Origin of the sequence: Spirosoma arboris (assembly GCF_009754945.1) — a bacterium.
GTDB classification, from domain to species: domain Bacteria; phylum Bacteroidota; class Bacteroidia; order Cytophagales; family Spirosomataceae; genus Spirosoma; species Spirosoma arboris.
The window spans coordinates 634,384-692,054 of the sequence record NZ_WPIN01000005.1 but is presented as its reverse complement, the minus strand read 5'-3'; the positions used below and the strand labels follow the sequence as shown (position 1 = coordinate 692,054).

The window sequence follows — 57,671 nt, the reverse complement described above, 5'->3', positions numbered from 1 at the left end:
AAACGTGGTTATCAAAGGAACTGCACGAGGAACAACGACGGACGCAGCCGGTGGATTTCGACTAACGCTTCCTGCTGGAAATGCCGTACTGACCGTTTCATCGGTGGGGTTTGTAGCGAAAGATGTAGCGGTATCGTCAGGGCAGTCTCAGCTTACCATTTCGCTGGTTGCTGACGACCGCCTTTTGGGCGAAGTAGTGGTAACGGCACTGGGTATCAAACGCGAAGCTAAGGCGCTGAGCTATGCCACCCAGGCTATTAAGCCTGCCCAGATTAATGAGGTTCGGGATGGTAACGTACTGAACACGTTACAGGGGAAAATTGCGGGTGCGTATATCACTCAGGGTTCAGGTGGACCCGGTACTGGCTCACGGATTGTATTGCGCGGTAACCGCTCTATTCAGGGGACAAACAATGCGCTGATGGTTGTGGATGGTGTCCCCATTAACAACAGCACCTTCGGACAGGCAACCAGCGACTTTGGTAGCGTTGCCAATTCGGATGGTGCGTCGAACATCAACCCCGACGATATTGAGAACGTAACGGTACTACGAGGTGCGTCGGCTGCTGCGTTATATGGTAGCCAGGCGGCTAACGGCGTTATTCTGATCACGACGAAACGGGGCAAATCGGGTCGTGTTTCGGTCGATGTAAACTCGGGCGTTTCGATCGATAAGCCATTTGCCTTGCCAGTGGTGCAAAATCAGTACGGACAGGGAGTTGGCGGAAAGCTGGACCCAGCAGTTGGTGCTAGCTGGGGTGCGGCTATGACGGGTCAATCGTACACAAATTACCTGGGCAACGCTGATACCTACTCAGCTCAGCCGAACAACATTCGTGATTTCTTCCGCACGGCTGTCAGCTTCAACAATTCGATTGGTATTACGGGCGGTTCAGATAAGTCGCAGACTTACTTATCGTATACCAACAACGCATTGCAGGGAACAGTCCCGGGCAATGATCTGACCCGTCACACGATTAACCTGCGCCTGTCGAATCAGATCAGCTCGAAGCTATCGACTGATGCCAAGGTGACCTACATTAACCAGTCGGTCATTAACAAACCACGGACAGGTGAGGAAAACGCACCAGTCATTGACGTCTATCAGATTCCGCGAAACGTTAGCCTGGCTACTGCTCAGAACTATGCTGTGCCCAATGCGTTCGGTCAGCCAACGCCAACAGCCTGGCCATCAACGCTGTCGTCTATCTACCAGAACCCTTATTGGATGACCAATCAGACGGCCATTAACCAATACCGGGATCGGATCATCGGGTTCGTTCTGGCGAAGTATCAGTTAACCGATTTCCTGAGCATTCAGGGCCGCGCTAACCTCGATAAATACTTCGATAAAAACGAAGAAAGCTACGCACAGGGAACCATCCTGTGGGCCAATCAGGCGGGTGGTAAATTCTCCCGGAACAACATTGTTAATACCCAAAGCTGGTATGACCTGTTGATCGAAGGCAAGAATAAACTTAGCCAGGACCTCTCACTCGATTACCAGGCTGGTGCAATTATTCAGGATACCCGCTATCAATCGACCAATGCTACTGCCGATGGGTTGAATGTACCAAACCGCTACAACCTGAATTTTGGTACCAACCAGTCGCTCGCCGATGATTTCACGCGTGTTCAGACGCAATCGCTATTCGGGCAGGCCTCGCTGGCCTGGCGGGACGCTATTTTCGTGAACGCCAGCTTGCGCAATGACTGGTCATCGACCTTACCCAAGCCCTATTCGTTCCAGTATCCATCGGTAGGTGCGTCGGTTGTTGTGTCTGATTTATTGAAATTCACAGGTCCTCTTTCGTTCCTGAAAATCAATGGATCGTATGCGCAGGTGGGTAACGGAGCTTCTCCGTATCTGTTACAGACCAACTATTCGTACAGCCAGGGTGCGGGATCTGGGTTTATTAGCCGCGATGGTACACAGGCTATTGGTAACCTGAAACCAGAAATCACGAAAAGCCTGGAATTTGGTATTGATGCCCGATTCTTTAGCAACCGGCTGGGCGCAACAGTTACGGCCTATAAAACGAACTCGATCAACCAGTTGCTGAAATTAGGACTGGCACCAGCGTCTGGCTTCAGCAACCAGTACATCAACGCGGGGGATATCCGTAACATGGGTCTTGAAGTGGTGATCAATGGAACGGCTATCAAAACAGATCGTTTCTCGTGGGATCTGACGCTGAACATGGGCATGAACCGCAATAAAATTGTCAGCCTGTCGCCCGATATTAAAACGGCGTTCCTGTCTGATGGCTATGGTCGTTCGGCCTCTCCGGTTGTAACAGAAGGTGGTTCGTATGGCGATATTGTATCGTACCGTTGGGCGAAAGATCCTGCTACTGGTCAATACCTGGTGGGTTCACAATCAACGAGTTCGACTGTTTCCGAAGCATCGGTTTTGTCTACAGGACTACCTGTTGCTACGAAAGATCAACAGCTAATCGGCAATTTCAACCCAAAAATGCTGCTGGGCTTTACGAACACTTTCACGTTTAAGGGCTTCTCGCTTCGCGTGCTGGTCGATGGCCGGTTTGGTGGCATAGCTGTATCAGGTACCGAAATGAACCTGGCATTCAGTGGCATTCCAGAAGTAACCGCACAGAATCGGGCTGGTGGCTGGGTGTTGCCCGGCGTTACGGCGGGTGTTGCTGGTGCCGACGGTGTCACGATGGTTGGAGCAGGAAAAGCCAATACCACGGCGATTACAGCCGAGCAATTCTGGCAAACTGTATCGGGTAAGCGGTACGGCTGGGGCGAATTCTTTGCCTATGATGCAACCAATGTTCGCCTTCGCGAACTGTCGCTTGGCTACGGCATTCCAGTGCCCTCGAATTTCTTCATCAAATCGGCACGTCTGTCGTTTGTAGCCCGCAACTTATTCTGGTTTTATCGGGGTAGTTCCATTCTGGACATTCCCGGTATTGGCAAACGCAAAATGTGGTTCGATCCAGACATGAACCTCACCAACGGTAACTTCCAGGGTGTTGAATATGGTACCCTGCCCTCTAACCGGAGCATTGGTCTGAACCTGAAACTTTCTTTTTAACTCGAAACGATCGTCAATATGACTTCTTATAAAACACGCTTACGGAAAACCCTCCTGGCGGCCTGCGTATCGGCTCCTCTGTTCTGGGCGGTTGGCTGTACTGATAATTTTGATGACATCAATACCAACAAAACCAAAATAACGGTCATCGGTGCGGGCGAAATTCCCTATCTGTTTTCGAAAGCACAGTCGGCAGGTATCCTGAGTCAGTATACCTATCAGGTTGGCGAAAACCTCTTCTCCGATCAATACGCGCAGTATTTTGCCTGCGTTGCCACCTACTTTCCCTCCGACCGGTTTGTGATTCGGATGGACTGGCTGCAAGGTCCCTGGAGTCAGATGTACACCGAGGTTGTGCCTCAGTTGAAAACGATTATGGCGAGCGCGGATGCCAATTCGGCGGAGTACGCGCTGGCTAGCATCTGGTGGGTGTATACCTTCCATCGCTGGACGGATTACGTTGGTCCTATTCCGTATTTCAAAGCTGGTGAGCCAGCTACATCGGTAGCTTATGATGCACAGGACAAAATCTATGACGATTTCTTCAAGCGTCTGGCGGCTGCTACGACGGTGTTGAAAGGTAAAACCAGTGAGAAACCGTTTGGTGCTTTCGATCTGATGTACGGTGGCGATGCCAACAAATGGATCAAGTTTGCCAATACGCTTCGTCTTCGGTTAGCGCTTCGTATCTCGAAGGTTGATCCAGCTCGGGCAAAAACAGAAGCGGAAGCAGCTGTGGCGGGTGGTGTACTTACAACCAGCCCCGACGACGACGCTCTGGTACAACGGAGCACAAAAGGCAACGACGGAAATGGTCTGTCAATCATGTCAGACTGGAACGAGTTTCGGATGAGTGCCGCTATGGAATCGGTGCTGAAAGGCTACAACGATCCACGCATGCCGACGTACTTCCTGCCTGCGGTGAAAACCAATACGTATGAAGGTTTACGGAACGGTCTGGCGACAACGCAATTGACCGAAACCGTTAACACGGCCGATTATAATTCACACGTAGGACAGCGCTGGACATCGACTGGTTTGGCCACTCCTCAGAACGTGATGGCCACTGCTGAGTCGTATTTCCTCCGTGCCGAAGGGGCACTGAATGGATGGAGCATGGGCGGTACAGCTAAGGATTTCTACAATAAAGGAATCGCGATGTCGATGGCGCAGTGGGGTATAACAGATGCTGCAGCCATTGCTGCGTATCAGGCTAGTGCACAAACGCCAATTGCACCAAACGATTACCTGAAGTCGGCACCGCTGAGCAATATTCCTGTAGCCTGGGGAAGTACAGAAGCTATTCAGCGTGAGCAAATTGGTACGCAGAAATGGCTGGCTCTGTTCCCGGATGGCTTTGAAGGCTGGGCTGAGTACCGCCGGACACGCTTTCCAAAACTGTATCCAGTTGTGAATTCTGATAACCCAGATATTCCAGCGGGAGGTGTGCTGCGTCGTATTCCAATTCTGCTGGTTGAGCAGCAAACGAATGCCGTTGAAGCCCAAAAAGCAGTATCGCTCTTAGGCGGTGCCGATAAGGTGACAACGCCATTATGGTGGGATAAAAATTAATCTAATCTTAAACACGGAGAAACGGAGAACGACACGGAGAGCACGGAGAAAAAATCTCTGTTATCTCCGTGTTGTTCTCCGTTTCTCCGTGTTTAACTTTCATGCCATGAAGCTACTTACGCTCTGTTTACTTGTAATACTTTTCACATCCTGTGACAGTACCGATACACTATTTGAAAAACTACCTTCCTCGCAGACCAAGGTCACATTTAAAAACATGCTGGAAGAATCGCCCGAATTCAACGTGCTGAAGTACGGGTATTTCTACAATGGCGGGGGCGTAGCAGCGGGCGATTTCAACAACGATGGCCTGACAGATTTATACTTCACCGGCAATCTGAACGCCAACAAACTCTACCTGAATAAAACAGAACCCAGTTCAGGAAAACTAACATTCGAAGACATTACCGACAAAGCCGGAGTGAGCGCAGCCGATGGCTGGAACACTGGCGTCTCGGTAGTCGATATTAATGCCGATGGCTGGCTCGATTTATACGTTTGTCGTTCGGCGGCAACAGATTCGCGGCTCCGTCGGAACCTACTGTTCATCAACAACAAGAATTTGACCTTTTCAGAAAAAGCTGCTGAGTATGGTCTCGATGATCCCGCGTATTCAACCCAGGCCGCTTTCTTCGACTATGACCGCGATGGCGACCTGGACTGCTTTCTGCTCAACCACTCGGTGCAGGAGTTTGCTGGATTTAGCCGTATGATCAGCGATTTTAAGCAGCAAACGAATCCTAATTACTCCAGCAAACTGTATCGTAACGACCGAAATGTAGGCGGTAAATTCGTTGATGTATCAAACTCGTCGGGCATGGTATCCAATGTGTTGAGCTTCGGCTTGGGTGTTGCCGTGAGTGATTTTAACAACGACGGCTGGCTCGACTTCTACGTGTCGAACGACTACAACGAAAACGATTACCTATACATAAATCAGCACGATGGTAAATTTAAAGAGGTCGTGCGGGAAGCAATGGGCCATACGTCACTCTACTCGATGGGCTCCGATGCTGCCGATGTGAATAACGATGGTCGCATCGACCTACTAACCCTCGACATGCTCCCCGAAGGAAATGAGCGTATCAAATTGACCTCTGGGGACGATAATTACGATAAATACAAACAGTTGTTACGATCCGGTTTTCATCACCAAACCATGCGTAACATGCTACAATTGAATGTGGGGGAAATAGCGGGGAGCATGGAGCGCGGGGCAGAGAATAGCAATAACCCTGCCCCGCGCTCCATGCTCTCTTCCCCTATCTTTAGCGAAATTGGTCAGTTGGCAGGTGTTTCTAATACCGACTGGAGTTGGGCTGGCCTGTTCGCTGATTTCGATAATGATGGTTGGAAAGACCTATTTGTGAGCAATGGCTATGCCCGTGATTACACGAATATGGAATTCCTGAAGTTTACGATGGACGAGCAGTTGAAGGCACGTCAAACGGGAGCGCAAACGAATCCGATGGATGTCATTGCCAAAATGCCAAGCATTGATGCCCCCGACTATATTTACCGGAATCGGTCTGGCGATCCAGATAGACGGTTAACGTTTACGAACGAAACAAAAGCCTGGGGATTTAATGAGCCCTCGCAATCGAATGGGGCAATTTATGCTGATTTAGACAACGATGGTGATTTAGATCTGGTAGTCAATAATGTAAATGCCGAAGCCAGTATCTACGAAAATCATGCTGAGGAACAAGGCTCAAATAACCATCTTACACTCCAACTAAAAAGCCCAAGTCCTGCTCAGTTGATGGGCGCGCGCGCAACTGTCTGGGCCGGTGGTCAGATGCAGGTACAGGAATTCATGCCGGTACGGGGTTTTCAGTCGTCCATGTATGTACCCTTACTGTTTGGATTGGGAAAAACAACGACGGTGGATTCAGTCCGAGTTCGTTGGGCAGATGGCAAAACGCAGCTTGTACGCCCAACCCAGATTACTGAACCACTTACAATTACCTATGCCCCAACGGGCGAAATGACACCGCCTGCTGCGCTAAAACCATACTGGCAAGCGGACAATGAACTGGCCGTAACGCACCAGCAGGAAGCCATTAATGATTTTAAAATTCAACCCTTATTGCCCTACATGCTTTCGCCAACCGGGCCGGATTTTGCGGTCGGTGATGCCAATGGTGATGGCCGCTCGGATGTTTTTGTCGGTGGTGGGCGTGGACAGGGCGGCCAGGTTCTCATAGCTGGAGCCAGTGGTTTTTCGCCCATGCCTCAACCGGCGCTACTTGCTGACCGGACTTATGCAGATGCCGGTGCCGAGTGGTTTGATGTCGATGGCGACCACGATCTGGATTTGGTGGTGAGTAGCGCGGGTTATGAGTTATCCGTTGATGATGTCCGCTTACAAGTGCGTTTGTATCTGAACGATGGCCAGGGGCATTTGACAAAAGCCAGTGCGTTTCCTGATGTTCGGGTAAGTGCGTCCTGCGTTCGTTCGGCGGATATCGATGGTGATGGCGACCGGGATTTATTTATCGGAGCGCGGGTCGTGCCGGGTCGTTATCCCGAAACGCCTGTTAGCCATTTGCTAGTGAATGATGGAAAAGGCCATTTTTCAGAACAATCGAGTTCGCAGCCAATCCTGTCTCAACTAGGTATGGTAACCGATGCCGCTTTTGCAGATCTTAATCGCGACAAACGGCCCGAATTACTCGTAGCTATCGATTTTGGACCTATTCAGGCGTTCACCTTCCAACAGGGAAAGCTTCAGCCGCTTGTTGATTGGCTACCTACTACAACTGGTTGCTGGAATCGTCTGCTGGTTCAGGATATTGATAACGATGGTAATCCAGACATCATTGCCGCAAACGCTGGACTAAACAGCCAGCTTCTGGCCACACCCAACCGTCCCTTAACACTATATGGCATTAAGAACGTAGCGGGATCACTGCTACCAGTTTTAGCTGGCTATGATCGAACGGGTCGTGCCAACGGAGAACCGCATCCGTTCAATGCTCGCGACGAAATGCTTGATCAGGTCGTGACGTTGCGGAAGAAATTCACAAACTATACGAGCTATTCTAAAGCAACGATAACCGATTTGTTTGATCCTGAGGAGTTAAAACGGTCCCAGAAGCTCGACGCCACGACGCTGCAAACCGTGTTGTTTCGCAACGGTGGAGGAGCAACTCCGAAATTTACGATGCAGCCATTACCCATTGAAGCGCAGATGGCTCCGGCTTATGCTTTAGCGACCGTCGATGTCAATCACGATGGCTTGCCTGATTTGATCATTGGCGGGAATCGCGAATACAACCGCGTTCGACTGGGTAAGGAAGACGCCAATCGGGGACAGTTATTTTTGAATAAAGGCAAAGGTCTGTTTGCCTACGTACCGATGGCGCAATCAGGTTTACTGTGGGACGGCGACGTTCGAGATCTGGCGACAGTACAAGTTGCTGGACATACGGAATTGTTGGTTGGCGCGACGGGGAAAGCTGTGCGCACGTTTATACTGAGCAAGTGATAATATTTCTGATCATGATAGTACGAACGAAGACGTTCGCACTATCATGGTTATCAGGATAACGAAGCATTAAGACACAAATAATAAATTTGGGGTATCTTTGACTAGTAAAAATTGAGCGGGAAATGATAGCAACCAAATCTGGAGTGCAAGGGAGAAAGCCCAAGACGAAAGTGCCGGAACACCTGATTTACGAAATCATGGATGGTAAGCCTATTTATTATAAGGGCTATCAGGAGGTATTGGCTGGCACAAAAATGTTTTCAGAAATTATGGGTTCAAGTGCATTACAATCATTTATTGTAGCCTATGTTCAACGATTGCTTTTTAAGGAGTTAAGTGAAGATGATTTCATAATTCTTTCCAGCGAGTCGGGCCTTCATCTCGACAAGCGCAATAACTTAGCTGGCGATATTCTCATTTTCGATACAATCACGCTACCTATCGAAGCTATTGATGAATTTTACGTTCATGTACCTCCTAAGGTCGTGATTGAAGTGGATATTACTGCCGATCCCACCGATGTTACCAGTGATAGCTATATCTTCCAGAAAATAGAGAAACTCCTGAAATTCGGCGTAGAGAAAGTAATCTGGATTACAACCCAAGCCAAAAAGGTTACAGTCGCTACACCTAATGATGACTGGCAGGTAAAAGATTGGCACAAAGACGTTGAGATACTTAACGGTATCTCGTTTAACATTGGCCGGTATTTAACCCAGAAAGGTTCGCCTTTTGCGTAGTGGCTGTGTTTCTGGCCGTGAAGGCAACTCAACGATTACTGCTTTTTATACACGGTGAAAAAGCTGGTCGTTGATGATGAAGTCGTAGTAGGATCGCGGGTCAGACGTAGCTCGGTTGCATTGATACTTACAACGTAGAAAGTGACTATCCCACTGGCACTTGGCCCTCCACTGACGATGGTGACACCATCTAACTTAAGTTCATATCGATTCAGGGCACTTTTGCCTAAATCAACGATAGACCAGGCACCAGAACCACTGTCGCCCTGGTCGTCGGTGCTGGTGTATGTTTTGGTACTCGTTAACGTAAACGCGTTACCGAATTTTCCTGAACTGGTGGTGGGCGATTTCTCTACGCCATTGACCTGAACCGTTACGGTTTGCGTGGTTGGCGTTTGCTGTAGCAAGGTCAATACCTGATCGCTACCCACCTTACGAACTTCTAATGCTTCTGAGCGGTCGAATACCCAGGTGCCTGCAAACAAACTGGTGATCGATGGCACCAAATACGTAAAGGACAGTTTGGTTGGCGTACTGCCTGTACTTTTGGTTAATGTGAGGTCTGAATTACCCGGAAGATCGTAGATGGCGATCTCCACCGTGTATGTTTTTGTCGTACCATCTTCAGCCGTAACGACATACTTGATGGGGTTTAACAAATCCACCTGAACGCCGGATGCGGGCGAACAAGTGGCCTTATCAGACAGCGTGATCGTTGGCTTAAAATACAGATTCTGAATATCGATATCACCAGAGACCACATAAACGGCAGAGATGGTCTGTTTGCTTTCGTCAATCACAAAATCGACGCCATCCGCCGTAAATTTTACAATAGCTTTCGAACTACTTTTGGTCGTAGCCTGCGGAGTGGGGTCATCACTCTTGTTAGGGCAGCCCATCGTCGATAAAACGACCACAAGTAATATAGAGAATCGGGCTAGTGTTTTCATCGTTTTTAGAAATCCTGATTACATTCTCTGTAGTCTAACGAGCTATTCGGTACGTACAATTGGTCTATCAATTGGGGGATTCTGACTCCTAAGTAAGTAAAACTTATCGTTCTGAAAATAAAATAGTTAGCAAACGGAAGTGTTAACTAACATAGATGATGAAGCGGGGCTTTAGCTTGCATTAGGTGCTAATGTCTTCGGTATAATTCTGGTACGCGTCCGCTTATCACATAAGCGCTCCATGCAATTGGCAAAGCGCCTTACTTTGAGCTTTCTACACTAGCACTAAACCTTCATGGGCAAGAAAATCCTGGTTTCGTTTGCGACGGCTTTACAAAATATCCGCACTCGCTTTTTCCATACTATTCTGTCGATACTGGGTATTGTTATTGGCGTAGCTGCCCTGGTCGCTATGCTGTCGTTGATTGATGGTATGGAGCAGTATGCTCAGGAGCAAATCACAAAGACTACCTCATTGAAGGCCATTCTGATACAGCCCAATCTTTACAAATCGGTGAATGAGGTAGGGGTGAAGAAGCAGAACTATGAGTATTTAAATTACGATTCCTTTACAAAGCTGCGGTCATCTCTGACAAAACCGGCAGCGGGGTACCTCTATAGTCGACAAAGTGATGAAATTACCACAAAGACAGATAATCGCCCTATCGGCACCATTGTCACGGGTATGAGCCTGCCACTTCACCCAGATATTGAGTTGCTTTATGGCACGGCTTTTAGCGAAACCGATCTGAAAAATAAGCGCCCTGTTGCCGTTATCAATCAGCGATTGGCAAAACAGCTAACCGGAAAGAAGCCTGAGAAAACGGCAATCAACCAGCAGATTGTATATAAAGGTACTCTGCTGACCGTTGTCGGAATTTCGGCGGATAAGGATGCTAAAGTTGGTCAGTTGATGATGCTCGTTACGCTATTTCCAGATAGTGTTCTGAAAGCTACTCCGCCCATGGGCATCATTGAGGCTAAGAACGTAGAAGAAGTGCCTGAGCTAAAAAAGCAGATTGAGAACTGGCTGACTGCTAATATGAAAACCAAACTGGCCGATTTCTCAATTATTACTAATGAACAACGTGTCGGTCAGGTTGCCAAAGGGTTCCTGTTATTTCGCCTGATTATGGGAATGATTGTGGGTATTTCGGTACTGGTTGGCGGGATTGGCGTTATGAACGTACTGCTTATTTCCGTAACAGAACGTACTGTTGAAATTGGTGTTCGCAAAGCGCTCGGCGCAAAACGGCAGGATATTTTATGGCAGTTTCTGTCTGAGTCCATAACGATTTCGACCTTTGGCAGTTTACTTGGACTAGCATTGGGCTTATTAAGTACGCTGGCTTTCGTACCAATTGTAAAAGCCCTGATAGATGTCCCTTTTCAGATGGCGTATACCTGGAATACGTTTATCATCATCATGGTCATTGCGATGCTAATTGGCGTCATCTTTGGAACATATCCAGCCATGCGAGCCGCCCGACTGGACCCCGTCGAAGCCATTCGGCGCGAGTAGAAATTGGCATATTACCCTTACTACTCAGGAAAAACAGTCCGTGAATTTTCCGGATATTGAGTATACCCATCCATATCGATGCGATCTTAATCCCCACTGGCGCGAATCACAAGTTCGCGCCAGTGGAAAATGATTATACGCTTAACTTTCCCTCAATTGAGTCATCCAGGGTTTTCCCCAGTATAGCCCCGGCGATCGTTTTGACAAACGCTACTGCATTCCCATGCTTATTGTCCCAATAGTAACCTTCCTGCGTGTCTATTTTTATCGCCGTAATACGTGGATCATCGACGCCTTCGGTAAACCACGTTTTTAAAACAGGCTCCCAAAGCTCCTGAATGAGTTGCTTGTCTTTAGATAGCGTAGCTACCCCATAAACACTCAAAAAATCAGAATAGTCTGAACCCTGGAACAGGAGTTGAACCTGACTATCGATCAGAATTTCCGCATTTTTGTGGCTGTCGGCGGCACTTAAAAACCAGAAATTACCGTCGTCATCTACCTTTTGCACCGACATTGGCCTTGTTCGCAGCGGCTCTCCCGTCGTGATCTTCGTGCAGAAAAAACAAGTATTGGCTTTCCCAACCAGTTCTTTTATTTTTTTTCCGGCTTCGGCGCCTGCTAAATCTTCGTGATTCTTTTCGGGCTGTTGTTGATTGATACTGTCCATAACGCTTGAGTTAATTGATACATCCTTGTTCGGCTCCTAACCGTTTGTTAGCCTAACCCTCTTTTGATAAATCATAAAGACCATATTTCCTTATTGTATGGTCTCGGGTGTGTATGTCTTTCTAGGAAAATACCTGTAATTGCAGCCCGTTAGCATCCATCCTTATACATAGTTACAGCATGGCCTACATTATGGTTGACATTGAGAGTGACGGCCCTATTCCGGGCGACTTTTCAATGATTTCCTTTGGTGCTGTTTTAGTTGATGAACAACTTGACAAAACGTTTTACGGAACCTTAAAACCGATTTCTGATAAATTTATCCCCGAAGCTTTAGCGGTTTCAGAATTCTCAAGAGAGGAGGTGCTGGTGTTTGACGACCCAAAACAGGTGATGATAAATTTTAAGGCGTGGATAGAAGAAACCTGCCAAAGCCGCCCTATTTTTATTAGCGATAATAATGGCTTCGACTGGATGTTTATCTGCTGGTATTTTCACCATTTTCTTGGCGAAAACCCATTTGGTCATAGCTCGTATAATTTAGGGAGCTTATACAAAGGCCTTGTGAAAGATACCTTCAAGACATTTAAGCATTTACGCAAAACAACCCATACGCACAATCCCGTTGATGATGCCCAAGGAAATGCCGAAGCCTTGTTAATCCTGAAAAGTGACTATGGATTGAAAATCAGATTTTGACGAATAGAGTCAACAATTGATTACGAACCTCTTCATTTACGTTCAATGTTGGCTGTTTTTTTAGACTGCAACTCTACTTTTCCTGAATCTTGTCAATACAGCTACGCCTATCCAGTATAGTACTAAAAAAGGGATTCCCGGAATAAAGAATAGCATTAGAAATTCAAACCCCTTTGGAAAGTTAAATTCAGTAATATAGACTACGGTTGCTGTGATAATACCTAGTAAACTTAAAAATACGGATAGGATTGGGCTCCAGATGTTGATTTGCCGCAACCTGTATAAATATACTGAAAGCCAGATTATGGCTATGAATTGACAAAATCGTCCAATCACTCCAATAGTTATGATAGTCGAATTGTCATAACTTTTAACAAATGCTTCAGCGTTTTTACCCTGGCTTATCCATTCCTTTAATGCTTCCGGGTATGAATAATGGTGATTGAATTCCCAAATAAATTCTGCGAAGGCGTAGGTAAAAATCGCGATCATTATCCATCTGGTTGATTTTTTTATTGTCAATGAACTACTTCTAAATAGAAACAGGATAAATACCCCAAAAAGCAGTGCTGCTATAAAGAGAAAAGTATACCTTAAATGTTCTCGTTCGGGATGTTCAAGCATTTTAAGACTGAGGTCAGGCGCTTTAACTAAACCAATTATTCCTAAAATTGGACATATCAATAAAAAAAGTAGTATCCCAATCCGTTCAAATGATTGAGGATAATATTTTAAAAGTAATAATGCAATCGAAGTAAGAGCAATTGAAATAATAGCCCAGATTAGTACATAAACCTGAAAACTATTCGCTTCTACATAAGGTGAATAGTTGCCTATCGAATTTCCTATCAAAAATGGAAGTATAATTAAAACTAAGGCTGCCAGAGTTAGTACTATTTTCTTTTTCATTTGGCTTAGTTGATTAGCAGGTTCAGCATCAAACATAGGCCGACGCGCAAGGCATCGCAAAGACTATTGAGGGAGGGACGCGGATTTTGAGTGAATAACCCGAATGGTGAGCTAACAAGGAAACGGTATGCATTCAAGTTCCCTCAAAAAAAAGGTCGCTTACAAAAGAAAAGTGAGCGTTGGCTAACTTGAACTAGCAAGTATGATCTGAAAATCAGTAGCTTGCTTTATAGAAATCTCACCATCTACGTATGAAATACTGGCTGTTGCTTTTACTGGGATGGCCGCTGCTGGTAGAAGCACAACACGTTGCGCCAGTCCAGTTGAACGGTACACCCAACTGGACGAAGCCGCTGGATATTGCCAGCCATACCTTGTTTTACGATGATCTATCGGGTTTACCGCAACCGTTCCCCGTCATTCGTCGGAAGGAATTCCTTCCCTTTGCCCAAAAGCAGCAGACATACCGAAAACCGCCACAATCAACGGTATCGACTATTGTTACCTGGCTGGTCGTGCGGGTTCAGAATACCAGTTCAGTCCAAACAGCCGAAACCCTGCTGGATGTAGGCGGGCACGGTCAGATTGATTTATATACGGAGCAGGGCATACATGTGCAGCAAACGGGTATCTATTTTTTGCCCTATAATATCGAACAATGGAGGCCTGTTCGCTTACGGGTTGGCCCATTGCAGACCACTACGTTTTTTGTGAAGATCACGGATTTTGTGCGTGTTGTAGCACCCATCGTGCCCATGCTGCATACACCCTTAAGCCTGAAATTGATGATTGCCGACCGTTCGCACCTGATGAGATGGTTGTTTTTGGCCATGGCGATGATAGCGGCTGGTCTGTTTATTATGAGCCTGTTTGCGGCCACGCAGTATTATTTCAATCGGGATCTGGTCTTTCTATACTATACCATCTTTTGTTTTGCCGCTTCCTTCTCCGTTGTGTGGAATATGAATTTTGCGTTAGGGTTAGGCTTGCCGCTACAGATGCATTCAACAAACCAGCCGTTTTCCTTTATCATCTCGTTCTTTTACATCCTGTTTGTTGCCCGCTTTATTGATTTACCGATCCATTCTCCTAAAACCTGGACGTTGCTACGGGCTTTGCTGATTGTATTTGCCATTCAGGAAGCCCTGGCTCTCTACGAATATGCCAACGGGTTGATGTTTAGGGTAAATTGGGTTTATCAGGGACAGGAGTTGCCATTTCTGGTGGCTGGTATAGTGGTCTTTATTGCTTTATTACGTAGTAAGAGCCCGTTTCGAGGCTATCTGCTCGTTGGCATTATCTGTCTATGGCTGATCTCTTATTTCGTTTTATTCCTGGATGTTCGAATTATGACGGGCAACTCATCCATTCTGGTGTTTGCCCGGTTCCTGCCATTTTTCTTCAGCCTGGGCATGTTGTTTGAGAGCTTCTTCTTTTTGCTGGCTCTGGCCTATCGAAATCGGCTAGTTGAAATTGAGAAAAATCAGATGCAGGGGCGGTACACCCAGCAACTTGAAGAGCAACTCACCATACGAACGCAGGAAATTGAGGCCAAGAATCAACTGCTGGAAGATCGACGCATTCAGCAACTTCAAACCGAATTTGAGCATAAACTGGCCGACACCGAAATGACGGCCCTGCGTGCCCAAATGAATCCTCATTTTATTTTCAATTGTCTCAATTCCATTAAGTTATATACACTTCAAAATGATACCGATAAAGCCTCCGATTACCTGACCAAGTTTTCCCGGCTTATCCGGCTCGTCCTCGAAAACTCCCGCGCCGACCGTATTTCGCTCCAAAATGAACTGGAAGCCCTCCAGCTCTATAGCGATTTGGAAGCCATGCGCTTTAAACAGAAAGTGCGGGTAAGTATTCGGGTTGACCCCAACATTGACCAGCAGGAGGCTACCATTCCGCCCTTGTTGCTCCAACCCTACGTCGAAAACGCCATCTGGCATGGGCTGATGCATAAGATGGAGGGCGGAACTGTAACGGTTGAGGTAACCCAACCTACCGATACCTATTTGCACGTTGAGGTCACGGATGATGGCGTCGGCCGGGCGCGGGCCTCAGAACTCAAAAGCAAGTCGGCAGGTAACCAGAAGTCATTTGGGATGCAGGTAACAGCCGACCGGATACGGATGATTAATGAACTTTACAACACCCAAACGCAGGCCCAAATCTTCGATTTAATCGCCCCCGATGGCGAACCCCTCGGCACGAAAGTCGTGCTGGAGATACCTGTTTAACCAGTGAAGAATGAAAAGTGAAGAGTGAAAAATAGGCTAACGCGAATTATTCTTCATTTTTCACTCTTCATTTTTCATTAAAATTATGAAAGCTCTCATCATTGACGACGAACCCGATAATGTAGAGTTGCTGGCGCTTCAACTGGCCCGGCACTGCCCGCAGGTAGAAATTATTGGGCAGTTTACCGATAGTCCGTCGGCTTTGCTAGCCTTGCGAACGTCGCGTCCTTCGCTGGTTTTTCTGGATATTGAGATGCCCATGTTGAATGGATTTCAATTGCTCGAACAACTGGGTGAGGTGCCGTTTCAGATTGTTTTCGTGACTGCCTACAATCAGTATGCAGTACGCGCATTTCGGTTTTCAGCTCTCGATTATTTGCTTAAGCCTGTCGATACGGTTGATCTCGTGAATACCGTTCGGCGGGCTGAACAGGCTAGCCTCACGGCTTCGGGTGTGTTGGGTGCGGCTCAGCTAGACTTATTGCGGGCGTGGTATCCAACAACTCAATCGGGGAGCACATCATCGGCAACGCTGCCCACAAAAATAGCATTGCCCTATGCCAACGGGTTGACGTTTGTTGAAACAAGCCAGATTCTCTACGCCGAATCCGACAGTAACTACACCAATTTCGTGCTGGAATCGGGCGAAAAATACCTTATCTCCAAAACCCTCGGCGACGTTCAGGAGATGCTGGAAACCCGGAATTTCCTGCGTGTTCATCGGCAGTACGTCGTGAATCTGAATCACATCAAACGACTGATCAAAGGCGAAGGTACGTACCTGATTCTGACCACAGGGGCCAACATTCCTGTATCCCGGCAACACAAGGATCGGTTATTGGTGCGGTTTGGTTGGGTGTAAATTGGGCGCTGTTTTCTATAGATCTAACTAGTTTCTACGAATAGCCTAACTCTAGGGCAATAGGTCGCCAATCTTTCTGTGGCGAAGCATTCTTGAGCCTACTTATTTTTTCTTGCTGGGCTTCGGAAACACTTGGTGCGAGTTAGCCCATTGGTGCCACTGATTTTCTAACTGGCGAACTTTGTCAGGGTATTGAGCGGCTACGTCCTGCGTCTCGGATTTGTCAGTGGCCAGATTGAACAGATGCCAGGTGCTGTCTAGACTTGATGAAACTAGTTTCCAGTTACCTGATCGGGCGTATCGAGCGCCAAAATGCTCGTTAAACAACGATTCGTGACTCAGTGTGGCTTTCCCTTGAAAAGAGGGCGCGAGACTGATTCCGCTTGTTGGTGTAATTGCGTGACCTTTAAATTCCTTTGGATAAGTAGCGCCTGCCAGTTCGACAAACGTGCTCATGAAATCCATGACATGGCCTACCTGAGCGCTGTAACTCCCTTTTTTGGCTGTAATCCCTTTTGGCCAGAAAGCCACCAGCGGGGTGTGAACGCCCCCTTCATAAGATTCAGCTTTCCAGAACTGATAGGGCGTGTTGGCTACATTTGCCCAGCGCTGGCCGATAGAGGCATAGGATGTTTGTGCACCGGGCATAATCTGTTTCTTCAGGTCATATACAATTGGGCGACCATCCCGAGTTTCGTTAGGACGGTCGAAGCCTGGTCCGTAAGCGGCACAGTTTTCTGGGCTCGCTCCGTTGTCTGACAAAAACAAAATCAGCGTATTGTCGAGTTGTCCAGTTTCGCGCAACGCCTTGATCATACGCCCAATACCCTGATCCATTCGATCGATCATAGCGGCATGAACGGCCATCGCGCGAGCATCCCATTCTTTGTCCGGGTTGTCTTCCCAGCTTAGATTAGCCTCCCAGCGTTCAGAGAGTTTGGTATTTGTGGGATCAATCAGGCCAATCTTACTCATTTTCTGATACCGGGCTTTCCGTATGGCTTCCCAACCCGACTTGTACGTATCCTTGTATTTGGCAATGTCTTCGGGCAGTGCCATCAGGGGCCAGTGTGGAGCTGTTTCGGCCACATAAATAAAGAACGGCGACGACCCCTTGGCGAAGGACTTGATATACGCTACGGTCGTATCGCTGATGGCGTCTGTATGGTAATAATTCTTCGGCACATTCTTAACGGGTTTGATACCGCTTACAAGGCTAAACGGGTCGAAGAAATCGACTACTCCCCAGATATTACCAAAGTACTTATCAAAACCACGATTGGTTGGGTACTGATCGAGGGGAGCGAAATCGCCATATTCTTTCTTATGATTCAGCCAGTCCAGTTGGTCCTGTGGGTTTTTCTGAACATTAGTATTCGATACGTGCCACTTGCCCGTCATGGCCGTCTGATAGCCTGATGATTTCAGTACTTCTGCTAGCGTAACTGTGTTTTCGGTCAAGTGCCCTCGGTAGCCGGGTTCGTCTTCGGCATCAGTCATTTTGCCAATACCTGCCTGCTGATTATATAGACCGGTTAGCAAAGCCGCGCGGGTGGGGCAGCAGCGCGAGGTATTGTAAAACTGCGTATAGCGAATGCCGTTATTGGCTAGAAAATCAATATTGGGTGTGTGAATTTCGCCCCCATAGCAGCCCAGATCTGAGAAGCCCATATCATCAGCCATAATCACTATAATGTTAGGCTTACGAGTTGCATTAGGCGATAGTGAGTCGGCCTGTTTCTTCTCAAATCCGCTCAATAACAGAATGGCTGCTATGGCTATTACCGAAAATGACACAATGAATGACCCCTTCTTCATCTTACTTTTTGCCCGTTAGTGCTTTTATCTCCCTAACCTCATCTTTGCTAAAGGGCGTCCCGTCTTGCCGGAAGATGTCGTGAAACCATAATTCGGGCTCTTTTCCGTCGGGCATGGGTGATCCCCACGCATAAATGGTATTGGTTTTGCCGGAGACAAATCCCCAGTTGATAGCCCCAATGTTTTCCCGTTTCAGCATGGGCATAATGGTTTGAAACAGGCTGCCGTTTTTACGAGCCATATACTCTGTGCAGATCAGCGGTCGATTGTACTTCCGCAGCTCATTGATCCGCATTTGGTGATTATCGATGTATGCGTAGTTGTGATAGGTAATCACGTCCGAGTTTTCTTCCTGAAACGTATTTAGCTCGGTAAACTCTTTGTCCCAATTCCATACGCCAGCGCTGATCGGTTGAGAGGCATTAACGGTACGAGCCCAGCCAAATACTGATTTTAGCAGCGGTAAACTTTTGCTGAGGTAGCCACTGTTACCCGGTTCGTTGTAGAGATCCCAGAGCAATATTCGATCGTCGTTTTTAAAGGTTGTCATCACATCCTTCACGTAACTTTCCAGCACCTTCAGGCTATCGGGATGATTCAGGATCATGGTGCCGGGATCGCGCACCCAGCCACTGTTATGAATGCCGATTTTTGGGGCAGGCTGCTTGCCGGGATGGTATTCGTCGTTCCAGCAATCATCAAAAAACACGAGTATCGTTTTAATACCATGCTTATTCGCAATCTGGAGATATTGCCCAAGCCGATTTTTGAACCCAGCCTTATCGGTCGTCCAGGCCATATGATGGAGATAAACCCGCATTGCATTCAAGCCTAATCCTTCGGCCCAGCCTAACTCCTTGTCAATAGTTTGCGGATCGAATGTTGCGGCCTGGAACATTTCGAGCTGATTGATGGCCGTACTTGGCTGAAAATTAGAACCACGCACCCAACCTTGCTTCTTATACCAGTCGTTCGCTTTTTCTGTCGTCCATTTCGTTTGTGCTTGTAACCCTGATACAGAAAGTAAGAGGCATACGAATACGGTCAATACTTGTTTCATGAACATTAATTCGGGGTTTAGGAAAGGGTTAATACGGTGCAAGGTAAGTTTTTTGCCCTTCTGATACATTCTGATTATTGGCAACAAAAATGCCCTACTTTCTAAATCTGTACAGATACGGTGCTTTGTTAGCTGCTCCCGTATATTTCTTCTCAAGACGCTCCAGCACATTCAAATCCAGTATTTTCTTCTGAAAATTGGTGATGACGAACGGCCTATTATAAACGGCTTCGTATAGCTCCTGAACTTCCCGCATTGTGAACGTTTCGGGCAGAAGATTGAAACCAATTAGTTTTTGGTCAAGATTTTGGCGAAGGGCTTCGAGAGCAAACGTTAAAATCTCGCTATGATCATGAATCATTTCGGGAATGTCTTTGATACTTCGCCATTCGAGATACTCATCAAACTCGCCTGCTTGTGGATTAACTTTATTGATATCAACCAGGGCATAGTATCCAATACAAACAAACCGACTTGTCATCCAGTCGGTTACTTCAGGAGTAAATCGATGCTCATCAAATTTATTTAACTCCGACTTCACAACTTCCTTGTATCGACTGGTAGCGATTCGATTCTCGTCGCCAAATACGCGGAATTGCTCCAGATAGATACTTTCTAAGCCCGTTCTTTCCTTTAATATTCTGCTGGCAGCTTTATCAATCCCCTCCGTTTTTAGGATATACCCACCCGGTAAAGACCAACTGCCTTTCCCAAATTTGAATTTAGAAATCAGCACTTTCAATTCTTTATCCTGATAGCCAAAGATCACACAGTCAATCGAAAGGTGTGATATATAATCGTCATCGCCTAATTTCTTCATCTTTCTTGTACTTACGAGTCTAACCGCGCAGACACGGTCGGGGTGTTTTACGCGGTTCGATTGCTAGGAGCATGATCTTTGCCAATCACCCTGCAAAAGTAGGGTATATTGTCCTCATTAGTCTTCCTGGGAAATATTACTATTTTTACATGAAATGGTAAAAATGAAATCTATTTTATTTTTTTTATAATATAATAATAATCTGATTACTTTTGCTCTTGTCAATTTTTTATCCCCTTACCAAAACCATATTTTATGAAAAAATCGCTTCAATCCCAGGCGTCAATGCCTGGTTTCAGATGGCTTGCCATAACCGCCTTTTGTATCCTCTACTCGTTGTGTTCAGTGGCACAAAGCAAAAAAGATACAACAAGCTATATCCATACGCTTGATATCAGAACTGGAAAGATAGATACCGTTCTTGCTATCAAGGCCCATTTTGAAGCCCCGAACTGGCACCCCGACAATTACCTGGTTCTCAACAGTAAGGGTAAAATTTATACCCTGAATCTGGCGTCTAAAAAAGTAGCCGAACTTAATACGGGTTCTGTCACACAATGCAATAATGACCACGGGATTTCGCCCGACAAAAAATGGTTGGTCGTCAGCCACAATGACCGAAACGACCCGTCGACAAAACCATATAAATCGGCGCTTTATATACTTCCAATTGGGGGTGGAGAGCCTAAACGAATCACCCCTGAAGTGCCTTCGTTCTGGCATGGCTGGACCCCGGATAGTAAGACAGTAGCTTATTGTGCGGAACGCAATGGTAATTTTGATATTTATACCATTGGAGTCGATGGGGGCACAGAAAAACGGTTGACCAGCACCGAGGGATTGGACGATGGCCCCGATTATTCACCCGACGGGAAATACATTTATTTTAACTCATACCGCACCGGGCATATGCAAATCTGGCGGATGCTGGCCGATGGGTCAAAGCCTGAACAATTAACTTTTGATGAAAATTCGAACTGGTTTGCTCACCCTTCGCCCGATAATAACTGGATTGTTTATATTGCCTATACATCCGACGAAAAGCAGGCCCACCTGTTTGGCAAAAACGTCAAATTGCGCTTGATGAACACTAAAACGAAAGCTGTCAAAGACATTACCCCTGTCTTTTATGGCGGTCAAGGCACGATCAATGTACCTTCCTGGAGTCCCAACAGCCAAAAAATCGCCTTTGTCAGCTACTTAGTTAAATAACCGTCAACCCTACTCTGAATTTCTCATGAAAAAAGGCAATTCAACTTCCAGAAGGCATTTTTTACAACAGATTGGTGCTACCAGTCTGGTAGCAGCGTCCTCGCCTTTGTCGTCACTGGCCGCCCAGGAAAAAGCAGAAGAACGCATCCTGCATTATGAAAGACCGGTTTCGGCCAATGATACCATCCGATTAGGGGTAATTGGGTATGGGGTTCAAGGCCATTTTGACCTGAATACGGCGCTCAAAGTGCCAGGTGTTGAATTGGCTGGCATTTGCGATTTATACACAGGCCGCCTTGAAAACGCCAAAGAAAAATTTGGCAATGAATTATACACCACCCGAAACTATAAAGAACTCTTAAACCGAAAAGACATTGACGCGGTGATTATTGCCACGCATGATGTCTGGCATTCCCGCATCACCCTGGAAGCGTTGGCAAAAGGCAAGCATGTGTATTGTGAAAAGCCGATGGTTTATAAGATTAGTCAGGGCTATCCGGTGATAGCAGCCGCTAAAAAGGCGGGTAAGGTGTTACAGGTGGGTAGCCAACGGGTCAGTAGCATCGGGTATGCCAAAGCAAAAGAGTTATTGGCGGCTGGTGAAATTGGTAAACTCAATATGGTGAATGCCGTGTATGACCGGCAAAGTTCGATAGGTGCCTGGGAATACACGATTCCAAAAGATGCCGATGCCATGACAACCGACTGGGAACGGTTTGTTGCCGTCACGGCTACACCAAAAATGCCTTTTGATGCCAAAAAGTTTTTCTGGTGGCGGGCCTTTAAAGAAGTCGGTACAGGTGTAGCAGGCGACTTATTTATCCACTTGCTGAGTGGCACGCATTTTATCACCAACTCAAAAGGCCCTAAAAGCATTTACAGTACCGGGCAGTTCAGCTATTGGAAAGATGGGCGTAATCTGCCTGATGTGATGTCGGGCGTAATGCAATATCCCGACAGCCCGGAACACGCTGCCTTTCAGTTGACCTTACAGGTGAATTTTATCAGTGGTACGGGCGGTCAGGAGGTTATCCGGCTGGTTGGTTCTGAAGGGATCATTGATGTGATTGGCAATAACATTACGGTCAAACATAGTCTCATGCCCGAAGCTCCCGGCTTTGGTGGTTATGACTCCCTGTTCACGTTCTCAAAAGCTATGCAGGATGACATGCAGAAAGACTATGATGCTAAATGGACGGCCGATCAACGAAAAAGACCTACCAAAGAGGATATTGTGTTTAAAGCCCCTACAGGCTATGATGACCATTTAGACCACTTTACTAATTTCTTTGATTCGATCAGGACGGGTAAACCCGTTGTTGAGAATGCTGAGTTCGGCTTTCGGGCAGCTGCACCTGCTCTGGCTTGTAACGCAAGTTTTTTGAGCAAAAATATCGTGCACTGGGACCCTGTCAATATGAAATTGGTACAATAAAACTGATTCCAGTTTTATTATCATAGGAGGAATCTCAAGCTTGACTTATAAGGGATTTTGAGATTCCTCTTATGACAAATTTACACCAACCAGCGCGTTTGCGTATACGCATCGTTCCAGAAATACCATTCCAGTCGGCTCGATAGTCGAAAGGCTTCCTGCATTTGTATGCGTTCGGATGGGCTGGCTAATTCCGCAAAGTGGTCGGTTAGTTTGAGCATCTGGCTAACCGACTGGTCGAAGGCGTCGCCTGCATACGTGTCGATCCAGGCGCGATAAGGGTTTTCCTGGACGGCTCGCTCATAAATGTACTTGCCTACTTGCCGGTAAATCCAGAAGCACGGTAAAACGGCTGCTGCACCTACAGCAACCGATTGGAGCGATGTTGTGGCCAGCAGATAATTTGTGTAAGCAAAGCAGGCAGGCATTTTAACGGTCTCTGGCTGAATGGCATAGAGCGAGAAATAGGTTTCGTGTAAAGCCCGTTCCACCAGAATCGCGTTCTGCGCAAACTGCGTGAATTGCAGCATATGATCGGGAACTGTTGCCCGCGCAGCCAACTGATTCAGGGCGCGACTAAAATCGGCGAGGTACAACGCATCCTGTTGAATGTAATACTGAAATGTAGCAGAAGAAAGACTGCCTGCCATCAGTTCATCGACAAAACCATGCGCCAAAATGGAATCATAAATGGGGTTGATATCTTGCCAGAGTTGCTCGGTGAATTGCATCGCTTTCTAGGACCAATACGTATAAAAATGATGAACTGGGCCATGACCATGACCTAATTTGTAGATGGCCCCCGCCTGAAGCGCTCCGATCAAATACGTTTTAGCCTCGGATACGGCCTCAAAAACCGTGAACCCTTTAGCTAATCCGCAGGCAATAGCCGACGAAAGTGTACAACCCGTTCCGTGCGAATTGGCGGTTTGTATTCGAACCGTCGGGAATAAATGGGATTCGCTGGCGGAAACATATAGTAAATCTGTACTTTCAGCCGTAGTCAAATGACCACCTTTTACCAAAATTGCTCCTGAACACAGTTTGGCCAGATCGACGGCTGCCTGATGCATATCGGCAAAGGTTTCCACCGATCGGCTCAGGAGTACGCTGGCTTCGGGCAGGTTAGGCGTAATGACAGAGGCTATGGGTAATAAATAGGTTTTGAGCGCGTCGATGGCTTCGTCCTGCAAGAGTTTATCTCCACTTTTTGCTACCATAACCGGGTCAAGTACGATGGTCGTGACCCCAAATTCGACCAGTGTTTTAGCCACCTGCACAATGACTTCTGGCGAATGAAGCATCCCGATCTTAACGGCATCAGTGCCAATATCGCTTAGCACGGCCTTCATCTGTTCGGCAATAAACGCAGGCGGCACCGGCATGATGCCCGTTACTGCCGTTGTATTTTGGGCAGTTAGCGCCGTTATCACCGACATACCATAGCAACCGAGTGCGGCAAATGTTTTGAGATCGGCTTGAATCCCAGCGCCACCACCACTATCCGATCCGGCAATTGTTAAAACGCGTGTGTAGTTTTTCATAATGCCTGATCAATTAGCTGAATGAGTTCACGGGTTGCTTCGTAAGGCGACGGGTGCCCGCAAATGGCCGAAACAACTGCCGCGCCTGTTGCTCCAACTTGGATAACTTTCTGAATGGTACCAGTATTGATTCCGCCAATCGCAAAGGTGGGCAGGTTGGTTTGTTGACAAATAGCCTGCAAGCCTGTTAGCCCCAGCAAGCTGGACGTATCCTGTTTAGTGCCAGTTGGGAAAATGGTAGCAATTCCGAAATAGTCTATATCTCCGTCACGAGCGGCTTCCAATTCTGCCAAATTATTGATGGATAGCCCAATAATCTTGCCAGGGCCAATGAGCGAACGAACCAATGCATACGGCATATCTTCCTGCCCAACATGAACGCCGTCGGCGTCAATAGCCAGAGCTATATCTACGCGGTCGTTAATAATTAGTTTAGCTCCATAAGCCTGTGTAATGCGTTTTAACGCCATTCCCATTTCCAGAAAGGCACGGGTCGAGAGCGATTTCTCCCGTAGTTGAACCCATCGAACACCTGCCCGGCAGGCTTCTTCAACCACGTATCCCAGTGTATGACCTGCCTGCCGGGCAATGGCACTATCGGTCACTAAATACAACTGACTCATGACCATGTCAGCTTAAGTCGATCGTCAATTTCCGATTCGGTCAACGTGTATAAAGCATCCAGAAAATTGACCTGCAAACTGCCGGGCGCCAGCTTTTTCTCCGCAGCTAACTCGCCCGCGATGCCCATAACGGCCATCGCATGTGTGGCGGCCTGGAAATAGTTGGTATTAACAGCGGCAAAAGCACCTGTGAGCGCTGTAGCCGTGCAGCCCATGCCCGTAACTTTGGTCATGAGCGAATGTCCATTAGCCACTGAGGCTACCTGATCTCCTAAAACGATGTAGTCGGTGGCTCCGCTTATTACTACGACACAACCCCAAACCGAACTTAACCGCCGGGCCGCATCGAGCGCTGCGTCAGATCCGAATAAACTATCGACTCCCTTGGTTTGGGCATTCAAACCCGCCAGCGCCATAATTTCAGATGCATTTCCCCGAATCACAGTAGGTGTGGCTAACGTCAGCAAATCCTGACTAACCTGATTGCGGTAAGCCGTAGCGCCAACGCCAACCGGGTCGAAAACAATGGGCTTTCCTAATTCTTTGGCCCGGCGCATGGCCAGCGTCATACCCGTTACAAAATGATCGTCGAGCGTGCCGATGTTCACGACGAGGGAACTAGAAATCGAGACAAAATCTTCGACTTCTTCGGGGGCATGAACCATCGCGGGAGAAGCGCCTAAAGCTAGTAGCGCATTGGCGGTGTTGTTCATAACCACGAAGTTGGTAATATTATGAACAAGCGGAGCCTGCGCGCGAATTTGTGTCAGGTCGGCCCAGATCGATTGAGTAGTTGGAGACATGTTGCTGTCAATAAGAGTTCGTAAACAGCAACTTTAGGAGAGCGAGTGGCGTCTCGTTAACTTTTCCCTACGGCAGTACAAACTGCATCAGGTAGTGAGGGTATTCTCTCAGTCAGTCCGGTTTGGCACTGACACCCCTAAAGTTGTCGGGCAAAGGTAGGGGATTATTGTATAAAACAACTGTTCCTGGAAGCGACCTCATGATTAGCTGAGAACTCCTTTTTGCCGCATCAGTTCAAAAATCGCTGCGACAGCTTTTTTATAACCGCCTGCTTCTTTGAAGGAAGCGCTTATTTTATGGATGTTTTCCCGATAAAGCGAATGCGTTAACACCTGATCAACAGCTTCTTTGATGGCTTCAGCAGTAATAGTGTTTATGTCCAAAACCAAGGTTGCCCCCAACTCGGCCGCCCGATTGGCCATATAAAATTGATCCGCGCCCAGGGGAATCGCAACAAACGGCACTTCGTTGTACAGTAAATCTCCGATGCTATTCATACCTGCATGCGTAATGGCAATGGATGTGTGTTTCAAAAGCTCCAACTGCGGTACATAATCCCGAATGATAAAATTGGAGGGCACTGTATAGGTCGATAGATCGACGTTATGTGCAGCCATTACCACTACGTAGTCCGTATCCCTAAATGCCTCGAAGAAAAGCTGATTAAGTGTCTGGGAGTGGTTGCCAAAGATGGTCCCCATAGAAATATAGATGACCTTTTTTCCCGCTAGCTTGTCGAACGGAAAATCGACGTTGTATTTCTTGTCGTAAACGGGTGGGCCGACGAAAATGAAACTGTCGTCATAATAGGCTTTACTCCGGATAAAATACTCAGACGTATAGATGATATTCAGATCGCCTTTGTTGATGAGTAAGTCAAAAATATTCTCCGGAATTGTTACGCCGTATTGCTGCATCACCTTTTCCCGAACGGGTTTAAAGCTATCAATCAGCGATTGATCGACACCAAATGGCTTTTTCTCATGGGCATCATTGCTCGGATTTCGGCTTTCCATTAACTCCTTCATGGTTACGAACACCGCGAACGACGAAACTGATGGTAAGTTCAAAATCTGCTTAATAGTGGTAGCATAAGGATAAGCTGCCGAAAAAACGATGTAATCGAATTTGACATCCCGAATTTGTGCCAGCACATCATCAATAAATTTTTTTGGCTCCATCAAAGAGCCCATTAGCCCTTTTTGTGGTTTAGTATCGCCCGGTTTTTTCTGGAAAATATTCATATCGCTCTGATAGGCGAGATAATGAGCTCCGATGTCTTCAATGGATTTCTTGAATTCATCCGAACTAAAAAACGTAACGTGCTCTCCCTGATTTACCAGTTCAGCAGCCAATCCCAGCATGGGATTCATATGTCCGTGTGAGGGAATAGATAAAAAAAGTACTTTAGCCATGTAATTGAATTCTGTCTTTTTAGATTCTTGTTAATACTATATAGGTAGACGAGTTAGCGATGAAAATACGTTAAAGAGAACTCAATTTTTAGGAGTTATTCGATATTATTATTATGTAATAGTCTAATTATTAGTGTGTTAATAATTAAAATAGATTGAAAGAGTAATAAGTAAATTGCGTTCTTAGTTAACGCTGTTTGATTCGGATTGAAAATTTGCTCACCTCATCCCAATTGCATTTAACCCATAAAATCCGTCCAAAGACTTGTTTCTGGAATCGTTATGTCAACTATAGCTGACGGGGCCAATTTTTTCGTCAATGTAATAGGGTAAATTGGGCTATAAGTGCCTTTGTTTTTGGTATAATGCCGATCTTACTCCATGAAAATTCCATTTGTTATCCGGTTAACAGGCACACTTTTGCTGACAACAGTGCTAGCATATGCCCAACAAAAGCCGTTGTACGTAACCAGTCGCGCTCCGCTGGCCCCGCAGAAATACCTCGAATTACCACTAGGCGCTATAAAACCCGAAGGCTGGCTGCAACAGCAATTAGTAATTATGAAAGACGGGGCAACGGGCCATTTGGACGAGTATTATCCCAAAGTTCAGAATGATAATGGCTGGCTAGGTGGCAAAGGCGATGGTTGGGAAGAAACACCTTACTGGCTCGATGGCGCTTTACCGTTGGCCTATTTGCTGGATGATAAGGTTCTGAAAGATAAATTCCTGAAATACGTAAACTGGACCTTAGATCATCAGCGCCCCAGCGGTTTTTTTGGCCCATTGACTAAGAAAGAACTGGAAGGGAAACCAATGGAGTCGTGTGCCGATGGGGCCGATTGGTGGCCTCGTATGGTGATGCTCAAGGTGATTCAGCAGTATTACACCGCAACCAACGACCCACGCGTGATTCCGTTCATGACGAAGTATTTTAAGTATCAGTACGCGAGCTTGAAAACCTGCCCCTTAGTGAAATGGTCCGAGTGGTCAGAGTCCCGTGGGGGCGACAATATCATGAGTGTTTACTGGCTCTACGATCATACGGGTGATAAGTTTCTGCTCGATCTGGCCGACCTGCTGTACAAGCAAACCACCAACTGGACTGACCTACTGGGCGGGCGTAACTGGGCCATCGACGCGGCTGTGAATCAAACGGGTCGGAAGTGGATGAATCGTCACGCGGTTAATGTGGGTATGGGTTTGAAACTCCCCGCCGAATATTATCGGGCTAAAAAAGATCCCAAATACTTGACGGCAGTGAAAACCGGCTTCGGTGATTTAATGACCTTACACGGACTGCCACATGGCATGTTCTCAGGCGATGAAGATTTGCATGGCAACGAACCGACGCAGGGCGTGGAACTCTGCGCCATTGTCGAGACGATGTTTTCCTTAGAAGAAATCATCGGCATTTCCGGTGATCCTGCCTACATGGACGCACTGGAACGGATGACGTTTAATGCGCTGCCTACTCAAACTACCGATGATTATCGGTCGCGGCAATATTTTCAGATTGCTAATCAAGTACAAGTTTCGCGGGGTGTTTTCGATTTCTCGTTGCCATTTGGACGGGGTATGAACAACGTTTTCGGGCCTTACGCGGGCTACACCTGTTGCACGGCTAATATGCATCAGGGCTGGACGAAGTTTGCGTCGCACCTTTGGTATGCCACCGGATCGGGTGGAGTAGCCGCGCTGGAATATGCCCCAAATACTTTAAAAGCAAAAGTTGCCAGCGGAGTAAACGTGACGATTCAGGAAACGACCAATTACCCATTCGACGATCAGATTTCATTTACGGTTACTATCGCCAAACCAACGACTTTCCCTTTCGCATTGCGCATTCCGGGTTGGTGTACCGAAGCAACCGTACTCGTAAACGGGCAAAAGCTTCGTTCCGATAAGGGTGGACAGGTAATCAGTTTATCAAGAGCCTGGAAAAATGGCGACAAAGTAACGCTACAATTGCCGATGCCCGTCAGAACCAGTAACTGGGCTAAAAACTCGCGTACCATTGAACGTGGTCCATTGGTATATGCCCTAAAAGTTGAATCGACGGTTGACGAAAAGACGGAGAAAACAGAAGGCACTTATTTCGAATATCAGCCGAAAAATGCCTGGAACTATGGCTTGCCAAAAGCATTGGTAGATGATCCTGAAAAAAATACGACAGTTACCCTAAAGCCAATGCCCGCTAATTTCGTCTGGAACGAGGCAAGTTCTCCCATTGAAATCAAAACAAATGGTCGCCAGATTCCAAACTGGAAATTGGTTGAAGGGGTAGCTCGTCAGCCTGTTACAACCCGAGAGGGCATCTATCAGGGCGAAGTTGCCGACAAAGTAGAAACGCTAACGTTCATTCCTTATGGATGTACCAAGTTGCGCGTCGTGGCGTTCCCCGTAATAAAATGATTGTAATTTTGGCGAGGATATACACGGCATGTTCAGCATTTTTTAACTGCATACGACCTGTCTAATCAGAAACGAATTCATTCATATCAGTTCCAATCCAACATGATACGTACAACCTTAGGAGTACTAGCCCTTTGGGCCGGAATGTCGGCAGCGCAGGCGCAACCGTTTGGGAAACTTGTTCCAAAAATGCCCGGTATCGTTTCCTATACGATGCGTGATAGTTTCAGTAAAGATGTTCCTGGTACGCTGGATAAGATTAAAGCCTGGGGTATTACGGATATTGAATTTTCGGGACTGTTTGGGAAAACTGCCCCCGAATTACGCGCTTTGCTCGATCAGCGTGGACTGAAGTGCAGCAGCTATGGCGTGAGTTATGATGCCATCGATCAGAAGCCAGATTCGATTCTGCAAAATGCCCAGGCGCTGGGTGTTAAGTACATTCGTATCGGTTCGATTCCGCATAAGACTGCGGCAACGCTGGAGATGATGCAGAAAGCTGCCGAAGTGTTCAACCGTTTTGGGAAACTGGCTCACGCCAAAGGCATGATGTTTTGCTACCATAACCACGGATTCGAGTTTCAGCCATACGAGAACGGTACACTATTCGATTATCTGGTAAAGGAAACCAATCCTGAGTACGTTGGCTATGAAATGGACGTAACCTGGACGTACCTGCCAGGGCAAGACCCGGCTGCGCTTCTGATGAAATACCCCAAACGGTTCCGACTTATTCACTTGAAAGACGTGGAGAAAGGGGTTCCTCATAGCGATAAAGGTGGCATGGCGAATGCACAATCAGTAGTTTTGGGGACCGGACAAATCGACTGGCCAGCCGTTTTGAAAGCCGCTCGCAAGACCTCCATCGACCATTTCTACATCGAAGACGAAAGTATGGCTGTTGAACAGCAGGTGCCTAAAAGTTTGGCGTATTTGAAGAGTTTGTAAGGTGTTTAGATAGGTTTGCATCCTGCATCCTCGGTCTGCGTATTCACATGCCGAGGATGCTTATTTATTTTTCATTCTTTCCTAACACAGATTTAATCCAGAGCCTAGATGATTTTAGGCTCTTTTTTCGTTACCTACTAGTGCAATCCTTCCGTTGTAGTGATGCCGCTTACGCTATGAAAACTACTGCTACTGTTGGGCTATTGGCCACACTGGCTATTGGACTATTTGTTCTTGCCTGTGATACAAACGACACAAATCCGGTTACGACTACTACGGGAAAGATGCGTATCGCATTTGATAACGTAGTGAGTGCGTCGGACCTGAAATTAGGAACAGGCTCCTATCAAAACTCATCTGGTGAAACCTTTGTCGTTACGAAATTCAACTATTTCGTAAGCAATATCCGACTTCGTAAACAGGACGGCAGCGACTATGTAGTACCCCAGGACAGTAGTTATTTCCTGATCCAGGAAGAAAAACCAGCCTCTCAAACGATTACGTTAAACAACTTGCCGCCAGGAAACTACACCGGTCTAACGTTTACGGTTGGTGTCGATAGCCTACGCAGTCTGGCCGATATCAGCAAGAGAACCGGTGTACTCGATCCTGCCTTAAACGATGGTATGTACTGGGAGTGGAACTCCGGATATATTTTCATGAAACTGGAGGGAACGTCGGCCGTGGCACCGCCCCTTCAGAATAATGCGTTCTTTTACCACGTTGGCGGTTTTGGTGGTGGTTATGGCGGGAAGAAAACGATTAATAATTTACGTACCATAACGATTCCTTTTGCAAGCAATGTCGCTAGCGTGCAGACAGGTTCTGCGCCGTCGGTTCAACTCAAAACCGATGTGATGAAGATATTCGATGGGCCAACGAAACTGAGTATAGCCCAGTATTCGTCCGTTATGTTCGATACGTATTCGACTAACATTGCCGATAATTACGCACAGATGTTCAGTTTCGCTGGAATTCTGGCCAATCAATGATTCCACAGAAAACCATATCGGCAAAGCGCATCGGGCTGTTTGTCAGCGCGCTTCTGTTTGCGTTGGTCATTGCGTGTCAATCTCAAAAAGATCCTGACCCTGGTGCCGGAACAACAGATCCAGGGGGTGGCATTGAATACCACACAACGCCCGTTACGCTTCGTGAGCCCAGCAATTTTCCGACAAAAGTCTATGACCTAACGCAGAATCCACTAACAGTTGAGGGTGTGGCCTTAGGGAAAGCGTTGTTTTACGAGCCAATGCTTTCGCGCGACACCAGTCTTAGCTGTGGGTTCTGCCACCAGCAGTTTGCCGGTTTCGGCCATTCCGACCATCCGTTGAGCCATGGTATCGATAATAAATTCGGGACACGTAATGTGCCCGGCTTACAGAATTTAGGCTGGGATCGTGAGTTTTTCTGGGATGGGGGCGTAACGAGTCTAGATGAGTTGCCTATTTCTCCCATCCAGAATGCAGTTGAAATGGATTTGAAATTTTCGGAGGCTCTCAATCGGGTTCAGAAAAGTCCTAAATATCCACCCATGTTCAAAGCTGCTTTTGGTTCTGACACCGTGACAACGGCGCGTTTTCTGAAAGCCATTTCGCAGTTTTTACTAACACTCGTATCGGCCGACTCACGCTACGATAAATATGTTAGAAAAGAGAGTGGGGGAGATCTGACAGCCGATGAGCTGGCAGGACTGGCGCTGTTTCAACAGAAGTGTACCACCTGTCATGCTACCGATTTATTCACTGATAAGAGCTATCGAAACAATGGCTTGCCGGTTGGCGCCATTAACGACCAGGGCCGTTATATAATTACCCTCAACGAAGCCGATCGATTGAAATTCAGAGTGCCAAGTCTGCGGAATGTGGAGAAGACATTTCCATATATGCACGACGGTCGCTTTACCACGCTGGAGCAGGTTGTTGAGCATTATAGAACGGGCGTTACTGACAGCCCCACGCTTGACCCGGCGCTAAAAACCAACGGCCAACTTGGTATTGCTTTAACTGATACAGAGAAGAAGCAAGTGGTCGCTTTTCTGCTAACCCTGACTGATAATACATTTATCAACAACCGGGCGTTTAGTGCGAACTAGGACCGGGATTTAGCTGATTTATGGATTGGCGGGATTTTGTTTCTAGCAGAAACGAATCGCAAAATCAACTTAATCCCTAAATCAGCTAAATCCCGGTTCAGTGCGCGTGACTCACCCGATGTTGCCGTATATTGAGCAAATGGGTTATTACTAAACCGGCCGAAGATGCGTAGGCCAGGTATTCAAAAACGGGCGCCGTTTCTTCTAATAATAGTGCGATGCTGAATAAGCTTAGAAATCCCCAAAGAGCGATTTTGATAGCTATAGGTGCGTAATGCCGAGTGGCAAAAAATACGGCTACAATGTTAACCCCAATAAAAACATAATCCAGACTCAGATAGCCAACCCGAAGAGCTGAATCCTGCATAAGAGAAGTTGTCAATAACAAGACCGGTGTAATGAGGCAATGGATAATGCACAATACCGAGCCGGTAATGCCAATGTAATCTGCTTTACGGGAGAAACTATCTGTTTTCATGAGCAAGCGCAAAAATACAATGCCTTGGGCAATGATTCTTTAGGTTAACCCACTTTTTTGCAACAAAGTTGCGTAAATGATGTATGATGTAGGGTATATGATGTATTCGTGCCGAAAAAACATACATCATATACCCTACATCATACATCATTTACTGTCAGTTGGTTTTTGTTAGCAGCGAGTAGCCCATAAGCTTACCATTCTTGTTGTACGACTCCGATTTTATATCAAAAAGTTGATTTTCAGTTCGGTATGTGATAATCTTCATGGTGTTTCGGATGGGGATGCCCATCACTTTGTTTTCGAAATTTACATCCGACGAGATTTTATACGTATCGAATGTGCCAGCGGGTGTTGTAATAGGCTCTTTACTTTCTACCTGCCGATTTGCCATCGTCATACTCATGTTTGCCATGGGACCGCCACCACCACTGCTCATTTCGACCTCCATCTGTCCATCGCTTAGTTTCTGTCCTACGCTCAGTTTGCTGGGGTAAGCAAGCTTATTAGTTTTTAGCTTCATTTCCATGTCTTTCATGCCGCCATTTTGCATAGCCTGCATCATTCCCGACATGTCGGCAATCAATTCGCTACCTGTACAGGTATAGTGAATAGTGTAAGGCGGACGTTGCTTGCCTTTGTCATCCTCAAACAGCGCCGTAATATCCATTACCGTCGAGCCCCCTTCTTTATGAACATCTTTGACCTGATAAAGAATCTTGCCGATTGGCTTTTCTTTACCATTAAAATGAGTGAGTTCAAAGTTCATACCAGTCTTGAACGTCATTCCCAGACAGTCCTGAGCCTGACTAATCGTTGAGATAAAAACCAGCGCAAGCAGCGAAATAACAAGCGTTTTCATAGGGATAAACAAAATTGATTTATAGGATACTAAAGATAAGCCAACTAACAAACGAATGCTGAAATCCTTGAGGGAACGGAGAGAAGTACGTATGATGTAAGATATATGATGTATTTATGCTGCATAAATACATCATATATCTTACATCATACACCTCCAACCTACGTCCAGATCATGCTCAAGATTCCTACCAGCATAATGAGTTTGCAGAGGCTACTGAGGTATCCAAATTCGCGTCGGGTATCGGCCAGAACGAGTCGGTAAACGAGCCAGGCAATTGGGAGCAGGAGTAATACGAAAATAAGAATGAGCCGGCTATTATGAAGCGAGCCCGCAATTAGGAAAAGCGTACAGACAAACAGCCCAATTAAAACGTATAGTAGGTATTTCGTGCGACGTAACCCCCAAATAATAGGTATAGTCCGGCAGCCGAAACGAGCATCGCCCCGGATGTCCTGCATGTCTTTGATAATCTCGCGAATGAGCGAAATACCAAACGAAAATAGGGCATAAATAAGAACCATATTGGTGTTTTGGCGGTAATAAACTGCTAAAACAAGCAGGGAAAGGGCCGATAACAGCGAAATAACTATGTTGCCAATAAGCGGTTGTCGTTTGAAATTTGCCGAATAAAACCAAAGCAACGACACCGCTAGTACATCGGCCAGAAAGACCCACTTGCTTAGGTAAAGGCCAATAAGACAGCCGATTACATTCAGAGCCTGATGCACACCCATGGCCACCCGGCGTTTCAGATAACGCCCGATAATAACCCGCTCAGGCTTGTTGATCAAATCGATTTTGATATCAAAATAGTCATTGATGATGTACCCCGCTGCGGCAATACAGACTGTCGAAAAAGAAAGGAGCCAGAAGCTATTATCAGTTAACAGGTGCAGACTATCCTGACGTGGCCCAACTAAAAACAGACGAGCCAGCAACTGTGTCAACACCACGATCAGCAAATTCTGCACCCGAATGAGCTTCAGAAAGCCAGATGTGAAGGCCGAGAAAGGAATCGACTGGCGCACAACCATTGGGGTGGATTTTTGGGTAAAAATAGTGTAATAAGTGCAGTAAGTGAAGTGTGTGTAGTAAGTGCAGTGGGCTAAATCGTTCAACTTACTGTACTTACTACACACACTTCACTTAATACATTTCTTTCGGGATTCTTTTTGCTAACATTTGTTGTTCAGAGACAAACTCGTTCTCTCACGCATGAAAATTGGCATTGTGTGCTACCCGACTTTTGGGGGCAGTGGTGTAGTAGCTACCGAACTCGGCAAAGGATTAGCCAAAAGCGGTCACCAGATTCATTTTATTACTTATCAGCAACCACCCCGGCTCGATTTTTTCAACGAAAATGTCTTTTATCACGAAGTAAATATACCCTCGTACCCGCTATTTCAATACGCACCCTATGAGTCGGCACTGGCCAGTGCTATGGTTAACGTAGTTATTAACGAAAACGTTGATTTACTGCATGTTCACTACGCCATTCCGCACGCATCAGCAGCGTATATGGCCAAAATGATTCTTCGCTCGCAGGGGCGAAATGTTCCCGTTGTCACTACGCTTCACGGTACCGATATTACACTGGTTGGCAAAGATGCTTCCTACGAACCGGTCGTTACATTTAGTATTAACGAGTCGGATGGCGTAACGGCTGTATCGGAGAATTTGCGGCAGGATACCTATAAGCACTTTAACGTTCATCGCGAAATCGAGGTAATTCCTAACTTCATTGATCTGAGCCGTTTCAAACGCCAACAGAAAGAGCATTTTAAAAAAGCGATCTGTCCTAATGGCGAAAAGTTGATTGTACATACATCGAACTTCCGGCGAGTAAAGCGTATTGACGATGCGGTCATGGCTTTTTATCACATTCAGCAGCAAACACCAGCTAAACTCCTGCTAGTAGGTGATGGTCCAGAACGTGCTCGTATCGAGCGGCTCGTGCGCGACCTCAGCATCTATGATCAGGTACGGTTTCTTGGTAAACTAGATGCGGTTGAAGAAGTGTTGTCCGTTGCCGATCTGTTTATTATGCCATCCGAAAACGAAAGTTTTGGTCTGGCTGCTCTTGAAGCCTTGGCCTGCGAGGTTCCGCTTATTACATCAAATGCGGGTGGCCTGCCCGAACTCAATATACAGGGTGTAACAGGCTTCCTAAGTCCGGTTGGCGATGTGGATGATATGGTCAAAAACGCGCTCTATGTGCTTGATGATGCTAACCTGCCCACGTTTAAAGAAAATGCGCTGGCAAGGGCCAAAGAATTCGAGTTATCGCGTATCTTGCCCCTCTACGAAGCCCATTACGAGCGGGTATTGCAGACCGTACAGCCTTTAGTATCGTAAATTGGTCTTAACAAATAGGGGTTTTTACGGTTACAATTGTCGGCTTAGTACCATCCATTTTTGCTTCTTTTGCTCGGCATAGGTCCATTAATCAAGTGCATACCACAAGTCAAAGACTAATCGTCAACGGCCTGGTGTAAATCGTAAATTTGAATGAACCCAAACATACCTCAAACCGACCGCAAGCGCGTAGTCATCGTTGGTGCAGGTTTTGGAGGCCTGAAACTGGCCCGGAACCTATCGCGCCGAAAGGAGTTTCAGGTAGTTCTGATTAATAAGCAGAATTATCATGAGTTTCAACCGCTTTATTATCAGGTTGCTACTGCTGGTCTGGAAGCAAACTCTATTTTGTTCCCGTTACGAGCCGTGTTTGGCAATTGTAAAAACGTACACATTCGCGTTACTAACGTCACGGGCATTCGCCCGGCAGACAAAGCCGTTGACACCGAACTTGGTCCGATTACCTATGACTATTTGGTGATGGCTACCGGAGCCGATACGAATTTTTTCAATCAGCAGAACATTATCGAAAAAGCCCTGCCGATGAAATCGGTGGCTGAAGCTATTGCGCTTAGAAATCGAATGCTTCAGAATTTCGAGGATGCTCTAAGTGTCGAAACGCTCGATGAACGGGAGGGCTTGATGGATGTCGTCGTTGTGGGAGGAGGCCCAACGGGTGTAGAATTATGTGGTACGTTAGCCGAAATGCGTAAGACTGTTCTGCCCAAGGATTATCCTGAACTGGATTTTAAGATGATGGATATCTACCTCATCGAATCGGGTGCTGAATTATTGGGCCCCATGTCTGTGCAATCGCAGGAGCATTCGTTGAAGTACCTACAAGGGCTAGGCGTTAACGTACGGCTGAATACCCGCGTGAAAGATTTTGATGGACGTATTGTTACGATGAATGATGGCTCAACCCTCCGTACCAACAATCTAATCTGGGCGGCTGGTGTAAAGGCCAATCCATTAGCAGGGTTGCCACCAGAAGTTATTGGGCGTGGCGGACGTGTTTCAGTTAACCGATATAGTCAGGTTCAGGGATTTACGGATGTGTTTGCCATTGGCGATGTGGCTATGATGGCTGAGGAAAAATGGCCTAATGGCCATCCTCAAGTAGCACAACCCGCCATGCAACAGGGGCGGCACCTGGCTAAAAACTTCATTCATTGGGTTCGTAACGAGCAACCTGAAGAATTTACCTATCGAGATTTAGGCACAATGGCAACTATTGGCCGAGGATTAGCTGTGGTTGATCTGCCATTTTTGAAATTTCAGGGATTTTTTGCCTGGCTTACGTGGTTATTTGTTCACTTAATGTCGATTGTAGGGGTAAAAAACAGGCTGTCGATCTTCCTGAACTGGCTGTTTAACTACCTAACATATAGTAATTCATTACGACTTATTATTCGACCGAAATTGCCTAAAGGTGATGTGAATGCGATGCAGGAAAAACTTTCCGATCAACTGGAGGTTAGTAAGACGTAATTAAAATATAGTAAATAGAGTTTACTATATTCACTTGAAGAATTGATTTTCATTGTAATTTTGCACGGCTAATTGAGTACAACTTATGGAATCTACTACTGAGAAGCTGCAAACCATGGCTGGGCATGGCAAAACCCGGCCTAAAAACAGCGGCACCAAAAAATTATTTGACAATCCGATCTTAGAAGCGCTGTCGCGTACACATATCATGGTTCCCATCTCGATGTGGATTGCTCTGTCGGCGTTTCTGGGATGGTATGCCTTTACCTATACCAATATGACCAATGGTACGATTGGCTTATTGTTTGTGGCGGGGTTATTTTCGTTTACGTTATTCGAATACGTGCTGCACCGGTATCTGTATCATTTAACGCCATCGACACCAAAGCGGGCTAAAATTCAATACACATTTCACGGTATTCACCACGAATATCCGAAAGACAAAACCCGGTTGGCTATGCCTCCCGCGCTGGCTATTTTTGTAGCTGCTTTTTTCTTTGGTGTGTTTTTTTTAATGATGGGCGAAGCTGCCTATGCATTCTTCCCAGGCTTTCTAGTTGGCTATTCGGGTTATCTGGCTACACATTTCATCGTACATGCGTATGCGCCACCAAAGAATTTTTTCAAGCAGCTATGGATTAACCACAGTGTTCACCACTACAAAAATCCAGAAAGCAATTACGGTGTGTCATCGCCTTTCTGGGACTATATTTTTGGATCGTTCCAGAAATAATTGATCTGTATTCTAACGCAAAATGCCTGCTGAAATTGATTTCAGCAGGCATTTTTGTTTGTACCCATGGGCTTCAGCCCGTGTATACTTCAAAAAAACACGGACTACTTTAGTTTATCATTAGTCAAATGCCGGGTGGCATCTCGAATGTTTTTCTTATCCAGATTTTTCTGAAAAGCTTCTGTCAGGTCAACGCCGGTTTGATTGGCCAGGCAGATCAGTACCCAAAGCACGTCAGCTAATTCGTCGCCGAGGTCTTTGTTTTTGTCTGATTCCTTTTCAGATTGTTCTCCGTAACGCCGGGCGATTATACGCGCTACTTCACCAACTTCCTCAGTCAACTGAGCCATATTCGTCAGTTCGTTGAAGTAACGAACACCAACGGTTTTGATCCAGTCGTCGACGGTGGTCTGAGCGTCGCGTAGGGTTAATTCTGTTTCGTGTTTCATGTTCCATGCTTCAAGCCTAAAGTTTTAGATTTCTGGATCAGGCTAAACCTGAAACATTGAATCTGAAACGTCGGACCTGCCCTTATTTTTCCGGTACAAACGTCAAGGTACTGAATTGACTTTCATCGAAAGTTTCTTGAGCGAGCCCCTGGAGTTGGTCAGCTGTTACGGCTTTAATGTCGTTGAAAATATCATTTAGCGATTCAACACGATTAATATCAAGCAGGCTTTTGGCCATCATCAGCATAAAGCTGTTGTTGCTTTCTTCGGCCATAGCCAGTTGTCCAATCAGCTGTTCTTTCGTTTGGTGCAATTGCAGAGTCGTTAATGGCTGTTCACGCAACCGTTTCAACTCCTTCATAATCAACGAATGGGCCTTATCGACCTTTTTGGGGTCGGTGCCAAAATAGATGCCCAAAAAGCCTGTATCTAAATAAGGTGTGTAGCTGGCGTCGATCGAATAAACCAAACCATACTTTTCACGAAGATTCAGGTTGAGCCGTGAATTCATACCGGGTCCACCAAGCAGGTTGACGAGCATGAAAAAAGGAAGCCGTCGTGGATCAGTCAATCCATAGGCTGGCCGGCCAAGAGCGCATTGTGCCTGTGTAATAGGCCGTTCTACACGGGTTTGGCGCGGGACATAGTCGGTTGGCATTTTCCGTTGTCGGGCGGAATGTTGCGCTGGCACATCGTGGAAATACTTTTCGGCAATCTTCACAACCTGCTTAAATGGCAACTTGCTGACAGATGCAAACACAATCCGGCTGGTGTCGTAATTCTCGGCAATGAATTGCTGAAGGTCTTCACGTCGGAACGCCCCAACCGTTTCGGTAGTACCAAGAATATTGCCACCAAGTGCATGATTGGGAAACACTAATTCATCGAAATCATCTTGAATAGCGTCTTCAGGCGAGTCATAATACATCGCCATTTCTTCCAGAATAACTCCGCGCTCGCGCTCAATTTGTTTTTCAGGAAAAACTGAGTGGAACGTGATATCGGCCAGCAATTCAGCTGCTTTCTCAAAATGGTCGCCTAGAACCGAGGCATGAAAGCAAACTTTTTCTTTGGTCGTGTAGGCATTTAACTCACCACCGATGTTTTCCAGACGAGTGATAATGTGGTAGGATTTTCGTTTCTCCGTACCTTTGAATGCCATATGCTCCCAGAAATGGGCCAATCCCTGCTGATGCGGTTGTTCGTCGCGGCTGCCAATGTCGAGCATAATACCACAGTGGGCAATTTGCGTGTATGGCATTTGTTTGTGCGCAATTCGAATTCCATTGGGCAGAGTATAAACTTCGTAATCTTCCATTCTTAGTTATTGACGCAGTCGTAACGACGTATTGAGCGTACTCATGATAACCGCAACCAAACCGCCCCGGTTCCTGATTATTCAAACCGCTTTCATCGGCGACGTGATTCTGGCTACGGCTCTGCTTGAACAACTTCACCAGGCCCGACCCGATGCGGTGCTGGATGTGTTGGTTCGTAAAGGAAATGAGAGCTTGCTCGCCAATCATCCGTTTCTGAATGAAGTGCTGATCTGGCATAAAAAAGGCACCAAATATCGCGATTTATGGCGGTTATTACGAATAGTTCGTGCCTATAAATACGATGCTGTTCTGAATCTGCAACGTTACGGCACTATGGGGTTATTGACGGCCTTATCTGGAGCGGATGTTACGGCTGGTTTCAACAAAAACCCATTCTCACGATTCTTTACGTATCAGGTTGAGCATCGTTTTGAACCGGGTGTTCACGAGATTAATCGCAATGCTGGTTTGCTTACTACGCTGGGGTTGACTGAGCACCTTCAGGTCACTGCTCTGGCAAGACCTAAACTATATCCGTCTGCTGCCGACTATGCGGCTGTAAAAACGTATCAGAGTCAACCATATGTGTGTATGGCACCAATGTCTGTCTGGTTTACGAAGCAGTACCCAACTGAGCGATGGGTTGAATTAATAAAAGCGTTGCCAGAGAAACTCACCATCTATTTACTAGGCGCACCGACAGATACAGCGGCTTGTGACACAATTAAAACATTGACCGGGCGAGGAGAAGGGGTTGTCAATCTGGCGGGGAAATTGAGTTTGTTGCAATCGGCTGCCTTGCAACAGGGAGCGGTTATGAACTACGTTAACGATTCCGCTCCTTTACATCTTTGCTCTGCGATGAATGCACCGACAACGGCTATTTTCTGTTCGACGGTACCTGAGTTTGGATTTGGCCCGTTGGCCGATGTTTCGCGGGTAGTACAAACACCGGAACCGCTCGATTGTAAGCCCTGTAATCTGCATGGGCGGAAGGCCTGCCCACTAGGTCATTTTCGATGTGCCTGGGGTATTCAGCTAGAGGAGCTGGCACAGTTGGAATTATAAAATTCCTTTTGCGGCTAAAGCTCGGTTGTGATGCATTAATAATTCTGTCATCGCCTGATACGCCTTCTGCTGCTCAAGGGCACTTTGATGAATGGCTTCAGTACGCTCCCGTAGCGAACCAAAGGCCTCGCCATGTCTGTCCAGGCGTTCCTGATGTTTCTGTATTTGGCCTATAACAACGTCAATTTCTTCCTGCTGGCGTTCGACTCGTTCACTATATAATTCCAATAGTTCGTTATGTTGGTCAAATTGTTCAGCATGGCGGTCAAATTTCTTATTAAGACGCTCTATTTCTTCATTATGGCGATCGATGCGCTGGAGGGTTTCAATCAGTAATTCTAAAATTCTCTCTTCATTTTTCATAAGCCAAATCTATTTGCTATTTCACAAAAATCAAAGAACAGGTTACTAAATATTCACGGCAGATTGTTGATACTACAAAACCTCCCTTTGACCTACATACTGTGTGCCCAAATGAAGAAATTAGCTCAAATAGACTCAGTACAAGATACTGACTTTAAATAGTTTAGTTTTATTTGTCAATTTTTATATTTATTAAAATTTTGTGTGGAGATCTTTGATATTTAATGAAATATTATTTGAAAGCGTGGTTTTCAGCCATATATTTGGTCTATTCGATAGAGTACGACAAAATAATCAATTTTCGACTTCCTAGTAGTGCTTCCGGAAGCCGGTTCTTCCCTTAAAATATAGTCGTCAGTGTATTTATTCATGCGATAAAAATAACCTTCGCTTATGTCAATCAATCGTCGTGACTGGCTTCGGGCCAGTGTGTTATCAGGCTTAAGTTTGGCAGCTGCGCCTGCTGCATTCTGTGAACCGGAACCAGAAACGCTCGCAGGTTACAGACTACCCAAAGACGGTGTGCTGAAAGCTCGCTTGTCGGCTAATGAAAACCCGTATGGTCCTTCGCCAAAGGCGATTAAAACCATTACAGAGGCTGCTCCCGACGGCTACCTTTATGCGATGGAATATGCCAGGAAATTCCGCAAATTAGTGGCTGATACTGAAGGCGTTCCTGAAGACTACGTGCTTCTGGGTGCTGGTTCGGGTGAGCTATTGACGGCAGCTTCACTTTGGGCGGCTTATCGACCTAATGCTGGCCGTACCATCGTTGCGCCAGATCCGACGTTTGATCAACTTCCTCGGGCTGCCATAAAACATGGTATTACTATGGATCGCGTTCCGCTGGTAGCCGCTGATGGTTACGACATCAACCTGAACAAACTCAACGAGCGCGTAGGTAGCCAAACGGGTATGGTTTATATGTGTAACCCCAATAACCCAACGGCGATTACGGTAGATCCGGCTAAGCTGCGGGCCTTCTGCGAAGCGGTTGGGGCAAAGACGCCAATTCTGGTGGATGAAGCTTATATCGACTATACGCCAGATCCGAAAGCTTACACGATGGTGGACATGGTGAAGAAGGGTTACAACGTCATTATTACCAAGACATTCTCGAAAGTACACGGCTTTGCTGGCTTACGGACGGGCTATATGATTGCGAAACCTGAGTTGCTGGAACAGATTTCCAAATTCTCAACTGGTGGGGGCTGTATCAGCATGACAACCCTGCGGGCAGCCAGTGTTAGTTTGCAGGATAAAGACTTTATCAAATTCTCGCTTGGCAAGGCTCAGGAGTCCAAGGATTATCTGCTGGGTGTTCTGAAGCAACATAACTACGAACCGCTTCCATCGGGTGCGAACTTCGTAATGTTCCCAATTCGGATGAAGGGTGAAGATTTCGTTGCCCGTATGATGGAACAGGGCGTAAGCATCCGTCAGTGGAAATTTGATGGTCAATACTGGTGCCGTGTTTCGCTGGGTACAATGCCCCAGATGCAGGCGTTTGCCGATGGATTGAAATTGGTTTCGTAATCGAGAGTAAAGCGGTCGGTCGGCAGTTGCCGTGGAAACCCGCTTGTTTATAAAGTAAAAACACAAAAAGTGGCGGCATAATATGTCGCCACTTTTTGTGTTTTTACCGAAATCGTAAAGCGCTGATGGCGACGTAATAGCTCAGTTAGAGTTTTGCTTCTCTTCTTTATTTATACATCCAGTATCTACATTGGTACATTCTGTTAAAATAGCTTAAACGCGCCAATTTGCCCCTTTTGAGCTGCAACGTTGGGTTTAATAACCTCGTATTCGAAAATAGACAGACCATTCGAAGCGTCAACTTAACCCAATATGGTTTCTAAACGTAGCTGTGGACGAGGCTGTCATCACCTGATGAAACTTTCTCTTTTAGTCCTATGAGTTTTCGCGTACTCCATTTCTTTACTCAACCAACAGCCGTATCCAGGCATACGATAATCGACCAAGTTCTTCTACTTATTTGCCTTGGCTGGACAGCGTTATTAGTGAGTTGCTCCAACACGGATGTCACCACATTGGGCGACTGGCAAACCCGGTCTGACCTCGATGGGGTTGGGCGTAGTGCCGCAACTGGCTTTGTTATTGGGAACATAACCTATATCGGCACGGGTACCACCGCAACAAACGAGTTATTGAAAGACTTCTGGGCCTATAATCAAGCCAGTAACGCGTGGACTCAGGTAGCCGATTTTGGTGGTTCTACCCGAAACTCGGCGGTTGGTTTCGCTGTGGGTACCAAAGGCTACGTTGGTACGGGTATAAACGCCAATAGCACTCTATTGAGAGACTTTTGGGAGTTTGACCCAACCACTAACACGTGGAATCAAATTGCCGACTTCGCAGGAACAGCCCGACGAAACGCTGTGTCTTTTTCAATTAACAACAAAGGCTTCGTTGGCACGGGTTACGATGGGAATTATCTAAAAGATTTCTGGACCTATGACCCGGCAGAAGGTACATGGGAGAAAGCGGTGAGTTTTGGTGGTGGAAAACGATTAGGGGCTGTTAGTTTCATTATTAACAACATTGCCTATGTCGGTACGGGTACAAATGGGGCGTCTTTAACCGATTGGTGGGCCTATGACCCCGCTCAGGATTTATGGATTGAGAAAGACGAGTTCGATACTGATAATGGAGAATATGTGGCTCGTAGTTATGGAGTGGGTTTTGCGATTGGCTCACGAGGCTACATAACATCTGGAGATACCGGTACAACCGTCTGGCAATATAATCCGGATACAGACAGTTGGGCTGAATATGGTGTTTTTGAAGGGGGTACCCGGTCATATGCGTTTGGTTTCGCGATAAATGGTAAGGGATATATCACAACTGGCAGCAACGGTACGACCAGCTTTGATGACCTCTGGGAGTTTGACCCAACTATCGAACAGGATACGAGTACCAACTAGCCTAGTATCTGGAATGAATTAGTAAATCCGAGTTCTATAATCAGTCAATAATCGAACTAAACCCAATGGTCATTAGCCGAGAAGTGTATTTTAATGACGCATGTCCTTCTATTAATGAAGTAGTTAAGCATGTCCGTCAACGAACAGGTATTCCTGCTAGCTATTTAGCAGACAAATGGTTACTGACTAACCCGCTTAATAAAGTTGATATTTTTAGCCTTTACCAGGAAGGAGATCATACAATTGTAGTAACCAATGATGAATCTGCGACGGATTTACTAGGGGCTACTTTATATACTCTGATAGAAATGGGCGGATTTTATAAAGATGGAACAGCCTGACAAACCGTGGTTCATTTGACTATTTTATCGCCACAGGTTTCGTTGGATCAATACGTAGCCAAAGTAAAGCGCTTACCATCAAACAACCTGCAATCATAAACAGGGGGTAATTGAAATTTTTGGTTTGCTCCACGATAATGCCAAACAGGATTGTGATGAAAAAACCGCCCAACTGTCCTGCGAAATTCATCGAGCCTGCTACCGTTCCAGCGTTCCGTTGACCAATATCGACGCACACGGCAAACGCCACAGGTAGAGCAAGATCTTTCGTGAGCACGCATACGGCGAGCAGATAGCCTGCCATCTGATTATCGGTAGTCAATCCCGATAATAGGAAAAATAAGCTCGACAGCCCCAGCCCGCCCACGCCCACGGCACGACGACCTATTTTTAGGCCATATCGTTTGGTGAGTGCGTCGCTCAACACACCACCAACCAGACAGCCAACAGCACCCAGGAAATAAGAGAGCGAAATGAAATTTTTGGTCTGGTCTTCGGTCAGGCCGCGTCCTTCCTGAAAATAAACGGATGACCAGTTTGTGAAAAAGTACGACCCGTAGAAGAATAAGTGGCACATCAACATCAGCGCCCATAAATCGGGGTTGCTGATGATCGTTGTCCAGGGAATTCGATGGTCGTTCGGTTTGATGTTTCGACCGGTTTCAATTTCTTCCACTTCGGCCGCACTAATGCCCGATTTTTCAGATGGTTCATCGCGAAACCAGAGGTACCAGCCAATGGCCCATACGACACCTAGTAGACCCAGAATGGCAAAAGCCCAGCGCCAGCCAGCCCAGTGAACCAATGGAATCACCAGTAGGGGCGTTAATGCTCCACCCAGTCGTCCGGCGGCCCAAATCACCGATTGCGCCCGACCTACCTCAACAGCCGGAAACCAGCGGGCAATTACGATAGATGCGTTTGGATAGGCACCGGCTTCACCAATGCCAAACAGGAACCGTACAATCAGTAGGTACAGGAAATTAAACGCCGTTCCGGTGAGTGCCGTAAACCCGGACCACCACAAGACAACCCGTGTTAACACACGGCGAGGACCAATGCTATCGCCCAAAGAGCCAGTTGGTATTTCGAAGAGCGCATAGGACAATGAGAAAGCCCCCAAAATCCAGCCGAGCTGCTGATTGTCGAGGTGCAGATCCGTTTTTACATACTTGCTGACTACGTTCATGCAAACGCGGTCGAGGTAGGTGATGGTTGACAGCAGGAATAAACCCGATAGAACCCGGTAGCGAACGTTCATGAATGGAGAAGGGAAATACAAGAATACAATAAAAAATACTTGCCTTCCTATTTTTTTGCCAACCGACAACTGCCGTACTTTTACGGTATGTCAACAGTAACCATCGCCCCCCTTACCGAAAGCCTGCCCGCTTTTCTGGAGTCTTACGATTTTTCGGCCATTGCTGTCATTGCCGATAACCATACATTCCGGTTTTGTTACCCGGAGTTGAAAACAATATTGCCGAAGCATACGCTTGTTCGGATTAAGGCGGGCGAGGAGCAGAAGCACATTGCTACCTGTGAGCTAATCTGGGATGCCCTGACACGGGCTAATTTCGATCGGCATGCGCTGGTGCTTAACCTGGGTGGTGGCGTTATTGGCGATATGGGTGGCTTTTGCGCGGCTACCTATAAGCGGGGCATTGCCTTTGTTCAGATACCAACTACGTTGCTGGCACAGGTGGATGCCAGTGTAGGTGGTAAGCTTGGTATTGATTTCCGGGGTTTCAAAAACCACATTGGGGTATTTCAGCAGCCCAACACCGTTTTGATCGATCCGTCCTTTCTAACAACGCTACCTGAGCGGGAGCTTCGGTCAGGATTCGCCGAAATCATTAAACACTGCCTTATTGCCGATGCGATCATGTGGGATGAGATTCGTCGGCGTGATCTTGATGAGCAGGATTGGCCAACATTGGTCGCCCACTCGGTGGCCGTTAAGCAGCGGGTTGTTGCCGAAGACCCAACCGAGAAAGGATTGCGTAAGATCCTCAATTTTGGTCATACACTGGGCCACGCTGTTGAAACGTATTTTCTGACGCAACCGCGCAAGCGACTTTTACATGGCGAAGCCATTGCTGTTGGTATGGTTGCCGAAGCCTTTATGGCTTTTCAGAAAAAGATGATTGATCAGGACCTCCTGACACAAATCGAAGAATACATATTTGCCGTATATGGAAACGTACGCCTTGCCGATGAGGATGTTGAACCTGTACTAGCGTTGACACTACAGGACAAAAAGAATCGCGGTCGGGAAGTACGCATGTCCTTGCTCGACGGGCCGGGTAGTTGTGCGTTTGATGTGCACGTAACACCTGCCGAAATGCGCCGGGGACTGGAGTTTTACCGGGGGCTAAATAAGAATTAAAATTTGGCCATACGGTATTGTTTGCCAAACAATTACGACTATATTTGAGTTCGACCCCAAAGGATACTCTCACTATTAACTCATTCTAGTATATCATTAAAAACCTTTACAAACTGGAGTATGAAAAAGTGCATTGGTATTTTGTTTGTGCTATCTGCTATCGTTATGGCGGGCTGTTCGTCGAGCAGGCTATTTGTTGAGCATGACTATAGCTACGAAGGCCATTTTAAAAACTACGAATCCTTTAATTTTCTAGAGTGCGAATTCGTCGATTCGACGCTTCTCTGCTCCGATATTCAGGATGCAATTCGACACCAGATGGAAGCACGAGGGTACCGGGTCAGTAACCGCGCTCCGAACCTATTGATCTCGTATAACATCTTCCGGTCTGATCTGCGTTTCCGCGGTTATCAGCAGCCCGTCATTAAAGATTGGGTAGTGCGCGAAGATGATGACGCTACGTATAAACGTATCGATTATAACCTTGACGAAGGTACGCTGATGATTTCGCTTATTGATGCTGAATCGTATCAGGTTATCTGGAAAGGGTATGCCTCGAAGATGATGCGTAATCAGAACTTCAAGAATAACTACTTCAAAGGTATTGTCCGGTCTATCTTTGACCAATACCCGCTAATGGCGACAGTGAAGTAGGTATAAAAATAATTCGGGTGGAAACCCACGATTGGTAGCTAAAAAATTAGCCTGTACCAATCGCGGCTTTCCACCCGCATTATTTTGTCAACTCCTTAAAAATAGTCTCCAGCGAGTTTTCCTGCTGACGTAGTCCCACCAGCGTTAGATTCTGGTCGGCGGCAAGACGGAAGATCGCAGCTCGTAAATCAGTGTTAGAGGCAGCTGTAATTCGGTACAGGCCATGTTCTAAGGGCTCTACCCGCTCCACACCCGGCAGAGAGACTAACACTCCGGGCTCTGCCAGGTTTCCCTCAAATTCAGCGATAACAACTAAACCCTCCCTGGCGGGGGCACTTCTGAGTTGACTCAGTGGGCCATCGGCTACAATCTTACCTCGGTTGATAATGACAACACGGTCGCAAATAGCTTCGACTTCCTGCATAATGTGCGTTGAGAACAAAACCGTTTTGTCGCGGCCGGCCTCACGGATAACCTGCCTGATTTCAGCCAACTGATTAGGATCGAGACCGGTTGTAGGTTCGTCGAGAATGAGAACGGGGGGATTGTGCAGCAATGCCTGAGCCAGACCAACACGCTGGCGATATCCTTTCGATAATTGCCCAATGCGTTTGTGCTGCTCGTGCCCCAACCCAACCAGTTCGATCATATCGCCAATACGCCGACTCAGATCGGAGCTGCGTAAGCCATGCAGGGAGCCTGCAAAACGCAGGTATTCTTTTATGTATAGATCCAGATAAAGTGGGTTGTGCTCCGGCAAATACCCAACACTCCGGCGAACATCTATAGAATGCGTTCGAACATCGAAGCCATTCACTTCCACTGTTCCTTCGGTAGGGGAGAGGTAACCTGTGGCAATCTTCATTGTTGTTGATTTTCCCGCACCGTTCGGGCCAAGAAAGCCGACAATTTCGCCCGGCTCAACCGTTAGTGAAATCTGATCGACAGCCCGCTGCTGTTTATATAGTTTCGTAAGATTTTGAACCCGGATGGACATAGTTTACTGGTAATACTGAACAATAAACGACAGCCAATGGCTAATTGGCATAAGGCGAATGTAAACCTAACAGATTAAAACCAGAAATGTCTCTGCCTGGCCGATCAACGCCCGTTAATGACACAGTCAATACGCTATTAGGAAACGGCTTAGTTGGGGAGAGGGCATACTATCCAGACGTATTGCATCTGGATTTGTAGTGATGGTTGATCACAAAAAAGCGAGCTAACATAGTTCACTCGCTTTTCATATTACTATCTAATACTTTTAAGTTTTACAAAACTATGTACAAGGATATATATGGTAAATTAATGACTGGTTAACAGGTGGTTAATAGGGCATTAATGCCGACATTTTTACAGCTTAAACCGCCAGAATAAGTTGACATGGCATCAGGTACCTACTGTCAACGAGGCATCCACTTTAAATAACCTGTGGCTGTTATAAATAGAAATTGATTACTAAAGCATTAACTATAAGCAGAGCTGACTGTTTAAGGACTGCTTTTAGCAATGTCTTTCGCTGGCCTATTGCGCAGGGAGACGATTTTCGGCTTATTGAGGAACCAGAAAGAATTTCTATTTTAGCTGTTTAACATCAATAGACACCGTTTTCTTCCTCTCTTTTATGTCCCTTTTTCGCAAAAAGACCGTAACCCAAATCCTAAGTGATGCTGCCGAAGGTGAATCAAGTAAGCTGGTTAAGACATTGGGAGTCCGCGACCTGACTTCGTTTGGCATTGCGGCTATTATTGGGGCCGGGATTTTCAGCACGATTGGGCTGGCAAGTTATAACGGTGGTCCGGCTGTATCCTTATTGTTTGTGTTTACAGCTATTGCGTGCGTATTCACTGCCCTTAGCTATGCACAATTCGCTAGTACAGTTCCTGTGAGTGGTAGCGCCTACACATATGCATATGTGGCATTTGGGGAAATTTTTGCGTGGATCATCGGCTGGGCGCTTATTCTGGAATATGCCGTCAGCAACATGGTTGTCGCCATTTCGTGGTCGGAGTATTTTACATCTATGCTCAGCGGATTTGGGATCACGTTTCCCAAATACTTTGCAACTGACTACGGCACGGCAGCCCGTGCTTTCGAACTGGTGCAACAAACCAAACAGGCGGGTACTGCTATCACGACCTTACCTGAAAACACGCGTTTGTTAGCTGAGGCATACGCGAATGCACCCATGTTTGGTGACCTGAAAGTGATTGCTAATCTGCCTGCTGGCGCGATTACCGTGCTAATTACCGCATTGGTGTATATAGGCATTAAGGAATCTCGCACGGCGAGTAATATTTTGGTTGTGCTCAAATTGGCTGTAATCGGTCTGGTTATTGGTGTTGGCGCTTTCTATGTGAAACCGGCAAACTGGTCGCCGTTTGCACCGAATGGCGTATCGGGTGTATTAAGCGGGGTAGCTTCTGTGTTTTTTGCTTTTATCGGCTTCGATTCTATTTCAACCACTGCCGAAGAGTGTAAAAATCCCCAACGTGATTTGCCCCGCGCTATGCTCTATTGCCTGGGTATCTGCACCATTCTATACGTACTGATTACGCTCGTATTGACCGGTATGGTCAACTATAAGGAGTTAGGTGTAAGTGATCCATTGGCTTACGTGTTTCAGAAAGTAAACCTTGATTTTGTGGCTGGAGTGATTTCAGTCAGTGCGGTTGTGGCCATTACAAGTGCGTTGCTGGTGTATCAGCTCGGGCAGCCACGTATCTGGATGACCATGAGCCGCGATGGCCTGCTCTGGAAACGCTTTTCGAAAGTTCACCCCAAATTCAAAACGCCTTCGTTTGCAACCATTGTTACAGGCATCATCGTGGCGGTCCCTTCTTTGTTTATGGACCTAAAAACCTTTGTGGATCTGACTAGCGTAGGGACATTTTTTGCCTTTATTCTGGTCTGTGCAGGAATTCTGTATTTGGACGCACAGGGACTGACAGCCCAATCGAAGTTTAAGGTGCCTTATATTAATGGCAAATACATTATTGGCGTGGTCTTGCTGGCTGTGCTAGCCTATGTGTTGACAAAAGATGGCTTAGTGCAAACGCTGGAAGAAAAACCGCTGCTGGTGGTATTCTGGGCCACCTGGGCTCTGCTAGCCGTACAGGGATTCCGGTACAATTTCTCGTTGCTACCCGTAATTGGTATATTGACCAACCTCTATCTGATGACGGAGTTAGGGGCCAGCAACTGGAAGATTTTTGGTATATGGCTGATTATTGGCCTGGTGATTTATTTCTCCTATGGGTTCAGGAAGAGTAAATTGGCTGGACAGTAGCGTGTATAATTACGGTACCAATAGCTGATTCGAAAATCAGTAATACGTCAACTCCGTTACCAGGTTATTTTGACGAATACGGGCAGGATAACCGTTAGCCGTATATTCATAAGTTGTACCAGCGGTGTGTTGCATGTGTCGACTTGAGAAAAAAGGAGAGATATAGTGTACAGTGCCCGCATACGGGTTTAATCCCTGGTCGTAGTTGTATTGGAATGTCCGGTCAGCGAAGTCGGGTGTCGCTGTCATGTTCAGCTCCCGTAGCAAAATGACGTTGCCTTTATTGTCGTACGTAAATTCCTGAGTTGAGCCTAATTTACGCATGCTATCGTAATGCAACACCTTCAGCGGCTGGTTTTGATTATCGTACTCATATGCAGTTATACTCTGCAATTCCCATTGTCCCGACTGCTTCAGAAATGTACGGCTCTCCTGAATACGGCCAGCATTGTCGGTATCGATTTCATCGTAACTTATCCATGTGATAGGCCCGCTGCAAGTAGAAAGGCTTGAAAAGGCACAACCATTAGTAAAGTGTTGCACATAACGTAACTGTCCAGCAGCATTGTATCGATATTGATCGGCTGTCGTAATTTGTCCTGACTTATATCGTCGTCCTTCTGCTAATTTGCCCTGTTGGTTGTAACGCCATTCGCCACTTAACTGCCCGATATGGGTTTCACTTTTTAGTCGGCCTGCCACCGAACTGCCATTCAGAATCAGTTGATACTCGTTCGGTAAATCAGCGAGTGACTGCACGGGCGTATCGGCTGGTTGAGCCTCATTACTATCCTGACAGGCCGATAAAAAGAGTATGACTCCAATGAAAAAGTAGAAAGCGCGCATACGAATCAGGCTATGAGTAGAGATTTTCCTAAAAGATTCTAACTCAGACCGAACGGTTGTAATCAGTTAAAGAAAATTAGGTGGCCATCCTTACTTTCCGAAAAACATGATATGTTGCTGGGGGAGCCGATCATCGTTTTTTAACAGGTTTAGCCCTACGACTTTCATCTCCTTTGTGGCTTGAGCGACGCTTAGTTTATGGAGTTCTTTAATAGGTACGTTGGGGTCTTCGGCGCGGTATTCGACCAATACGATTCTGCCGCCCGGTTTTAAGGCCGACGCAATATGCTGCATCATTTCGCGGGGATACGAAAACTCATGGTAGGCATCAATCAGAATGGCCAGATCAATACTATTCGTCGTTAATTTTGGATCTGATTCAGTACCCAGAACAGGTTCAACGTTAGCAGCTTTGTGTTTTGCTTTCCCTTCGTTTAAGTAAGCAATCATTTCAGGCTGAATATCAACGGCTAATACTTTGCCTCTAGGTAATTCAGGTGCCACAAGAAAAGTGAAAAAGCCGGTTCCTGCGCCAATGTCGGCAACAACGTCAGTAGGTTTTAGGTTGAGGGCTTTTAGGAGTAAGTCGGTACGTTCTTCCCGTTCCCGTTCCGGGCGTTCGAGCCACGACGCCCCGAGGTGTCCCATGACCTGGGCAATTTCTCGACCCTGATATAGTTTGCCGATACCATCGCGGCTGGGTTTCCTGACTTGGTATATCTTTGTCGGATAGGGAGGAGATGACAGAGCGGGTTGTTGCTGAGCCCAAACTAGTCCACAGCTTAACCATAATGCGAAATATAAAATCCAGAACTTTTGCATCGCTACTTTAATCAAAACCCAGAGTCTAAACCATCTCATACCCAAACGGTTCTTCAATTTAACTAATTAGACAAGTTTATGAATCTTATCTTACATGTATTACTTGATGCCGCTGTCATTTTCGGCTTAGCTTATCTGATGCCGCAAGTTGATGTCAAAAACTTCGGAACTGCCGTGTTAATTGCGCTGCTACTGGGTTTATTGAATTTCTTTATCGGTTGGTTAATTCGCTTTCCGCTCAACCTGGTTACGTTTTTTTTGCTTACCGGCCTCGTTCGAATTGTAGTAACGGCGCTTTTATTGAAACTGATCGACAACTTTATGGACAGTTTTACGATTGTCGGCTTCTGGCCTGCCCTTGTCATTGCCCTGGCAGTTGCCGTAGCCGGGACTTTGATTGACCGCTCGGCTCCGACACCAGAAATGGTTGAATCTGGCTATGTAGTTACGCTGTTTTCTTATTTAAGAGTAGCGTAGTGCCGACCATCCCGGTCAGCAGGGAACTACTTCATTTTACACCCGACCGAGACAATCAGCCTTCACTGAAAAAGCCGAATCGTAAACGATTCGGCTTTTTCAGTGAAGTATAGTTTTGCCAGTTGTTTAGTCGTTCCGACGACCACCCAGCAGAAGGCTAACATAGTAGAGCAACGTGGCTAGCGAACCCAGAGCTGCTACTACATAAGTCATAGCGGCCCACCAGAGTGCATCCTTTGCGAAGCCATATTCGCGTTGGTTCACTACACCCCGTGTCTGAATCCAGGCCAGCGCTCTACGGCTGGCGTCGAACTCAACGGGCAGTGTCACAAAGCTAAACAGCGTTGTTAGGGCAAATAAAGCAACTCCAATGGCTAATGGAATGGGTGTCGTCCGAATCAGTAAAACACCTGCCAATAATACCCATTGCATATACTGCGATGACACCGTCAGCACAGGCACCATAGCCGACCGGAATTTCAGAGGAGCGTAAGCTAATTTATGCTGTACGGCGTGCCCGCATTCGTGTGCTGCCACAGCCGCAGCCGCTACACTCCGACCGTAGTATACATCGGCACTGAGGTTAACCGTTTTTTCTTCTGGATTATAGTGATCGGTGAGCATGCCCTCAACAGATACAACGCGGACATCGTAGATACCGTTTTCGTTCAGCATCTTTTGAGCCACTTCAGCACCGCTTAGGCCATTGCTCAGGCCAATTTGGGAGTATTCATTGAATTTGCTTCGTAATCGCCAGCTAACGAACGCGCTAGCGCCGAAAATAAGAATCATTATTAACCAGATCATTGTCAATTAGTCAGGTTTGTGGTTTCAATTAAACGGCCAATGTATTCGGTCGTTAGTAGTAAAACAACGGTTAGGCCAAAAAAGTATCCCGATGAGTTGACCATTTATCAAGTCTGTGGGCCATTTAAATACCCAATACGCATTCGGCTCTACCCTTTGTAGGAGTAGAGCCGAATGATAAAGCTGAAAAAGAAGACGGTTATTGGGGGGCTCGGGTCAACACATATTCTTTGTGCAGCCATCTGAATCCTTTATACACTCGGGCGGTAAGCGTCTGCGAATCGAGGAGTTGAAGTTCAATATCAAAATGATTCCCCGTTTTCGGATGAATCAATTCTCCTCCCGACCAGCCTTTTCCATCGAATGATAGATTTTGCATTAATAATTGATTCTTAGCTACACCAAACTGACGCAATCCTGTAGGACTGACATCGGCGATACGGCCAAAATAGCGATCGCCGGATTTATACACCTCTACGCTTGATCCTCTGGCCGGAAACAGCCAGCGCCCCAGAATCTGGTCCCCAGTATGGTCTGTTGACGATTTGCTGGATATAGGCCATAATAGAAGCACAAACAGACTGAATCCCCAAAAATAATATTGGCTGCGTAACGAAGTCATTAAGTGCGCCGATTTATAAGGTGATAATCAACTGAAACGACTCCGGCAACCCAGATGAGTAGTTAACGTTCTCTCGTAACAGAATCTAAACATAAAGAATATATTTCTAAATCCATAAACTTAGTAGATTAAAATTTAATTATTAAAATCAGGTAACCCAACAGATATCGTCAAGGCATCTACTAAATGGTCATGCCTTTCACGAAAAGCTATGCCACGGTTTAATTACAGGCCATAAAGAACCGTGGCATAGCTTTTCGTGAAAGGCACTAATAACTTTGTTTAATTCGTTCGATGAGTTTAGTTGTGGAGTAGCCTGGCACAAGCGCTACCGTTTCGACGCTACCACCTCGGCCCAGCACAAAGCCGGAGCCGACAATGTTCTCAACGGTATAGTCATTACCCTTTACGAGAATATCGGGCTTAATGGCTTCAATCAGTTCTAGGGGAGTAGGTTCGCCGAAAAGTGTAACGGCATCGACAAATTCGAGCGCAGCCATAAGTCGGGCGCGGGCGTATTCGTTCACAACAGGCCGTAATGGGCCTTTTATACAACTGACTGACGTATCGGTATTAAGTCCCAGAATCATTCGGTCGCCGAGAGCGCGAGCTTTTTCGAGGTAATCAATATGACCCAGGTGAACGATATCGAAACAGCCATTGGTGAAAACAATTTTCTGCCCTTCGGCGCGCCATTGGTCTGCCTGCTGAATGGCTTGTTCGCGGGTGAGAATTTTAGATTCGGTCATAACGTTACGGCTCCAGTTTTACGGCTTTAGGGTCGTCCAGCACATCCGGTAATGTGGTTGTTTTGTTGCGTCGGAGTAGCACAACCAACAGGGCCAGAATCCCTAAAATAATGATCATGATGGTCGAAACGCCATGAATAAACGTCGCCAATATCTGGCCATCCTGACTGGTAAGGCCGTAGAGCAGCGCGACTTGGCCAACTAATAAATGGAATGAGCCAATACCACCTGGTGTAGGAGCTGCCATCCCCAGCGTACCAACCATGAGAATAGTTAGTCCAGCCAGCGGACCAAGGTTTTCGGTAGCAGGCATGGCAAAAAACAAGGTGTAGGACATTAAGTAATACATAGTCCAGATGATCAATGTATGAAGTACAAAAGCACCTGGTCTGTATATTTTTCGAACGCTTAGCAGGCCATCCAGTAGCCCTTTCAGAAAGCCGCTGACCTTTTGATATAAGGGATGTCTGCCTAGTGCTTCACGATAGCGATTGAAGAGGAACCAACCGAGTAACGCGACCCCCAGAAGAACAGCGACTGCCAGCAGCAATACGCCTGAACCGCTGGAACCTTTGGGTAATTTACCACCCAGAAAGTCCATGAAAAACTGACTTATGCGATCAAATTCCAGGATAAATGTGGCAGCTAGGAGTAGAACTAGCATGAGCAAATCGAAGAGTCGTTCGGCTACAACGGCACCAAAACTGACATTGACAGGTACTGCCGATAGTCGATAAAGTGTTCCACAACGGATAAATTCGCCAGCGCGGGGTAAGGCCATATTGGCCAGATAACCAGTCAGAACGCTTACAGTTGCATCGAGCGAAGTAGGTCGTTGTGGCACAACGGGTTCCAGTAATATACGCCAGCGTTCGGCCCGACTCCAGTGAGCTACTAGAGTAAGCACCGCCGAGAGTAAGACCCATCGATAGTCGGCGGCTTTAATTTTTTGCCACAAACCGGCAGCATCGAGGTGACTCTGTTGAAAGGTAAACCAAAGTAATCCTCCGGCAATAGACAGAGAGATAAGGTATTTGAGAATATTCTTGAGATTCATAGTGCGTGTAACGCAGCCAAAAGCCACGTTGAGGGTACTACAAGTGCGGTTTTTAGCCGCGTTAATTAAAAAACTCCGCTACAAAGTAACGGAGTTTCGTTGATATGGCTGGTAACGGGTTACTAAAAGGCTATTCGATGATGGGTTAATATACGGCCATTTCGGGCTCAATATCACGCGCCCAGGCATTAATACCCCCATCCAGATTATAAAGATTTGTCAGACCTCCTTGTGCGTACAGGTATTGAGCCACGTTGGCCGAGCGGATACCATGGTGACAATAAATGACGACAGGACGATCTGTTGGAATACGTTTCCGATTATTAGGAATCATGCCCACCGGAATCAGTACAGAACCTTCTAAGTGGCACAGATCATACTCGGGGCGTTCACGAACATCCAGTAGGAAAATTTCATCTCCTAGTGTCAATCGTTCAGCAAGCTCCTGAACTGACATTTTCTGTGGACCCGATTCACCTAATGTAGGACGCAAACCGGCTGTGTCCAGGCCTTTTTGAGCCAGCTCAATAGCATCGATTCTGCGTTTATTTTTGATTTTTTGCTGACTCATCGACAGTAAGTCGACCATCAGTAAATGTTCATTCAACGATTGGCCAATACCTGTAATGAGTTT

General features: G+C 46.5%; 51 protein-coding genes and 1 riboswitch (2 of these 52 only partly in view). Of the genes, 25 read left to right on the top strand and 26 right to left on the bottom strand.

What is annotated here, in order from left to right:
• From GO755_RS16830 to GO755_RS16815, 4 genes are all read left to right on the top strand, one after another.
• Nucleotides 1–3,061 carry the 3' portion of a SusC/RagA family TonB-linked outer membrane protein gene (locus GO755_RS16830; RefSeq protein WP_157586327.1) on the top strand. 122 nt of this gene lie to the left of the window's left edge, so only the last 3,061 of its 3,183 coding nucleotides appear in the window; the start codon falls outside the window, past its left edge; the stop codon is at nucleotides 3,059–3,061.
• Between the two features lie 18 nt (nucleotides 3,062–3,079).
• The gene (locus GO755_RS16825; protein WP_157586326.1) at nucleotides 3,080–4,633 is read left to right on the top strand and encodes a SusD/RagB family nutrient-binding outer membrane lipoprotein; all 1,554 of its coding nucleotides are present in this window, start codon (nucleotides 3,080–3,082) and stop codon (nucleotides 4,631–4,633) included.
• A gap of 106 nt (nucleotides 4,634–4,739) precedes the next feature.
• Nucleotides 4,740–8,123, top strand: coding sequence for a VCBS repeat-containing protein (locus tag GO755_RS16820; RefSeq protein WP_157586325.1), 3,384 nt, complete (start codon nucleotides 4,740–4,742; stop codon nucleotides 8,121–8,123).
• A 125-nt stretch (nucleotides 8,124–8,248) separates the two neighbouring features.
• A complete protein-coding gene (locus GO755_RS16815) occupies nucleotides 8,249–8,866 on the top strand; it encodes a PDDEXK family nuclease (RefSeq protein ID WP_157586324.1) in 618 nt (205 codons plus the stop codon).
• Nucleotides 8,867–8,901: 35 nt separating this feature from the next.
• On the opposite strand, the gene GO755_RS16810 is transcribed toward GO755_RS16815, so the two are convergent.
• Nucleotides 8,902–9,816 (bottom strand): DUF5018 domain-containing protein, encoded by a 915-nt coding sequence (locus GO755_RS16810; RefSeq protein WP_157586323.1) that lies wholly within the window; start codon nucleotides 9,814–9,816, stop codon nucleotides 8,902–8,904.
• A 295-nt stretch (nucleotides 9,817–10,111) separates the two neighbouring features.
• On the opposite strand from GO755_RS16810, the gene GO755_RS16805 reads away from it, so the two are divergent.
• Nucleotides 10,112–11,338: an ABC transporter permease gene (locus GO755_RS16805; RefSeq protein WP_157586322.1), complete on the top strand. Its 1,227-nt coding sequence runs from the start codon at nucleotides 10,112–10,114 to the stop codon at nucleotides 11,336–11,338.
• Between the two features lie 133 nt (nucleotides 11,339–11,471).
• Here the strand turns inward: GO755_RS16805 and GO755_RS16800 are convergent, their stop codons facing one another.
• Nucleotides 11,472–12,008, bottom strand: a complete 537-nt coding sequence (locus GO755_RS16800; protein ID WP_157586321.1) for a pyridoxamine 5'-phosphate oxidase family protein — start codon at nucleotides 12,006–12,008, stop codon at nucleotides 11,472–11,474.
• 179 nt (nucleotides 12,009–12,187) lie between these two features.
• On the opposite strand from GO755_RS16800, the gene GO755_RS16795 reads away from it, so the two are divergent.
• Nucleotides 12,188–12,706, top strand: coding sequence for a 3'-5' exoribonuclease (locus GO755_RS16795; RefSeq protein ID WP_157586320.1), 519 nt, complete (start codon nucleotides 12,188–12,190; stop codon nucleotides 12,704–12,706).
• Between the two features lie 60 nt (nucleotides 12,707–12,766).
• On the opposite strand, the gene GO755_RS16790 is transcribed toward GO755_RS16795, so the two are convergent.
• Nucleotides 12,767–13,615 carry a hypothetical protein gene (locus GO755_RS16790; protein WP_157586319.1) on the bottom strand — a complete coding sequence of 283 codons (849 nt, stop codon included), beginning with the start codon at nucleotides 13,613–13,615 and terminating at the stop codon, nucleotides 12,767–12,769.
• Nucleotides 13,616–13,866: 251 nt separating this feature from the next.
• Here GO755_RS16790 and GO755_RS16785 point away from each other — a divergent pair, with 251 nt between their 5' ends.
• Together GO755_RS16785 and GO755_RS16780 are read left to right on the top strand one after the other, a co-directional pair.
• Nucleotides 13,867–15,867: a sensor histidine kinase gene (locus tag GO755_RS16785; RefSeq protein WP_157586318.1), complete on the top strand. Its 2,001-nt coding sequence runs from the start codon at nucleotides 13,867–13,869 to the stop codon at nucleotides 15,865–15,867.
• Between the two features lie 85 nt (nucleotides 15,868–15,952).
• Entirely contained in the window at nucleotides 15,953–16,729 is a 777-nt protein-coding gene (locus GO755_RS16780) for a LytR/AlgR family response regulator transcription factor (RefSeq protein ID WP_157586317.1), read from the top strand.
• A gap of 102 nt (nucleotides 16,730–16,831) precedes the next feature.
• Here GO755_RS16780 and GO755_RS16775 read toward each other — a convergent pair whose 3' ends face one another.
• The 3 genes from GO755_RS16775 to GO755_RS16765 all read right to left on the bottom strand — a co-directional run bounded on the left by GO755_RS16775 (nucleotide 16,832) and on the right by GO755_RS16765 (nucleotide 20,427).
• A complete protein-coding gene (locus GO755_RS16775) occupies nucleotides 16,832–18,547 on the bottom strand; it encodes an arylsulfatase (RefSeq protein WP_157586316.1) in 1,716 nt (571 codons plus the stop codon).
• A gap of 1 nt (nucleotide 18,548) precedes the next feature.
• Nucleotides 18,549–19,607, bottom strand: coding sequence for a glycoside hydrolase family 2 TIM barrel-domain containing protein (locus GO755_RS16770; RefSeq protein WP_157586315.1), 1,059 nt, complete (start codon nucleotides 19,605–19,607; stop codon nucleotides 18,549–18,551).
• A 94-nt stretch (nucleotides 19,608–19,701) separates the two neighbouring features.
• Entirely contained in the window at nucleotides 19,702–20,427 is a 726-nt protein-coding gene (locus GO755_RS16765) for an NUDIX hydrolase (protein ID WP_157586314.1), read from the bottom strand.
• Nucleotides 20,428–20,682: 255 nt separating this feature from the next.
• Between GO755_RS16765 and GO755_RS16760 the strand changes: the two genes are divergently transcribed.
• Together GO755_RS16760 and GO755_RS16755 are read left to right on the top strand one after the other, a co-directional pair.
• Complete coding sequence (locus GO755_RS16760) at nucleotides 20,683–21,639, top strand: TolB family protein (RefSeq protein ID WP_157586313.1); 957 nt, start codon at nucleotides 20,683–20,685, stop codon at nucleotides 21,637–21,639.
• A gap of 25 nt (nucleotides 21,640–21,664) precedes the next feature.
• A complete protein-coding gene (locus GO755_RS16755; protein WP_157586312.1) occupies nucleotides 21,665–23,074 on the top strand; it encodes a Gfo/Idh/MocA family oxidoreductase in 1,410 nt (469 codons plus the stop codon).
• Nucleotides 23,075–23,154: 80 nt separating this feature from the next.
• Here GO755_RS16755 and tenA read toward each other — a convergent pair whose 3' ends face one another.
• The 5 genes from tenA to GO755_RS16730 form a co-directional block, all read right to left on the bottom strand.
• On the bottom strand, nucleotides 23,155–23,805 hold the full coding sequence (gene tenA / locus GO755_RS16750; RefSeq protein WP_157586311.1) for a thiaminase II: 651 nt from the start codon (nucleotides 23,803–23,805) through the stop codon (nucleotides 23,155–23,157).
• A gap of 6 nt (nucleotides 23,806–23,811) precedes the next feature.
• A complete protein-coding gene (gene thiD, locus GO755_RS16745) occupies nucleotides 23,812–24,618 on the bottom strand; it encodes a bifunctional hydroxymethylpyrimidine kinase/phosphomethylpyrimidine kinase (protein WP_157586310.1) in 807 nt (268 codons plus the stop codon).
• The gene (gene thiE / locus GO755_RS16740; RefSeq protein WP_157586309.1) at nucleotides 24,615–25,241 is read right to left on the bottom strand and encodes a thiamine phosphate synthase; all 627 of its coding nucleotides are present in this window, start codon (nucleotides 25,239–25,241) and stop codon (nucleotides 24,615–24,617) included. Before thiE ends, thiD begins: the two co-directional genes overlap by 4 nt.
• Entirely contained in the window at nucleotides 25,238–26,044 is an 807-nt protein-coding gene (gene thiM, locus GO755_RS16735) for a hydroxyethylthiazole kinase (protein WP_157586308.1), read from the bottom strand. Before thiM ends, thiE begins: the two co-directional genes overlap by 4 nt.
• 47 nt (nucleotides 26,045–26,091) lie before the next feature.
• Nucleotides 26,092–26,193, bottom strand: a riboswitch (TPP riboswitch).
• 55 nt (nucleotides 26,194–26,248) lie between these two features.
• Nucleotides 26,249–27,460: a macrolide family glycosyltransferase gene (locus GO755_RS16730; RefSeq protein ID WP_157586307.1), complete on the bottom strand. Its 1,212-nt coding sequence runs from the start codon at nucleotides 27,458–27,460 to the stop codon at nucleotides 26,249–26,251.
• A gap of 381 nt (nucleotides 27,461–27,841) precedes the next feature.
• Between GO755_RS16730 and GO755_RS16725 the strand changes: the two genes are divergently transcribed.
• The 4 genes from GO755_RS16725 to GO755_RS16710 all read left to right on the top strand — a co-directional run bounded on the left by GO755_RS16725 (nucleotide 27,842) and on the right by GO755_RS16710 (nucleotide 32,918).
• The gene (locus GO755_RS16725; RefSeq protein ID WP_157586306.1) at nucleotides 27,842–29,875 is read left to right on the top strand and encodes a beta-L-arabinofuranosidase domain-containing protein; all 2,034 of its coding nucleotides are present in this window, start codon (nucleotides 27,842–27,844) and stop codon (nucleotides 29,873–29,875) included.
• Between the two features lie 102 nt (nucleotides 29,876–29,977).
• Nucleotides 29,978–30,823 carry a sugar phosphate isomerase/epimerase family protein gene (locus tag GO755_RS16720; RefSeq protein ID WP_157586305.1) on the top strand — a complete coding sequence of 282 codons (846 nt, stop codon included), beginning with the start codon at nucleotides 29,978–29,980 and terminating at the stop codon, nucleotides 30,821–30,823.
• Nucleotides 30,824–30,999: 176 nt separating this feature from the next.
• Entirely contained in the window at nucleotides 31,000–31,815 is an 816-nt protein-coding gene (locus GO755_RS16715) for an MbnP family protein (RefSeq protein ID WP_157586304.1), read from the top strand.
• Nucleotides 31,812–32,918: a cytochrome-c peroxidase gene (locus GO755_RS16710; protein WP_157586303.1), complete on the top strand. Its 1,107-nt coding sequence runs from the start codon at nucleotides 31,812–31,814 to the stop codon at nucleotides 32,916–32,918. Before GO755_RS16715 ends, GO755_RS16710 begins: the two co-directional genes overlap by 4 nt.
• A 97-nt stretch (nucleotides 32,919–33,015) precedes the next feature.
• Here GO755_RS16710 and GO755_RS16705 read toward each other — a convergent pair whose 3' ends face one another.
• From GO755_RS16705 to GO755_RS16695, 3 genes are all read right to left on the bottom strand, one after another.
• The gene (locus GO755_RS16705) at nucleotides 33,016–33,396 is read right to left on the bottom strand and encodes a MerC domain-containing protein (RefSeq protein WP_157586302.1); all 381 of its coding nucleotides are present in this window, start codon (nucleotides 33,394–33,396) and stop codon (nucleotides 33,016–33,018) included.
• Nucleotides 33,397–33,553: 157 nt separating this feature from the next.
• On the bottom strand, nucleotides 33,554–34,258 hold the full coding sequence (locus tag GO755_RS16700; RefSeq protein ID WP_157586301.1) for a TapB family protein: 705 nt from the start codon (nucleotides 34,256–34,258) through the stop codon (nucleotides 33,554–33,556).
• Nucleotides 34,259–34,419: 161 nt separating this feature from the next.
• Nucleotides 34,420–35,295 carry a geranylgeranylglycerol-phosphate geranylgeranyltransferase gene (locus GO755_RS16695; protein WP_157586300.1) on the bottom strand — a complete coding sequence of 292 codons (876 nt, stop codon included), beginning with the start codon at nucleotides 35,293–35,295 and terminating at the stop codon, nucleotides 34,420–34,422.
• Between the two features lie 181 nt (nucleotides 35,296–35,476).
• Between GO755_RS16695 and bshA the strand changes: the two genes are divergently transcribed.
• The 3 genes from bshA (at nucleotide 35,477) to GO755_RS16680 (ending at nucleotide 38,840) form a co-directional block, all read left to right on the top strand.
• On the top strand, nucleotides 35,477–36,616 hold the full coding sequence (bshA, locus tag GO755_RS16690) for an N-acetyl-alpha-D-glucosaminyl L-malate synthase BshA (protein ID WP_157586299.1): 1,140 nt from the start codon (nucleotides 35,477–35,479) through the stop codon (nucleotides 36,614–36,616).
• A gap of 153 nt (nucleotides 36,617–36,769) precedes the next feature.
• The gene (locus GO755_RS16685) at nucleotides 36,770–38,107 is read left to right on the top strand and encodes an NAD(P)/FAD-dependent oxidoreductase (RefSeq protein ID WP_157586298.1); all 1,338 of its coding nucleotides are present in this window, start codon (nucleotides 36,770–36,772) and stop codon (nucleotides 38,105–38,107) included.
• An 85-nt stretch (nucleotides 38,108–38,192) separates the two neighbouring features.
• A complete protein-coding gene (locus GO755_RS16680; protein WP_157586297.1) occupies nucleotides 38,193–38,840 on the top strand; it encodes a sterol desaturase family protein in 648 nt (215 codons plus the stop codon).
• Between the two features lie 104 nt (nucleotides 38,841–38,944).
• Here the strand turns inward: GO755_RS16680 and GO755_RS16675 are convergent, their stop codons facing one another.
• Both GO755_RS16675 and GO755_RS16670 read right to left on the bottom strand, forming a co-directional pair.
• Entirely contained in the window at nucleotides 38,945–39,289 is a 345-nt protein-coding gene (locus GO755_RS16675) for a nucleotide pyrophosphohydrolase (protein WP_157586296.1), read from the bottom strand.
• 82 nt (nucleotides 39,290–39,371) lie between these two features.
• Nucleotides 39,372–40,607 carry a M16 family metallopeptidase gene (locus GO755_RS16670; RefSeq protein ID WP_157586295.1) on the bottom strand — a complete coding sequence of 412 codons (1,236 nt, stop codon included), beginning with the start codon at nucleotides 40,605–40,607 and terminating at the stop codon, nucleotides 39,372–39,374.
• A 43-nt stretch (nucleotides 40,608–40,650) separates the two neighbouring features.
• On the opposite strand from GO755_RS16670, the gene GO755_RS16665 reads away from it, so the two are divergent.
• Entirely contained in the window at nucleotides 40,651–41,676 is a 1,026-nt protein-coding gene (locus GO755_RS16665) for a glycosyltransferase family 9 protein (RefSeq protein WP_157586294.1), read from the top strand.
• Here the strand turns inward: GO755_RS16665 and GO755_RS16660 are convergent.
• Entirely contained in the window at nucleotides 41,671–42,039 is a 369-nt protein-coding gene (locus tag GO755_RS16660) for a hypothetical protein (RefSeq protein ID WP_157586293.1), read from the bottom strand. The two genes, GO755_RS16665 and GO755_RS16660, sit on opposite strands and share 6 nt — an antisense overlap.
• A gap of 393 nt (nucleotides 42,040–42,432) precedes the next feature.
• Here GO755_RS16660 and GO755_RS16655 point away from each other — a divergent pair, with 393 nt between their 5' ends.
• The 3 genes from GO755_RS16655 (at nucleotide 42,433) to GO755_RS16645 (ending at nucleotide 45,325) form a co-directional block, all read left to right on the top strand.
• On the top strand, nucleotides 42,433–43,575 hold the full coding sequence (locus tag GO755_RS16655; protein WP_157586292.1) for a pyridoxal phosphate-dependent aminotransferase: 1,143 nt from the start codon (nucleotides 42,433–42,435) through the stop codon (nucleotides 43,573–43,575).
• A gap of 377 nt (nucleotides 43,576–43,952) precedes the next feature.
• A complete protein-coding gene (locus GO755_RS16650) occupies nucleotides 43,953–44,984 on the top strand; it encodes a Kelch repeat-containing protein (protein ID WP_157586291.1) in 1,032 nt (343 codons plus the stop codon).
• Between the two features lie 65 nt (nucleotides 44,985–45,049).
• The gene (locus GO755_RS16645) at nucleotides 45,050–45,325 is read left to right on the top strand and encodes a hypothetical protein (RefSeq protein ID WP_157586290.1); all 276 of its coding nucleotides are present in this window, start codon (nucleotides 45,050–45,052) and stop codon (nucleotides 45,323–45,325) included.
• Between the two features lie 19 nt (nucleotides 45,326–45,344).
• Here the strand turns inward: GO755_RS16645 and GO755_RS16640 are convergent, their stop codons facing one another.
• On the bottom strand, nucleotides 45,345–46,586 hold the full coding sequence (locus GO755_RS16640; protein WP_157586289.1) for an MFS transporter: 1,242 nt from the start codon (nucleotides 46,584–46,586) through the stop codon (nucleotides 45,345–45,347).
• 87 nt (nucleotides 46,587–46,673) lie between these two features.
• On the opposite strand from GO755_RS16640, the gene aroB reads away from it, so the two are divergent.
• Nucleotides 46,674–47,714 carry a 3-dehydroquinate synthase gene (gene aroB, locus GO755_RS16635; RefSeq protein WP_157586288.1) on the top strand — a complete coding sequence of 347 codons (1,041 nt, stop codon included), beginning with the start codon at nucleotides 46,674–46,676 and terminating at the stop codon, nucleotides 47,712–47,714.
• Nucleotides 47,715–47,834: 120 nt separating this feature from the next.
• Nucleotides 47,835–48,368 (top strand): DUF4136 domain-containing protein, encoded by a 534-nt coding sequence (locus tag GO755_RS16630; protein WP_157586287.1) that lies wholly within the window; start codon nucleotides 47,835–47,837, stop codon nucleotides 48,366–48,368.
• Between the two features lie 79 nt (nucleotides 48,369–48,447).
• On the opposite strand, the gene gldA is transcribed toward GO755_RS16630, so the two are convergent.
• Nucleotides 48,448–49,365: a gliding motility-associated ABC transporter ATP-binding subunit GldA gene (gene gldA, locus GO755_RS16625; RefSeq protein WP_157586286.1), complete on the bottom strand. Its 918-nt coding sequence runs from the start codon at nucleotides 49,363–49,365 to the stop codon at nucleotides 48,448–48,450.
• A 627-nt stretch (nucleotides 49,366–49,992) separates the two neighbouring features.
• Between gldA and GO755_RS16620 the strand changes: the two genes are divergently transcribed.
• The gene (locus GO755_RS16620) at nucleotides 49,993–51,657 is read left to right on the top strand and encodes an amino acid permease (RefSeq protein WP_157586285.1); all 1,665 of its coding nucleotides are present in this window, start codon (nucleotides 49,993–49,995) and stop codon (nucleotides 51,655–51,657) included.
• 36 nt (nucleotides 51,658–51,693) lie between these two features.
• Here the strand turns inward: GO755_RS16620 and GO755_RS16615 are convergent, their stop codons facing one another.
• A complete protein-coding gene (locus GO755_RS16615; protein ID WP_157586284.1) occupies nucleotides 51,694–52,503 on the bottom strand; it encodes a toxin-antitoxin system YwqK family antitoxin in 810 nt (269 codons plus the stop codon).
• A 90-nt stretch (nucleotides 52,504–52,593) separates the two neighbouring features.
• Nucleotides 52,594–53,325 carry a class I SAM-dependent methyltransferase gene (locus GO755_RS16610; protein ID WP_157586283.1) on the bottom strand — a complete coding sequence of 244 codons (732 nt, stop codon included), beginning with the start codon at nucleotides 53,323–53,325 and terminating at the stop codon, nucleotides 52,594–52,596.
• Nucleotides 53,326–53,403: 78 nt separating this feature from the next.
• On the opposite strand from GO755_RS16610, the gene GO755_RS16605 reads away from it, so the two are divergent.
• On the top strand, nucleotides 53,404–53,802 hold the full coding sequence (locus GO755_RS16605) for a phage holin family protein (protein ID WP_157586282.1): 399 nt from the start codon (nucleotides 53,404–53,406) through the stop codon (nucleotides 53,800–53,802).
• Between the two features lie 126 nt (nucleotides 53,803–53,928).
• Here the strand turns inward: GO755_RS16605 and GO755_RS16600 are convergent, their stop codons facing one another.
• The 5 genes from GO755_RS16600 to moeB form a co-directional block, all read right to left on the bottom strand.
• Nucleotides 53,929–54,594: a zinc metallopeptidase gene (locus tag GO755_RS16600; protein WP_157586397.1), complete on the bottom strand. Its 666-nt coding sequence runs from the start codon at nucleotides 54,592–54,594 to the stop codon at nucleotides 53,929–53,931.
• Nucleotides 54,595–54,808: 214 nt separating this feature from the next.
• Nucleotides 54,809–55,231, bottom strand: a complete 423-nt coding sequence (locus GO755_RS16595; RefSeq protein ID WP_157586281.1) for a DUF2147 domain-containing protein — start codon at nucleotides 55,229–55,231, stop codon at nucleotides 54,809–54,811.
• 269 nt (nucleotides 55,232–55,500) lie between these two features.
• Nucleotides 55,501–55,980 (bottom strand): D-glycero-beta-D-manno-heptose 1-phosphate adenylyltransferase, encoded by a 480-nt coding sequence (gene rfaE2 / locus GO755_RS16590; RefSeq protein ID WP_157586280.1) that lies wholly within the window; start codon nucleotides 55,978–55,980, stop codon nucleotides 55,501–55,503.
• A gap of 4 nt (nucleotides 55,981–55,984) precedes the next feature.
• Nucleotides 55,985–57,037: a lysylphosphatidylglycerol synthase transmembrane domain-containing protein gene (locus GO755_RS16585; protein ID WP_157586279.1), complete on the bottom strand. Its 1,053-nt coding sequence runs from the start codon at nucleotides 57,035–57,037 to the stop codon at nucleotides 55,985–55,987.
• A 145-nt stretch (nucleotides 57,038–57,182) separates the two neighbouring features.
• On the bottom strand, nucleotides 57,183–57,671 hold the final stretch of the coding sequence (moeB, locus tag GO755_RS16580; protein ID WP_157586278.1) for a molybdopterin-synthase adenylyltransferase MoeB. Its footprint extends 651 nt past the window's final position; 489 of the gene's 1,140 nt are visible here — the last part of the coding sequence; its start codon lies beyond the right edge, outside the window; its stop codon occupies nucleotides 57,183–57,185.

What these genes read in the sequence shown, in the direction of transcription:
- GO755_RS16825 (WP_157586326.1), top strand. Translation starts at nt 3,080, where the DNA reads ATGACTTCTTATAAAACACGCTTACGGAAAACCCTCCTGGCGGCCTGC.
- GO755_RS16820 (WP_157586325.1), top strand. Translation starts at nt 4,740, where the DNA reads ATGAAGCTACTTACGCTCTGTTTACTTGTAATACTTTTCACATCCTGT.
- GO755_RS16815 (WP_157586324.1), top strand. Translation starts at nt 8,249, where the DNA reads ATGATAGCAACCAAATCTGGAGTGCAAGGGAGAAAGCCCAAGACGAAA.
- GO755_RS16810 (WP_157586323.1), bottom strand. Translation starts at nt 9,816, where the DNA reads ATGAAAACACTAGCCCGATTCTCTATATTACTTGTGGTCGTTTTATCG.
- GO755_RS16805 (WP_157586322.1), top strand. Translation starts at nt 10,112, where the DNA reads ATGGGCAAGAAAATCCTGGTTTCGTTTGCGACGGCTTTACAAAATATC.
- GO755_RS16800 (WP_157586321.1), bottom strand. Translation starts at nt 12,008, where the DNA reads ATGGACAGTATCAATCAACAACAGCCCGAAAAGAATCACGAAGATTTA.
- GO755_RS16795 (WP_157586320.1), top strand. Translation starts at nt 12,188, where the DNA reads ATGGCCTACATTATGGTTGACATTGAGAGTGACGGCCCTATTCCGGGC.
- GO755_RS16790 (WP_157586319.1), bottom strand. Translation starts at nt 13,615, where the DNA reads ATGAAAAAGAAAATAGTACTAACTCTGGCAGCCTTAGTTTTAATTATA.
- GO755_RS16785 (WP_157586318.1), top strand. Translation starts at nt 13,867, where the DNA reads ATGAAATACTGGCTGTTGCTTTTACTGGGATGGCCGCTGCTGGTAGAA.
- GO755_RS16780 (WP_157586317.1), top strand. Translation starts at nt 15,953, where the DNA reads ATGAAAGCTCTCATCATTGACGACGAACCCGATAATGTAGAGTTGCTG.
- GO755_RS16775 (WP_157586316.1), bottom strand. Translation starts at nt 18,547, where the DNA reads ATGAAGAAGGGGTCATTCATTGTGTCATTTTCGGTAATAGCCATAGCA.
- GO755_RS16770 (WP_157586315.1), bottom strand. Translation starts at nt 19,607, where the DNA reads ATGAAACAAGTATTGACCGTATTCGTATGCCTCTTACTTTCTGTATCA.
- GO755_RS16765 (WP_157586314.1), bottom strand. Translation starts at nt 20,427, where the DNA reads ATGAAGAAATTAGGCGATGACGATTATATATCACACCTTTCGATTGAC.
- GO755_RS16760 (WP_157586313.1), top strand. Translation starts at nt 20,683, where the DNA reads ATGAAAAAATCGCTTCAATCCCAGGCGTCAATGCCTGGTTTCAGATGG.
- GO755_RS16755 (WP_157586312.1), top strand. Translation starts at nt 21,665, where the DNA reads ATGAAAAAAGGCAATTCAACTTCCAGAAGGCATTTTTTACAACAGATT.
- tenA (WP_157586311.1), bottom strand. Translation starts at nt 23,805, where the DNA reads ATGCAATTCACCGAGCAACTCTGGCAAGATATCAACCCCATTTATGAT.
- thiD (WP_157586310.1), bottom strand. Translation starts at nt 24,618, where the DNA reads ATGAAAAACTACACACGCGTTTTAACAATTGCCGGATCGGATAGTGGT.
- thiE (WP_157586309.1), bottom strand. Translation starts at nt 25,241, where the DNA reads ATGAGTCAGTTGTATTTAGTGACCGATAGTGCCATTGCCCGGCAGGCA.
- thiM (WP_157586308.1), bottom strand. Translation starts at nt 26,044, where the DNA reads ATGTCTCCAACTACTCAATCGATCTGGGCCGACCTGACACAAATTCGC.
- GO755_RS16730 (WP_157586307.1), bottom strand. Translation starts at nt 27,460, where the DNA reads ATGGCTAAAGTACTTTTTTTATCTATTCCCTCACACGGACATATGAAT.
- GO755_RS16725 (WP_157586306.1), top strand. Translation starts at nt 27,842, where the DNA reads ATGAAAATTCCATTTGTTATCCGGTTAACAGGCACACTTTTGCTGACA.
- GO755_RS16720 (WP_157586305.1), top strand. Translation starts at nt 29,978, where the DNA reads ATGATACGTACAACCTTAGGAGTACTAGCCCTTTGGGCCGGAATGTCG.
- GO755_RS16715 (WP_157586304.1), top strand. Translation starts at nt 31,000, where the DNA reads ATGAAAACTACTGCTACTGTTGGGCTATTGGCCACACTGGCTATTGGA.
- GO755_RS16710 (WP_157586303.1), top strand. Translation starts at nt 31,812, where the DNA reads ATGATTCCACAGAAAACCATATCGGCAAAGCGCATCGGGCTGTTTGTC.
- GO755_RS16705 (WP_157586302.1), bottom strand. Translation starts at nt 33,396, where the DNA reads ATGAAAACAGATAGTTTCTCCCGTAAAGCAGATTACATTGGCATTACC.
- GO755_RS16700 (WP_157586301.1), bottom strand. Translation starts at nt 34,258, where the DNA reads ATGAAAACGCTTGTTATTTCGCTGCTTGCGCTGGTTTTTATCTCAACG.
- GO755_RS16695 (WP_157586300.1), bottom strand. Translation starts at nt 35,295, where the DNA reads ATGGTTGTGCGCCAGTCGATTCCTTTCTCGGCCTTCACATCTGGCTTT.
- bshA (WP_157586299.1), top strand. Translation starts at nt 35,477, where the DNA reads ATGAAAATTGGCATTGTGTGCTACCCGACTTTTGGGGGCAGTGGTGTA.
- GO755_RS16685 (WP_157586298.1), top strand. Translation starts at nt 36,770, where the DNA reads ATGAACCCAAACATACCTCAAACCGACCGCAAGCGCGTAGTCATCGTT.
- GO755_RS16680 (WP_157586297.1), top strand. Translation starts at nt 38,193, where the DNA reads ATGGAATCTACTACTGAGAAGCTGCAAACCATGGCTGGGCATGGCAAA.
- GO755_RS16675 (WP_157586296.1), bottom strand. Translation starts at nt 39,289, where the DNA reads ATGAAACACGAAACAGAATTAACCCTACGCGACGCTCAGACCACCGTC.
- GO755_RS16670 (WP_157586295.1), bottom strand. Translation starts at nt 40,607, where the DNA reads ATGGAAGATTACGAAGTTTATACTCTGCCCAATGGAATTCGAATTGCG.
- GO755_RS16665 (WP_157586294.1), top strand. Translation starts at nt 40,651, where the DNA reads ATGATAACCGCAACCAAACCGCCCCGGTTCCTGATTATTCAAACCGCT.
- GO755_RS16660 (WP_157586293.1), bottom strand. Translation starts at nt 42,039, where the DNA reads ATGAAAAATGAAGAGAGAATTTTAGAATTACTGATTGAAACCCTCCAG.
- GO755_RS16655 (WP_157586292.1), top strand. Translation starts at nt 42,433, where the DNA reads ATGTCAATCAATCGTCGTGACTGGCTTCGGGCCAGTGTGTTATCAGGC.
- GO755_RS16650 (WP_157586291.1), top strand. Translation starts at nt 43,953, where the DNA reads ATGAGTTTTCGCGTACTCCATTTCTTTACTCAACCAACAGCCGTATCC.
- GO755_RS16645 (WP_157586290.1), top strand. Translation starts at nt 45,050, where the DNA reads ATGGTCATTAGCCGAGAAGTGTATTTTAATGACGCATGTCCTTCTATT.
- GO755_RS16640 (WP_157586289.1), bottom strand. Translation starts at nt 46,586, where the DNA reads ATGAACGTTCGCTACCGGGTTCTATCGGGTTTATTCCTGCTGTCAACC.
- aroB (WP_157586288.1), top strand. Translation starts at nt 46,674, where the DNA reads ATGTCAACAGTAACCATCGCCCCCCTTACCGAAAGCCTGCCCGCTTTT.
- GO755_RS16630 (WP_157586287.1), top strand. Translation starts at nt 47,835, where the DNA reads ATGAAAAAGTGCATTGGTATTTTGTTTGTGCTATCTGCTATCGTTATG.
- gldA (WP_157586286.1), bottom strand. Translation starts at nt 49,365, where the DNA reads ATGTCCATCCGGGTTCAAAATCTTACGAAACTATATAAACAGCAGCGG.
- GO755_RS16620 (WP_157586285.1), top strand. Translation starts at nt 49,993, where the DNA reads ATGTCCCTTTTTCGCAAAAAGACCGTAACCCAAATCCTAAGTGATGCT.
- GO755_RS16615 (WP_157586284.1), bottom strand. Translation starts at nt 52,503, where the DNA reads ATGCGCGCTTTCTACTTTTTCATTGGAGTCATACTCTTTTTATCGGCC.
- GO755_RS16610 (WP_157586283.1), bottom strand. Translation starts at nt 53,325, where the DNA reads ATGCAAAAGTTCTGGATTTTATATTTCGCATTATGGTTAAGCTGTGGA.
- GO755_RS16605 (WP_157586282.1), top strand. Translation starts at nt 53,404, where the DNA reads ATGAATCTTATCTTACATGTATTACTTGATGCCGCTGTCATTTTCGGC.
- GO755_RS16600 (WP_157586397.1), bottom strand. Translation starts at nt 54,594, where the DNA reads ATGATTCTTATTTTCGGCGCTAGCGCGTTCGTTAGCTGGCGATTACGA.
- GO755_RS16595 (WP_157586281.1), bottom strand. Translation starts at nt 55,231, where the DNA reads ATGACTTCGTTACGCAGCCAATATTATTTTTGGGGATTCAGTCTGTTT.
- rfaE2 (WP_157586280.1), bottom strand. Translation starts at nt 55,980, where the DNA reads ATGACCGAATCTAAAATTCTCACCCGCGAACAAGCCATTCAGCAGGCA.
- GO755_RS16585 (WP_157586279.1), bottom strand. Translation starts at nt 57,037, where the DNA reads ATGAATCTCAAGAATATTCTCAAATACCTTATCTCTCTGTCTATTGCC.